Below are 57,671 nucleotides of genomic sequence, written 5' to 3' on the forward strand. Positions count from 1 at the left end.
TCCTGACGTGTATCTTTTAGAAAATGATAATAATAAAGTCACTTCCAAACGTTTATGGAAATAAGGAAAAAGGAGCGAAAATGGGGAACTGCCCACGGGTATTGAAGAAAAGCGAGATTGCACTTTTGTACAGAGTTTTATGGACCTGATAATGCAAGAAGAAATAACTTCTGTTTTACTACCCCCTTAACAAGGTAAGAATAATTTGAGAATCCTTAAAGTTACCCCAATATACGATACGATATCACCTTTACAGTGGAAACGAAGACGATGTGACTTACTTGATAAGGGCTTATTTGATTTAATCATTTTAATAGAGTCAGCTGATTTATTGAATTGCTAGAGGAAACGAAAATGAAGAAAATTTACCTGATAGGATGAGTCGTGTATAAGAGCGTTTGGCTAAAGAGTGGATTGCTGCGGCAACAATAGCAGCTCTGTTTCTATTCCAAAAACAAAAAAAGGAAACAGCCATTCAACTGATTCCTTTTTAGACTTGAACATTGGTGGATCTCACATTAAGGCCTTCCTGCTTGAGCCCCTGCAGTTGTTGCGTAATCTGGGAATGCTGGGTCTGACATAGACTCTACTAACTTCGACTGGTCAGAATTCTCTTTTGAGCTTTGGTCGGACAGTGACCGGATTTGGTCCTTTATCTTCTCGATGTTTTCTGAAGAGGCAATGCTTTTTATTTGATTTATGACTTTAGTGCGAGATTCCTTATTCCTCAACAGGTAAGCAGCTCCACCTATGGCTAATGTGCCAACAATCTTATTTAGCATAATATCTCATCCTCCTTGTCGATATGTTTATACCCTTTAATCCTATTGTTAAACAGTATCATTCTAGGGCTTTTTATAGGTGATAGAATGGTGTGGCTTTAAGCATTTGGATCAATACATTTTCATTCTTTGTGGTGAAGAGCTATTTTTTAGCGATTCATGGATGTCTAACGGATGCGAGAGTTAAAGATCCAGCTGCTTCGGCAGCTTTTTTGCTTGTTGCATTGATGGGCAGGTTGGTTCAAGAAAAAAACAAAAATGTCAATCATGAAGGCTGATGAATATGTTAAAATTTAGTAATGCAGTGATTGAATGAAAGAAGAAAACAAAGCATTAAAATTTCTTTAGGGGAGAAGAAAAATGAAAAAAGGAAGAATATTAACCTGGGGTGGCTTACTCTTAGCGACGGTAGGAATATATTTCCAAACTTTTTTACCATCTCGAATGGTTTATTATCGGCACATTCATTGCATTATCTGGAATTATTTTAAACGCGATTAGCTTATTCTTGCCTAGGTCTAATGGGGGTCAGGGAATAAAACTAAAAATAAGAAATGTCTTAGGCTGGTTAATTATTATATTTTGGATTATAAGTTGGTCCTTTTTTAAAGAAGAACTATCTTTTATTTCGACTGGGATAGGTGGACTTATTTGTATAATTATGGGTTACCCGTTAGCTTATTATAAGAGTAAAAAGGAATAGATAAACATTATTATGCTAAAAATCTAGGATTAAAAAACGGCAATGAAATTGCTATGAAAATTGGTAAAAGTAAATACTTAGTGGCTATTTAAAATTTGGTCACTACACACCTGTTGACCGTCCAGGATTAATAATCTTCCGGAAAAGTGAATAAGGTAAAACAGTATATTCTTGAAGGGGGAGTCTAATTGAATTACTTTAGAAAATGGATAAATCGGACGTTCAATCATGATCCCAGAAAAAAATTGACTCTCGTGTTGGGAGCTCAATATGAACCACAAACATTTGGACAACCAGTTGAACGAGACCAAACTTCGTTAATCAGTTCCAGAGATGCCGAAAAATACTTTCGTCCCTCCCGCCTCCCAATTAAAAATACCCTTATCAAGAACAGCCAATTTTTTGATCCCTATTATGAAAAAAACTACAAAGAAATTAAACTCCCTGCAACATTATCTAGGACTCCTGATGAAACTGTTTTAAACTATTTTAGTATTTTAAGAGAGGCAGAAAACCTCACTCAAATCCAGTTGGGTGGGTGCGGAACGGTGGGGATGGCAAAGTTGCCCTATCCAATTGCTTATAACTTTTTTACTAAAGACTATCACAAAAGGGTTTCCTATAATGAATATCTTCAATCGTTTGCTGGAATTGGACATCTAAATTTAATTAAGATGAACAGACTTCCTGATGAAAAAGGCATTGTTCCTTTTTTCATTGAGCTGGAAAGCATCGAAGGTTCATCAAAAGGTGTCACCTATTTTGCTTATTATTACGGCTATGTCCAACTAAAAAAAGTTCAAAACCTATATAAAATTGACCAGATGAAATTGTACGGAGAGGACTTCCTATGTGCCCCCTATCATCTTTGGCAGCATGATGCGGAAGCAGTCGTTGGTATTATGTATGGTGAATGGTGCAAATTAATAAAAAAACAGCTACCAACTAAACAAGATGGTTACGTCAAAACCATTGATTTTATTGGTACGGACGGAGCCGATTATCGGTTTATCTTTTATCAATTAACAAATGATACAGATGTATTAATTTCTCAATATAAAAGGGATTCTGAAGGAAACTGGGATTCCATCAGAATTGACCCTATCAAATGTCTAAAAAACTAAGCGTGATATTAAAGAATTGAGCCTTTACTCTAATGCACAAAAAATGGCATTCATTAAATGAAGGTTCTTTTTTTAATGTGAAATATTGTACTTAAACTAAAGGGTGCAATAGTTAAGGGTCTAGCTGCCATTAGGTAGCCTTTCTTATTGAGCTCTAACGATTCAGTTTAATAAGCAGCAAAAAATACACCTCATATCTGAGGTTTATGGCTAATATTCAATAATCCCAAGAATTTGCTTGTATTGCCTTGAAATTTAAAGAAATATGGTTGGTTCTCATATAGAACCAATGTTACTGTTAAAAATCAATGGTTCAATGACCTTGTAGATGAAGTAATGATTATTTTTCCTGATCCAGAAAATCCATATTTATTGGTTTTTGACGCCTTTTTCTTATTATAGTAACGGGTGTTAGTTGAATAAGGACTGAAATATATATCCTTCTAAATGATTCCAAAACAAAGTATTATCGTTTATATCCCCCCTCCAGTCAGATACTCTAGGACAACCTTTTCTCTAAATTCACTTGAAAATTTGACCAAATTAAAAACCCCTAAGATGGTTGTTTAGTCCAACTTTAGGGGTTCACTTCAATTGATTCTTTTTTAGACTTGATCATTGGTGGATCACATATTAGGACCTTCCTGCTTGAGCCCTTGCTGTTGTTGCGTAATCTGGGAATGCTGGGTCTGACATAGACGCTAATAACTGCGGCTGGTCAGAATTGTCTTTCAAGTTTTGGCTGGACAGTGATCGGACTTGGTTCTTTATCTTCTCGATGTTTTCTGAAGAGGCAAGGTTTTTCACTTGATTTATGACTTTAGTGCGAGATTCCTTGTTCCTTAACAGGTAAGCGGCTCCACCTATGGCTAATGTGCCAACAATCTTATTTATCATAATATCCCATCCTCCTTGTCGATATATTTATACCCTGTAATCCGATTGTTAAACAGAAACATTGCAGGGCTTTTTATAGGTAAAAAACACATTTTTGTTTGAACAAGTTTATAGGTGAATAACCAAAGAATATGATGATGGGAAAATAAATTGTTAAGGAGTGCATTTAATGTATCCTAGTCATTTACATCTGTACTATAACATTCCATTTGGTCAAGATTCATATCTCTCAGCTGCGCCATTTCAAACAGATTACTATTCGAATTTCGATCCAAGACAACTTGGCGGGTTTCAGCCTCCGACTGCGCCGCCGCCTGGTCATGCTCCGACAGTACCACCACCAGGTCATCATGATGATGAAGTTGGGCCTCCGACAGCGCCTCCGCCATCTGTTGTTCCCCAACAACAGGTTCAAGCTGGAGTATCTGCAGTAGACCCAGGCAGTATGATCAGATGTTTACACAGAAATACGTATGTATGGTTAAGAGGTTTTCAGCAATTTTGGTTTTATCCAACATTCATTGGCAGGCACTCTGTCTCAGGGTATCGCTGGACAGGAAATAGATGGGTGAATCAGGGAATAAGCCTAAGACAAATTCAGTCCTTTACTTGCGTTTAGTATGGTGCAGGTGAGTAGATTGTCATTAAGGCATGTCCATATTTAATCTAGACGGGCTCCAATTTCCTCTCTAAGTGTAATATATAGTGAAATGTCAAATTAGCTCTTCATACATTCGAAGGGAAGTGTAATAAATGGATAATGCTTTACCGATTTCTAACGCCTTACCGATTTCCAATGCCATACCTCCAAATGTTCTTCCTTATCCTCCGGTGTCTTACTCTTATGCAGCTCCTGTTTATGAAGAGTGTTATCCTACTTATGGGTGCGGCGGTGAATTTATACTCATCATAGTGTTGTTTATTTTATTAATCATTGTTGGTGCCGTTTGTTTCTGTGTTTAAAGAATTTGACTGTATCAATTAAATAGTCCTCTTCATGGTATGAAATAAAAAGGAAGTTCTTTCTCACATGCGATAGTGATGCCGTTAACTGGTATCACTTTTTATAATTCTACAATAATATTATGATGTGTTTTCACTTAAACTAAAGAGAGGATAGTTGAAGAGGGGATTATTTCCAAACAAGAAGGAAAGATTATAACAAGCATTGAATTTATATAGGGGTTAGTGATTACTGCATCTCTATATCAGGAGGTTGGTAGGTATGTCGAGAGAGTTATGGTTGAACCTGCCCGTGCGAGAACCAGAACGGTCAAAGGCGTTTTATATCCAGCTCGGTTTTCGCCTGAATGAGCAGTATGCGAGTCAAGACGGCTCATTTAGCATGATCGTCGGCGACAATCAGGTTGTTTTGATGCTCTTCCCGGAATCCGTATTCCGCGGTTTTGCTGGTAATGCGGTTGCGGATTCGTGGAAGAGTACGGAAGTGTTATTCTCAATAGGAGCGAACTCCAGGGATGAAGTTGATGAGCTCGCCTTGAAAGCTGAACATGCCGGCGGTACTGTATTCAGTAAGCCGGGAGAAAACGGTGGCTGGATGTACGGCTGCGGTTTTGCCGATCCAGACGGTCATCGGTGGAATGCATTGTATATGGATATGAGCAAAATGGCCCAAGGCTGAAAAACCGATTCGCCATTTCGTGACGAGTCATTACTCTCAGATCCGGCTGCCATTACGGTGGCCGTTTTTTTATTGACCTAAAAAACAATTAAAGAAGGAATCTGTTTGATAAATATCGAAAATAGATCTAATAAATACAAGGAAAATTATTTTTAGGGGGGGATTGGTTGAAGATTATAAGGGGGATTATATTTATTGTTGGAATTTTTTGTGTGTTTTTAGGTTGGCTAATAACTGGTCCATATTTAGTTATTACTGCTATTTATAACCCATTATGGACAACTAGTGAAGCGATAGCAGATACAATTCAAAATAGACCGAAATTCATCTCAAGGATTTTAGCAAGATTACTTGATTATATTATTCTCACGTTGTTATTTGGGGTCGTTGGAGCTAGTATAGAAGTTATTTTTCCAAGCATAATTATTAGTGATGGATTTTTTTCATTCATTTTGTTGGGCTACTTTTTAATTTCTTTGTTCTTTTTTCGTAAAACCATTGGAGATAAACTATTTAAGCTAGAATTAGGTTCATACAGGGAGGACGGAAAAATATCATTTGCACAAGTTTTTATTCGCACTTTTTTTGCTCCGATTGGGGTAATTCAAGGAATATTTTCAGTCCGAAATAGTAAAAAATATTTGGTGCACGACCGAGTCTCCAACACTGATATAATCAAAAAAGTATCTTAAAATAAATATTTATCATAAAAAAATGATTAACATAACCTGCTTGTTCTGTTAAATGGTGCAAGAGTTTAAGATCAAGCTGCCATTTTCTCAGCTTTTCTTGCTGTACTTATGGGCAGGTTAGGTTTATAAAAATCAACAGTTATTTTTAAAATATATACATATAACGGAGTGTTAGTTAGATAACAAGTAAAGGAAGAAAGATATGCTATTAGATGAATATATTGAAAGGAATTTTCCTAATTTACCAATATGCCCACCGTTATTTTATAATTGGAAGATTGGTATTCGTTTTGAATTAGGAGATCCAAAAGAAGAAAATGATAGTAAATATATTGAACGTGTCTATAAAAGGGCATTACAGTTATTTAATTCTATAAATGATAAAAACGATGAAATTTATTTGGTTTCATACGATGATCGCTTAATAAAAAGAAGATTTAACAACAAGTATAAAACTAAATTTTTCACTTCATATCTCCAAGATAAAAATGATAAATATCGAATCCAAATTCAAGAATTCCCCTTTCAGAATCCTGAAGAAGATGAAGATAATGAATGGTGTACTTTACGCTATACTATGAAATGTAAATCAAAAGACATAAAAATAGTATCATTATTAAAAGCATATTTTAATACAAATATGGCTCGAATCTATTTTGTTAATCTTAACAAAGGAACTATTTTCCATATTTATGACGATAGAGGATGCGATTTAATTGCATCTAAAATAGAAAGTATCAAGAATATTTATCTAACATACAATGATTGGATTTTAGATTACGATAGGGAAAAAATTGATAAAGTTTTTAAAGATAAATAACTTTTACTTAATTAAATGAAAGGACAACCTAACGGGTGCAAGGGTTAAGTGAAAGATGCTATATTAGGCTGCTTTTTCTTTGTTCACCTAAAGGATTGGTTGAAGAAGGTATTTATTTTAATTTCTTGAATTACTAATTTAATTAAAATAATAGTAATTAGAAAAGTGAGGGAGTTTAGTATGATGATAAAAGGTTTCGGCGGAATCTTTTGGAGGACTAGAAATCTAGATGCTGTAAAAAAATGGTACAGTGAAGTGCTGAAGCTGGAAATTGATAAGTGGAATGGGACTATTATTAAATCCGATTCAGAAAATGAAACTGTCTTTTCACTCTTTACTGAAGATGACCCTTATTTCCCAACAGAACAGCAAGTGATGTTAAACTTCCAAGTTTATGATCTAAACGAGACAATCCAGCATCTTGAACAAATGGGTGTACCTCTTGCAAAGGAAAAAGAGAGTAGTGATTTTGGTCAGTTTATTTGGATTAAAGATCCCGAAGGCAGACTAATTGAACTATGGGAGAAATAACGGATTCCGTTTCCTAGCGCAAAAACTCGAAAATGCAGCTGAATTTGTACTGCCTTTTGTATCTGTTTTTGCAATTAAATGTAAAATGGCTCGATTCACCATACTGAGCCATTTTACATTTGTGGGCGCTTTATATTTTTATAAACTAATGAGATAGAAACTTTGTGCTCTCTTGCACCATTTCAATAAAATACTTCATAATTCTACTATCTTCTGTTAACTCTGGATGAAAGGAACAACCTAAAAATTGACCCTCCCGAGCTAAAACAATGCGTTCTTCATATTTTGCTAGAATTTCAACATTTTCACCTGCATCGACGATATGCGGGGCCCGGATAAAAACGGCAGGAATATCTACCCCTATTCCTTGAACGGATAGGTCTGCTTCAAAACTATCAACTTGGCGTCCAAATGAATTCCGTTCAACAACTACATCCATTAACCCTAGATGCGGCGAAGCATGGCCAACGATATTTTTTGCTAATAAAATCAGGCCTGCACATGTTCCGAACATAGGAATACCTTTGTCTGCCAAAGCGCGAATTGGTTCTAGTAAATCGTAACGGTCCAGCAGTTTACTTATTGTCGTGCTTTCGCCGCCAGGTAATATCAGACCATTTATTTCTTTTAGATCTTCAACCGATTTAACTGGGACTGCCTCACAACCAAGCGCTTCAATTTGTCTACTATGCTCTCTGACTGCACCTTGTAGTGCCAATATACCGATTTTTAGCATATTACCAGCCACGATCCTGCATACGTTCACTTGCATTCAGCGTTGCAATTTCAATACCCTTCATTGGTGTACCCAATTCTTTAGAAATTGCAGCGATTAGTTTATAGTCTTGATAGTGTGTTGTCGCCTCTACAATTGCACGTGCGAATTTCTCTGGGTTATCAGATTTGAAAATACCTGATCCTACAAATACACCATCTGCTCCAAGTTCCATCATTAAAGCAGCATCAGCGGGTGTTGCCACACCGCCGGCAGCAAAGTTTACAACTGGTAAGCGGCCTAATTTTTTGATTTCTACTAATAATTCAAATGGTGCCCCTAAAACTTTTGCTTCTGTCATTAATTCATCTGTACTCATACCGACAACACGTCTTACTTGTGCATTCACTTTACGAATATGACGAACCGCTTCTACAATATTTCCGGTTCCCGGTTCCCCTTTTGTTCGTAACATGGATGCTCCTTCTCCAATACGGCGTGCAGCTTCCCCTAAATCGCGGCAGCCACAAACAAACGGTACGGTGTATTCACTTTTTAATAAATGGAATTCTTCATCTGCAGGTGTTAATACTTCACTTTCATCAATGTAATCGACACCCATTGATTCTAATACACGTGCTTCTACAATGTGGCCAATACGTGCTTTTGCCATTACTGGAATCGTTACAGCATTCATTACTTCCTCAACAATACGAGGATCTGCCATACGGGCTACTCCGCCAGCTGCCCGGATGTCTGATGGCACGCGCTCTAAAGCCATAACTGCAACTGCACCTGCAGCCTCTGCAATTTTTGCTTGTTCGGCATTAATGACGTCCATAATGACGCCGCCTTTTTGCATTTCTGCCATTCCGCGTTTTACTGTTTCTGTACCTACTTGTTTCATAAAAAGAACCTCCATACATTTGATGATTATTAGTATAATAGAAATTAACATTATGAAAAGGTTCAATTTTTAAAAAATTCATATGGTCAGCAGGGGGGATTAAGGGTGGATATGCTTATGTTTAAATTGGATAAAAGTAATACAATGCCCTTATATGAACAGCTTTATACTGGTATTAAAGATGCCATTATCCAGAAACAAATTGAAGTTGGAACCAAATTACCATCAAAAAAAATTCTAGCTGAATTTTTAAATATCAGTCAAACAACCATTGAATTGGCTTATGCTCAACTGATTGCAGAAGGATATGTGGCATCAAAACCTCGGATTGGATTCTTTGTAGAAGAGATCGATGATTTACCCTATATTGAAAAAGGGCGTTTAAACATTCATGTAGAGGCGGACAAGAAAGAAAGCTATCAATTTGACTTTCATCCGGGAAAAATCGATACGGACTCATTCCCTTTTTCCCTTTGGAGAAAATATGCAAAAAATTTATTTGATCATAGTTCAAAAGAGTTGTTACAAATTGGAGACCATCAAGGAGAATTTGCATTAAGAGAGGAAATTTCAAAATATCTTTATCAATCCAGGGGGATTGTATGTAAACCAGAACAAATTGTCATTGGTTCGGGAACGGAACATTTACTTCCCATGATTCTAAGATTACTTGAAAATGAATCAAAATTTGCCCTTGAAAATCCTGGATATTCAGCCATCCCCAAAATACAATTGCAAAATAGAGCCGTTCCCATTCGGGTAGATGAGGATGGCTTAGTGGTGGATGAACTTGAACAGACAAATGCCAATGTTGTTTACATTACACCTTCTCACCAATTCCCTACGGGTGCGGTTCTATCGGCAACAAGAAGAACGCAACTGTTAAATTGGGCTGCAAAAGGTGAAAATCGCTATATCATTGAAGACGATTACGATAGTGAGTTTCGTTATATCGGAAAACCGATTCCTGCATTACAAGGATTAGATCAAAACAATAAAGTCATTTATATGAGTACTTTTTCCAAATCATTAATGCCTTCATTACGAGTAGCTTATTTTATATTACCGATACCTTTACTGCAAAAATATCAAGAGACCTTCAGTTTTTACTCAGCAACTGTACCTAGATTTGATCAGCATATATTAGCTAACTTTATGAGAGATGGATATTTTTCCAAACACTTAAACCGAATGCGGAAAATTTATCGTAAAAAACATGAAAAATTAACTCAAATATTCGAAACGCATTATCCTGATGTACTCATCACGGGCGACCAAGCCGGAATGCACATATTAATTTCTGTCCCCGTGTCAAAAGGTGAAGATCAGTTAAAACAGATTGCAGCAGATAACCATATTGCTATCTATCCAGTAAGCGATTATCTATTAAGGCCAATTGCTTATCCATATCCAACTTTTCTATTTGGCTTTGGTGGTATTCCATTCGATCAAATTGAAAAAGGCATTCACCAATTAATGAAATGCTGGGGTATTTCAAGAACAAAATGATTATGGGTTGAACAGATACGGTAAGAATGCAATGAATTCTAACAAAAAACAAGGTTTTTAATAACCTTGTTTTTTTAATGAACAAAAGTGCTGGACATGACAGGTTTATCGGTCAACTTGTGAACGATCGACTTGTATCATAATTTTGGTCACGTAGTGTTCCTTATGATTCATGACAACGGTATCGTAAATATACTCTTCAAAAACATAATCACCTAAGGCTAAATGTAATCGATCCATTTCTGAAAAAAGGCGCTTATATGTTTTATGGATCGTTTTCTCATCCCCTATATGATATCCAATGAGAAAATCACCCTTCACACTTTTAAAATAGGGATACCCTTCCTTTGGATGTGGCTGCTCAATATATAAATAGCTGTAATTCGTGAATTCTCCCTTTAATACGTGCTCTCGTTTCGATATCACACCTATCGGATATCCTGTATCAAGTTGTGATACGTTCAGTTCATTAATAAAGTCTGATAAGACCTCTACAAATTCGTCATCCGTTACATTTTCAATATTTCTACTTATATAAAGGGTTACTTCTGGTAATTGTTCAAGCGTCATTTGCTGAAAATCAAGCTGTGCCGCTTCCTCCATTAAGGCTACTTTTGCCTCGATCATTTTTTCCTTCATTTCCATCTCCTGACGTATTTTCACGATCTCTTCTTTTTTTTGATACATTAATGACAAAAAACGTTCAGGCGATTTATTTTGCATATATTGTTGAATATCGTTTAGCGACATTCCAAGATCCTTTAATAAATCGATCACAAAGAATAGCTCTATCTGGCGAATGGAATAATATCGGTACCCTTTTTCATTTTTCCATACCGGAGACAAAAGCCCAATTTGATCGTAATAAAAGAGGGTCTGTTTGTTTATTTTTCAAAGCTTCGCGAATTCCCCTGTCGTTAAATATTTTCCATGTTCTTTATTCATTTTTTTAAAGCTCCATCCTTGAGTATATAGTAACTATATACACTAGGATAGAAAATGTAAATTAATGAAAACAACATACGTTAATTGTTTTTTTATAAGGAGATATAAAAGATGAAGACACATAAAATGATGTTAGGTTTAGTATTAATGAATTTATTTATCGCCTTTTTGGGAATTGGTCTTGTCATTCCAGTTTTACCAACGCTGATGAATGAATTAGGGATTACGGGAACGACAATTGGCTATTTAACAGCCGCATTTGCCATTGCTCAATTGATTGTTTCGCCATTTGCAGGGAAAGCGGCAGATAAATATGGCAGGAAGATTATGATTGTCATTGGTTTATTTATTTTCGGTTTCTCAGAATTTTTATTTGGGATCGGCAGGGAAATCGAGGTTCTATTTATTTCGCGTATTTTGGGTGGTATTAGTGCTGCGTTCATTATGCCAGCTGTGACCGCTTTTATTGCGGATATCACCAATTTGGATACGCGCCCGAAAGCACTCGGGTATATGTCTGCTTCCATTAGTACGGGATTTATTATTGGTCCTGGTATTGGTGGATTCTTAGCGGAATTCGGTACACGAGTACCGTTCCTCTTTGCAGGCGTTCTTAGTACCATTGCGGCGATCCTTTCGCTTATTTTATTATCTGAACCAAATCGTAATGAAGATCATCATGAACAAGTCTCGGATGGTAAGAGCAGCTTCGAACGTATTTTTAGCCCCAAATACTTCCTTGCGTTTATTTTAATTTTTATCGCCTCATTTGGTTTAGCCGCTTTTGAATCGTTCTTTAGTCTATTCGTCGACCATAAATTTCAATTTAAACCATCCGATATCGCCATCGTTATCACTGGTGGGGCAATTTTTGGAGCCGTTGCACAAGTCCTCTTATTTGATAGGCTTACTCGAATATGGGGTGAAATTAAACTGATTCGATATAGTTTACTATTATCAGCGGTACTTGTCTTTTTAATGACTGTGGTTCATTCCTATTTTTCTATTTTACTCGTTACATTTATTGTTTTTGTAGGATTCGATTTGTTTCGACCAGCCATCACCTCCTACCTTTCAACGATCGCCGGGAACGAACAAGGCTTCGTTGGCGGGATGAATTCCATGTTCACAAGTTTAGCAAACATCAGCGGACCCATTATAGGAGGGATGTTATTTGACATCAATCTTAACTATCCTTATTACTTTGCGACCGTCATCCTATCTGTGGGAATCGTGCTAACATTGGTCTGGAAAAAGCAAACCAATCCGTCTTCAAACGAAGTGAAGGCTCGAGTAGTTAATTAAGAAAAAACACAAGATGAACTTGTATAACGCAGCTGCCATTCTTGGCAGCTTTTTCTTATTAATTGGTCCATTAGGAATCTATTGCCTATTGTGCTTATTCCATCCTATTTAGGGAACTAAAATCAGGCCTTTATTATATGCGCCATCCAGTTTTGAATCTGTTATAATGGATTATGTTTTTTAAAAGTGGTTCAACTACTGGAGGAACACTGATGGATCAATTATTGCAATTAAATACAATTTTTATTAGTATCGTGATTGAGGCTATTCCCTTTATTGTGATAGGGGCATTTGTATCTGCACTTATTGAAGTATTTGTCTCTGAAAATATGATTGTCCGGATCATGCCTAAAAATCGCTACTTATCCGTTATAACAGGTAGTTTAATAGGAGCTGTATTTCCAGGATGTGAATGTGGCATCATACCAATCACGAGGAGATTAGTTGAAAAAGGAGTGGCGCTTCCGGCAGCTATTTCCTTTATGCTTACGGGACCCATTATTAATCCGATTGTTCTGTTTTCGACTTATATTGCGTTTGGTAATAGCTGGACCATGGTCTGGTATCGGTCTGGGTTTGCTATTGCGGTATCCATTTTAGTTGGAATTGTTCTTTCGTACGTGATAAAGGATAACCAATTGAAGCGAAACCCTGATGAACATATTCATGTACATGACCATTCGAAACAAAACGTGAAGCAAAAATGCTGGAGCGTGCTCACACATACGATCGATGAGTTTTTTAACGTCGGAAAGTACTTGGTTATGGGTTCGTTAATCGCTGCTGCTATGCAAGTTTATATCCCAACTGCTACACTGGCTGCACTTGGACATACAAAGGTAGCTGCGGTGCTCGTCATGATGGCGCTCGCTTTCATCTTATCAATTTGTTCTGAGGCCGATGCTTTTGTGGCATCCTCATTCAGAAACACATTTTCGCAAAGCTCGATTACGGCGTTTCTGGTGTTCGGCGCAATGGTTGATATTAAAAACCTGCTTATGATGTTTGGAACGTTTAAACCAAAATTTGTCATCCTGCTTGTTTCATTAATTACGACAATCGTGTTTGTTGGCTCACTTTTATTGTAAAGGGGGGAATCAAATGTTCCGCGTGATCATTCTATTACTGTTTACCTATTTGTTTTTTTACTTGCATATGTCTGGAAACATTACGAAATATATCAATATGAAATATTCCTTTCTTACCAATAGTATGATTTATGCGTTATTCTTCCTGACAATCGTCGAAGGAATCAGGTGGTATCTTTCCGAGAAAAAGTCGGAGAAAGATGAAGATTGCCACGTATGCCATCATGATCACCCACATACGATAAAAAAACCTACTTTGGGCAAAAGAATAAAGAGAGTGGTTGCTTATAGCATGATTATTCTTCCTGCTCTTACTGGTGTCCTACTCCCTGTGGCAACCCTTGATTCCAAGTTAGTCAATGCCAAAGGCTTTCAATTTCCTGCGTTAGAGGACGGAGCAGACCGTTATGGCATGCACCAAATTTTAAATCCTGATATGAGTCAATTCATGGGGAAGGATGGGTTTTTGGAGTTAGTTCATAAAGAATTTACATCCTATAAAGGAAAAGAACAGATCACCTTAACAGATGAGGATTATTTAAAAGGATTAGAAGTCATCTACAATTTTTCAGGCGAATTTGTTGGAAAAACCATTACGATGAAGGGTTTTTCTTATAACGGACCGGGTTTAGATGACAACCAAATCTTCTTATTTCGTTTTGGTATTATTCACTGTATCGCTGACTCTGGCGTTTTCGGTATGCTGATTGAATTTCCTGATCAGGTACACATACCAAATGATAAGTGGTACCAGGTAACGGGAACAGTGGATACGATGTATTACCAACCCTTTAAAATGAAAATCCCCATTTTAAAAGTGACGGATTATAAAATCATTGAACAGCCTAAAGATGCCTATGTTTATCGAAATAGTTTTTAATGAAACGTCCCCATGGATTTCGGAAATGATAAATTTTCTGGACCTGTGGATTAGTATTCATTAAAATGTTCGTATATTATTGACGGAGATAAAAATATGAATCAGCCTATTTTGATATAGTTTGTGCGATTTTTCTATGGATTTATAATAAGCTATTAAATGATAAAGGATTGAAAAATAGAAAGGGAAGCTACGATGTCGGATGTGAAAAGAGATAATAAACTTGGTTTGTTATTGAAAACATTATTAAAAGAACGTTCGTTATCTATGAGGAAGCTTAGCCAGCTTACTGATATTGACACAGCCACGATCTCAAGAATTATTAATGGTAAACGTAAAGCGACTCCTGAACATATACAAAAATTTGCTGATCATTTAGATGTCCCAATTTCAGAATTATTTTTAGCTGCAGGTTTTTCAATTGAAAGGAAAAATGCAACAGAGCCATCAGATATTACGATGTCTGTTGAATGTATTCAAAATCTACTTGAATCTTCCGATTTAATAGATAATGAGTTTACTATTGCTAGTGTTAAACAGCAATTATCTAATTATGAACAATACGTTCAAACAGAAGAGGGGAAAGAAAATATCCTCAAAGGTTTTGGGGAAAAGATGAAGAAATTGGGCAGTATCGGCCCTTTTATTAGTCAACTTAAGGATATGTATGAGAAATATCGCTTAAAAAATGGAACACCGCGAGAGCTTGTCATTGTTGGCAGTGCGTTAATCTATTTTATTGTAACAGTAGATGTTATTCCAGATTACGTTTTTCCACTAGGTTATATCGATGACGCAGTTGCCATTCAACTTGTAGCAAAATTACAAAGTGCAGAGTAGCAATAGCTTTTATTACAAGGCATTCTTTCCAATATAAAACTAAAAGAGCCAGCGCGACCCCCTTTTAAAAAAGAGGGTTTTTTTTATAGGTTTATACTTTGTTGACGTTTAATCAACATATTTATTGATGACAAGCAACATTTGCTGATTTAATAAATATAATTTAAAAAAACAAAGGAGAATTTCACATGTCCTGGCTAATCATCTTAGGGTTTGCTCTTTCATCCAGTATCGATAATTTAGGAGTTGGCATTTCTTATGGTGTTCAAAAAATTCAAATTCGGTTAGTTGCGAATTTATTGATTGCCGCCATTTGTTTTCTGATGAGTGAAGCTGGCATTTCATTTGGTTTATGGCTGTCAAAAATTCTTCCTGGTATGTTTCCTGCAATTATTGGAGCACTATTCTTATTTATGATCGGGATTCGAATCATATTACTGGTAGCCCCACGGAAAAATAAGACCGTCAAATTAGCAAACGAGCATGAAGAACAGCCTAGCTTTGAAGGTATTTTACGTCATCCTGAAGCGGCGGATATGGATAAGTCCGGCGACATTAGTTGGGGTGAATCGATCATTCTTGGAATTGCGCTATCAGCCAATGCGCTTACGAATGGATTAGGTGCAGGGTTACTCGGTTTTTCACCTCTCGGGATATCATTAACGGCTGCAGTCGGTAGTTTTATCAGTATTTGGGCAGGTGTAAGGTTAGGAAATAAATTAGCTGGAGTTCGTATTGGCTCATTTACAATTGGGCAATTTGGAACCGTCATAAGTGGTGTTATCATTTTAGTCATTGCCATTAAAGAATTTTTTTAACAAATTTATGAGATTTTATTAAATGAATAGATTATATAGAAAATGGAAGTGTGATTGTTACTATTCGGTCAAACAAAAACCTGAGTATTGACAAATTGACAACATATAGATATATTTCAGATAGTGCTTGATTTTTTTAACTAGGGATATTTACTTTTAAATAATTATTTAACTTGTGTCCTATGCTCATTTCTACTTGTTTATCATGTGAATTTTGTAAAGAGAAAGGAAAGTAGAGATGTCTGATGTAAACCATGAAAATAAACTTGGATTGTTTTTGAAGAGATTAATTGAAGAGCGTTCTTTATCCATGCGGAAGCTTAGCGTGCTTACTGAAATCGATACTGCCACGATTTCACGGATCATTAACGGAAAGCGCAAAGCAACTCCTGAACATTTACAAAAATTTGCGGACTGTCTGGATGTTCCGATTGTGGAATTATTTGAAGTTGCTGGTTATTCAGTTAAACAGGAGCAGATCAGAAATTCATCTGATATTCAAATGTCGATTGATCGTATTCAACATGTACTTACATCCTCTAATGTATACGATAACCAGTTTAGTATTGAAAGTGTGAAACAGCAATTAGCTCATTATGAACTATATGTTCAAACGGAAGAGGGCAAAGATATTATTCTTAAGAGTTTTACAGATAAGCTTAAGAAAATAGGCAGCATAGGTCCATTTATTAATCAGTTGAAGGAAATGTTTGAGAGATTCCAACTTCAGAAGGGAACAACCCGTGACCTTGTCATCATTGGAAGTGCAATATTATATTTTATTGTACCAGTGGATGTTATTCCAGATTACATTTTTCCAGTCGGTTATATTGATGATGCGATCGCTGTCCAAATGATTCAAAGCTTACTTTCAGGAAAGTGATCAGACTTTATCAAGTGCCGAGGAGATTTATTTGTCCTTTGGAGTTGTCACATCAGGAGCAATAGGTAGATTGAAAAAATTATACTCGTCTAAAAGTTGAAACGATTATATTCAGGGAGTGTACTATGGAAAGGACTCGCAGCAATAGAAAGAAGAAAGTTAGATGGAAAAGATTCATACTGTTTATATTTATTTTTATGATTGCTAGTGTAAGTGCTTATGCCACTTATCAATATAAACAGGGAGTTTCGCTTGGTAAGGATGGAGTATTTACAGATGATACGAAAGTAGCGAAAGCTTTTCATGGAGAAGAAGTGAAGTTTGGCAGAATAAATATACTTCTTTTGGGAAGCGATTCCCGTGGAGAGAAACATGCGAGAACCGATTCAATCATGATTGCCCAATATGATCAGGAGACTCATCAGTCGAAATTGGTATCTATTATGAGAGATACCTATGTCGATATTCCAGGTCATGGAAAGCAAAAGTTAAATGCAGCCTATGCTTTTGGAGGACCGGAGCTTCTCCGTCAGACTATTAAAGAAAATTTCGATATTGATGTGAATTACTATGCTGTTGTTGACTTTGAAGGATTTTCCAAAATTACAGATGTGATTGCGCCAGATGGAATTGAAGTGGATGTCCCTTATGAAATGTCGTATGGAATTAATACAACCATATCCCCTGGAAAACAAACTCTCCATGGTGATAAGTTACTTGGATATGTACGTTTTAGACATGATCGACTAAGTGACTTCGGCAGAGTTCAACGACAGCAGGAAGTTATGAGCAAACTTAAAGACCAGGCATTGAGCGTGGGTACTATAATAAAGCTTCCTAAACTATTGGGAGTGATAGACCCTTACGTGGCTACCAATTTGGATACTCCTACCCTGTTTTCTTTGGGAAAGGATTTGCTTACTAATCGATCCAATGACTTAAAAACGATGCGTATTCCAGTAAACGGGTCTTTTACTGATGAGCAGATTAAAGGTGTTGGAGCCGTGTTAAGGATTGACCTTGAACAAAATAAATCAGCCTTAAATGAATTTTTATCAACTTAAGCTTAATCCTTACTTTCAAGTAAGACTAATAGATTAAATGAAGATAGCGATTAAGAAATAGAATATACACTTTTGATAATGGCAGGCGCTGCATTTTGACTGATAAAGAACTTAATTTAGTAGAGCATTTTGATGAGTTGCGAAAAAGATTAATTATTTCCTCACTGGCTTTTCTATTGTTTCTTGTTTTAGGACTTGTTTATGTCAAAGAGATTTATCTTTTCTTTATGGGAACTCTTGGATATAAGTTACTGATATTGGGGCCAAGTGATATTATGTGGATTTATTTCCACGTCGCCACCGTTGTGGCCGTAACTGGAACGATCCCAGTAGCTGCATGGCAAGGCTGGTTATTTGTAAAACCGGCTTTAAAGCCAGTGGAAAGGAAGATTGCATTAGCGTATATCCCTGGCGTATTCTTTCTTTTTATTGCAGGCATGGCATTTGGTTATTACTTTATTTTTCCAAACATCATGAAGTTTCTCATTCATCTGAGTAACGATATGATGACGACTTCCTTCACGGCAGAAAAATATTTCAGTTTTTTAATTAATATGACCTTACCGTTTGGTATCGCTTTTGAATTGCCGCTTGTGGCAATGTGTTTAACCACTTTAGGCATCGTGAATCCATATCGAATCGGAAAACTCAGAAAGTATGCGTATTTTATTCTAGTAATTATTGCTTCAATGATTTCTCCGCCGGAATTTATATCTCATATTTCTGTAGCGATCCCACTGATTCTATTATATGAAATAAGTGTATTTTTATCTAAAATCGTTTTTAAACGAAAACAGACGCGTATTCATGCTGTACACACAGATGAAGAAGCTACTTCCTATTAATGGCTTTTATAGTAAATAAACAAGCCTTTATGAAACCCAAGCTTTTCCGTACAAGATGAGCCATGGGGACGGTTACACTGGATTTTTTTATATGTGAAGGCGAAAAATTCCTTGAAAACCGTCCCTGTGGCTTTCCCTAACATCACCAATAATAGATATAGTGTTTGACATCAGTTTCTACTTCCATGCCTACTTTTTCATATAGAGCTTGCGCTTTTGTATTTAACGCACCTGTTTCTAATGCAATAGATCTCGCATCGTGCTGTTTGGCAAATTGAAAGGCTTGTTCCATTAATTTTTCTGCTATACCATGTCTCCGATAATCTTCTGCTACATACAAATCATTTAGAATAAAAGCCCGTTTCATCGCAACGGATGAAAATGTTGGATACAACTGCGTAAATCCAACACACTGATGATCCATTTTTGCTACGAATAAAATGGAATCTTCATTTAAAAGACGTGCTTTTAAAAATTGTTTTGCAGCCGGAATATCGCTTGGTTGATGATAAAACTTTCGATAGGCATCGAATAAATCTGCCACTGCATCTACATCTTCTACTGCTAAGCGTTCGATGATCATCACTATTCCTCATTTCCTTTAAATTAAGTATAATTATAGAAAATAGATTGACATTCAAAAAGACACAAGAAGAAACTTTTTCGAATGTCAGAAAGGTCGATTTTCTTGTATCATTTTATTTTCCCATTCAATCGATATCAGCCAAAATATATTCAAATATACGAACAATTTAAAGAAATCATTGAAAGTAATAAGATTTCTTCTAATGAACGATTACCTTCTATCCGTTCTCTTGCAGAAACACTTCATGTAAGTCGAAATACAACCTTACAAGCATATGAACTATTACTAGCTGAAGGCTATATACGCTCTGAGGAGAAAAAGGGTTATTTTGTCAATCAATTGGAACCGTTCTTTATTAATCCAACAAGTCCAACACTTGAGCCCAAAATACCAAAACCCCTAAATCATCCCATTGATTTTAGAATAGGTGCGATCGATCAAGAACACTTCCCTATGAAAAAATGGCGGCAAATGTCAAATGCGATTCTCAAACAAGCAAATAGCTATACATATGGACAGTCTTTTGGAGAAGATTCGTTTAAAGGTGAAATCGCTAATTACTTGCTGCAAGCAAGAGGTCTTCAAATTAAACCTGAACAAATTGTTGTTGGCAGCAACACGCAGCAATTATTACTACATCTTAGCTTCTTATTAAAAGATATATTTTCAAGCATCCTTTTAGAAAATCCCGGATACGACGGTGCTCGAGAAGTGTTCCAACTACAGAAGTTTCAAATGGAAGCGATCACTGTTACAAACCAAGGGTTAGCCATGGAAGAACTTCCACAAAAAGAAAGCTCCTTATTTTACGTGACTCCTTCTCATCAATATCCATTTGGTACAGCATTATCCATTCAACAAAGATGGCAATTGATTCAATGGGTACATCAAAGACAAGGCTACTTAATTGAAGATGATTATGATGGTGAATATCGATATGGCCAAAAAACTTTCCCAGCGTTGGCTTCTCTAGATGCAACTCGCGTCATTTATTTAGGGACATTTTCAAAATCATTTTTGCCGGCTATTCGACTGGCTTATATGGTATTGCCCGAACCATTATTAACTTCTTATTGCGCGCAATTTGGTCACTTTGAACATAATGCGTCATTGCTGCATCAACTAACCATGACGGAATTTATGAAATCAGGTGAATGGGAGAAGCACATTAAACGCATGAGGAAAGTGTATAAAGGAAAGATGCATTTCTTAGTGGAACAACTTAAGACGATGTTTCCTGATCAACATGAAGTCATTGGTACAAATGCAGGTCTTTATGTAATGATTAAAGTAAACACCCCTTACAGTGAAACTGAATTAATTGAAAAAGCATTAAAAGAACATGTAAAGGTCTATCCAACCAGTCACTTATTTATAGAAAATCTAACCACACAGCCACATTTACTTTTAGGATTTGCAAACCTTTCTTCCCAGCAAATTCAGACTGGATTATCACTTTTAAAAAAATCTTGGGATATGTAGACCATGTGAACCATCCCGTCCCTGTGGTTTTTCATTGTGAAGTCATTTATTGTCCATGGTTGTAAAGATGTGTTTACCGACAAATAAAAAGCCATTCCGCTGCAAATGTTTGGAATGGCCTATTCATTTTTACCTTTCATTTTTTGTCGTAAAATCGGGTACGAGCCAATAGATGAGCAAGCCAGCAATGGTAGCGTAGGCGATACCATTATGAGCATACCCAACTCCGATGATGAAAACGATCGCGACGATGATCAAATTTTTCATATTGGCCAGACTCACTTTTTCCTCAAGGAGGTGACGGATCCCCATTGCAGCGATCATACCAAACAATAGGATGCATATGCCGCCCATTACGGCAACTGGAATCGATTGGATAAATGCTCCCACTTTACCGAACAAGCCAAGGAGAATGGCTATAACTGCCGCGCCTTGAATAATTCTGCTAGAAAACTGGCGCGTGATGGCTAGAACTCCGAGGTTTTCCGCGTAAGTTGTTTGTGCAGGACCGCCGATGAACCCTGAAACTAATGTTGCAATGCCATTCCCCCATAGGATGCTTGAAAATCCGGGATTCTTTGTCACATCTTTTCCGGTAATTTCATTTAGCACAAACATATGCCCAAGGTCTTCGATGATGGTAACCAGGGCAATCGGCGCCATTCCGAAGACCACGACCCAGGTGAATTCCGGCATGACAAAATGGGGAAGAGCAAAAGCCGGCGCAGAGGCGATGGTATGAAAATCTACCAATCCTCGAATCGCGGCATAAGCATACCCTATTGCAAGACCGATGATGAGCGGTAAAAGGCGGATCACCTTCGTACCTGCAAGCGTTGCGATGACCGCTGCAAGAAGGCTGACGATCGCGACATCCCAATGGGTCGAAGCCATGCTGGTCACCGCCGTGGTTGCCAGCGAAAGACCGATAATACTTACAACAGGCCCAACGACAACGGCAGGAATGACCTTGCGAACTTTTTCAAAACCGAAAAAGGAAATGATGATAGATACAATGGCATATACAATGGAAACGCTGATAAGACCTGCAACGGCTTGACCCGGTGAATGTAACTTCCCCACATACAACGCAAGCGGGGCAATAAAGGCAAAAGATGAACCTAGATACGTAGGAACCTTTCCACGTGTAATTAGGTGGAAAATCAACGTTCCTAACCCACTGGCAATAAGCGCACTTCCCGGATCAAGACCGGTTAGTGCCGGCACCAAAATGGTCGCACCAAACATCGCAAACAAATGCTGCAACGATAATGGTATGGCTGTTAAAAAATTTTTCAAATGTGTTCCCCCCTTTTTTTTATTTGTTCCTTCAATAATCATATATTTCTTATATTTATTTTTAGAATAACTGCGGGAATTATTTTCTAAATATTTTGATTTTTATAACAAGGGCGCTTATTGGTGTTGGCCGAATCAACATAAAATGATTTATAGGGAAAAAGTACCAAATGTGAATCGTGTGTAATAATTTGACATTTTTCCAAAAGGCTTTGAAGTATCATGGGATAGCACATTAAATACATAATGGGGGAACGTCATGAAACACAAATTGTTAATTTTAGCAATCGTATCGTTATTTTCATCACTGGTTTTTGAAAAGGTTCCGAAATTTGTCACAAGGGAAATGTAATCTTTCGTTTAAATTATATATAGATGGAAGAGGAGTGTGGTATCGATGCGGCCATGGGACAGAAAAGGTTTTATTTTTATTCCTAAAACGGGTTTTATTGAAATTACAGTTCAAGAGGAGACAAAACCCAAATATAATTCCTTTCCCAAAAGGAAACCTTCCGACATAACGGATGCTGATATTGAAATGATCAAAAAATTAGACCAACAATATCCCGGAGGCACATTTGTTAAAAAAGGTGACAGCTGGGTGGTTAAATTTAAACCAGACGGTTATTAAGGGAACCATGGGGGTTCTTCAACAATAAAGGGTTCATTCATGCTGTTTAAACAGCGTGAATGAACCCTATTTATTTGGTGTTTCTTCGCACAGGTTTCAACACCTTTTTTGTGATTCGACAAGAGGTAATGCCTGTTTTTGTTGAAATTAATCGAATTGTGGTCAACTCTATGTTTTACTCTGGCACCCACAACTAAAGGGGACAAACGCAGAAAAAGTCGGGGTGTCAGTTGGCAGTTCACAATTCCGTCAAGACTTTGTTGCAACTATGTGAACTACATCATAAGCACCTTTTTAAACTTGGAAAAGGTGATAATATATAAGTGTAGTAAGAGACAAACAAGATCTTGTAAAGTGGAATGTGAAATAGTGAGCAATCATAAATTTATATGATAATACAAAGGGAGATGGCGTAAAATGTTACATCTTTTACGAAAAAATAAAATTGTTGCAGGGGTTTTAGCAATCATTCGTGTTTATATCGGGTACCAGTTTTTACATGCGGGCTATGGAAAAATCACCAGTGGGGGATTTGACGCAAGCGGGTTCTTAAAAGGGGCCATTGCTTCTAGCACAGGAGATCACCCAGCGGTTCAAGGCTGGTGGGCCACATTTTTAGAGCAAGTCGCCTTACCAAATGCGGATCTGTTTTCTATCTTAGTTCAATGGGGCGAGGTATTAGTCGGAATTGCCTTAATCCTAGGCCTTCTAACTAACTTTGCCACCTTAATGGGATTAGTAATGAATTTCTCTTTCCTATTCAGCGGTACCGTGAGCACGAACGGACAAATGATTCTGTTAGCCTTCTTCGTCCTTGTTGCCGGAGCAAATGCCGGCAGATTCGGTTTAGATCGTTACGCAATGCCATATGTACGTAAGCAATTTGCGGCTAGAGGTCATCATAAAGAGGGCACAAACGCTGCATGAATTCAACATAAATAGATCGAGTGGAGACTATAACGGTTTCTACTCCTTTTTTTGTTATAACTGAAGGTTGCTGTTGCTGAGTGTGAAAAATAAACGGAGAAATTCCGTTTATATTGGGAAATGTCCTTATTTCCTTAAAAATAAGGGGAGGTTTTCCGACTATCTTATTCAAATCGTTGATTTTTGCCTTATTTTGAGCAGTTTACCGGAATATCTCCACTTATAACTGCTTCTTCTGCATCCACTATAACATTAGCCGGAAATACTCCGCTTATACGTTCTCATATTATGATGTTTGAAAAGTGAATTTAGCTAAGCCCCGATATAAAAGGAGTCTAGGTAAGGGTTTGGGGGGATTTCCCAACAAAAACCCCAACGTAGAACGGGTCTACGTAAGGGTTTGGATAATTTTTCAACATAAATCCCGCCGTAGAAGCCCTCTGCGTAAGGATTTAATTAGCCCCTTTTCTGTTTAGAATCCCTCCATCATGGCAAATCTAGTAACATAGCTTTTTTATTGTGGTTTCGGCTAAAATATGGATGAATGAGTCTTAAGATATTCCATCCTATATATATGTCAAACTAGTACGGAGGTAAATTTGATCCAATTCTTAACTGTCCTAGATATTAAAAGAATGTTCACTTCATCGAATTTTCAAAAGGGGCATAGCTATTACAGACAAGGAAGGGTAAAAAATCTTGCCTATGACTCGGATAAGGGTACCTGGAACGCGGCAGTCCAGGGGGAAAAGCGTTACAAAGTTATGGTTCAAGAGGATGGGGATGGCTTTGAATTGGAATGTGATTGCCCTGCCTTTGAGCGTTACAACGAAGAATGTAAGCATGTGGTCGCTGTGATGTTGGAAATTCAAGAAAGGGAGGGCACTGCATCATCAGATAATGATTGGCTGCAAAAAAGACAGCTGGAGCTAAAGAGACAGCAAGAAGAGTTGGCTCGGCAACAACAGGAACGGCAATCGGCCTATGTGAAGCAATTGACGCAGCAGTTTATTCACTCGTTCGCTGCCCAAAAGCATTCCCAGGAGGGGCTAGCAGAACAAAAACCATTGCTGGTGGAGTGGATTTGTAAAATTGATCAAACGTATCGAAGTAAAGTTCTCTCGATTGAAATGAAGGTGGGCTATAAAAGGACCTATGTGGTCAGAAACTTACCAGAATTCCTTCAAGCTATTAAACTCAAACACCAGCATCCGTTTAGCAAAGCATTCACCTATGACCCGGAAGAATATACCTTCACAGAGACGGATCAAGAAATCATTGAGTTGCTGCAGGAGGGTGTCCGCTTTGAAGAAATGTATCGGAGTCTGCAATCTCCTTACTCATACGGTGGAACTTCTGATGTTCGGGCGGTCACGCTTTCGCCTATCCTTGCCGATCAACTGCTCGAAAAACTTACCGGAAGATCACTAGAGTTTCGAAATGGGGACCAGGTTTATAAACAGTTAACCCTTCATCAGCAGGAGTGGCCCTTTACCATGCAATTAGATCAAGGCAGCCGGGAGGCTTTTCAATTAGATGTATCGGAAATTGGCTTTGTTGCCTACCTTGATTTGTACGGATTTGTGGTAAAAGGGAATGATTTTTATAAGCTCACACCCCTGCAGGAGAATTTTGTCAAAGAAGTAAAGAAGCTCGTTCAGTTTGCGAATACCCCTGTCCTGCCCATTAGTCAAGAGCAGATCGAACCGCTGCTTTCTTCAGTCGAGCCGGTGTTGAACAAAGTGGGAAAACTGGAGATTGCCGATAGCATCTCCACGAAAATCGTGAAGTTTCCGTTACAAGCAAAGCTGTATGTGGATTGTATTGATGACGTCCTGCACGTAACAGTCGAGTACCATTATGGTGAACATACGATTCATCCCTTTGCCTCTGTAAAATCAGACAAGGATACGATTTTAATGAGAGATACGGCAAAGGAACAACTGATTAAGGATACCCTGGAATCCAGCCCGCTCCAAGCGAATGGGCAGTTGCTTTCCCTCGAGGGGGAAGACGGGATATTTGAATTTTTATATGAAACCCTCCCACTTCTGGAAGAGCAGGCGGAGATTTTTTTAACAAAAGCAGTTAAATCATTCATTCTCCCTGAAGCGCATACCCCTGTGACTCATATTGATGTCGACTCCACAGGGGATTGGTTAGATGTCCGCTTTGAGATTGAGGGGATTGAGCAAGAGGATCTTCAACAGATTCTGCATTCTGCTGTGGAAAAAAAGAAATACTTTCGATTGCCAAGTGGGGCATTTGTATCGCTAGAGTCACAGGAATTCCAAACGATTCAACATATACTACACGATCTTAACATTCCATCTTCGCACCTGGGACATAAATCCTTACACCTTCCGCTATATCGGGGGATTCAGCTGGAGGAGATAGTTGGCAGGGATAAAGGCAATAAGGCGAAGTACGGCAAGTCATTTCGGAAACTGCTTACCCATTTGAAAAATCCGGAAGAACTAGACTTTGAAGTACCCCACTCTTTACAGGCAGAACTACGGGACTATCAAAATTATGGTTATCAATGGCTCCGGACGCTAAGCTATTATGGGCTCGGCGGCATTTTGGCAGATGATATGGGGTTAGGAAAAACGCTGCAAAGTATTGCCTTATTAGTGGCAAATAAAGAGAGGTTCGAAGAGCACAAACCATCCCTGATTCTTGCACCTGCTTCCCTTGTGTATAATTGGAAAAATGAATTGGAAAAGTTTGCTCCGTCGCTAAGAGCGGAAGTCTTGATTGGTTCTGTGCAGGAGCGGTCGGAAATGCTTCATTGTACGACTCCTCCAGATGTTTGGATTACTTCCTATCCGACATTGCGCCAGGATCAAGAACACTATCACCAGCATGCGTTCCGCACCTTGATCTTAGATGAGGCACAGGCGATTAAAAATTATACGACCAAAACAGCGAAAGCCGTACGGGATCTTCAAGCAGACACAAGGTTTGCGCTAAGTGGCACGCCAATTGAAAATTCTATTGATGAGCTATGGTCTATTTTTCAGACCATTATTCCGAATTTCTTTCCCAATCAAAAGGCCTTTCGCCAGTTAGCACCGGAAACGGTAACGAAAATGATTAAGCCGTTTTTACTGCGAAGGGTGAAAAAAGAGGTGTTAAAGGAATTACCGGATAAAATCGAGACGATTCAAGTTTCCGAGCTGACGAAGCCTCAAAAGGAGTTGTATCTTGCCTATTTAGAGAAAATCAAATCGGAAACGACGGATTCGCTTCAAGGAGAGGGGTTCCAAAAAAGCCGGATGAAAATTCTTGCCGGCTTAACCAGACTCCGTCAATTGTGCTGTCATCCTTCTTTGTTTTTGGAAAATTATAAGGGGGACTCCGGCAAACTCCAACAGCTGCTGGATCTGGTCGTGAATGCGCTGGAAAATGGCCGGAGAATTTTGATCTTCTCTCAATTTACCAGTATGCTACGGATAATTAGTGAATCATTAGAGAAACTTGGCTTAGACTTCTTCTATTTAGATGGACAAACTGCTTCAAAAGAACGTGTCCGATTGGTTGATCGGTTTAATGACGGGGAAGCCGACATCTTCCTCATTTCATTGAAGGCCGGGAATACTGGGTTGAATTTAACGGGAGCAGATACGGTTATTTTGTACGATCTTTGGTGGAACCCGGCTGTTGAAGATCAGGCAGCAGGACGGGCTCATCGCATGGGGCAGAAGAATGTAGTCCAAGTGATACGCTTAGTCACACAGGGAACGGTGGAGGAAAAAATGTATGAGCTGCAGCAACAGAAGAAAGAACTGATTGAAACCGTCATGGAACAAGGCGATCAAGCACTTGCACGAATAACGGAAGAAGATATACGGGAGATTTTGAGTCTTTGATATATAGGTCTGTCTAGTCACTCCTTAATGATACTACTTTGTGTCTGGGGGAGTGGCTTTTTTTCGTGGTGTGGCCGCAATAGGGGCTTTGAGGGAATCCGCGGGCTTTGAAATAAGCCCCACTTGGCTAAAGTTTAAAATGATAAAGCGTAAAGGTTAACGGAGATTTACGTTCTCTGTTTTTTTTGTTTTTAAATTTGTCAAAATCTATTATCGAATTGGGTAGGAATTTAGAGGTTTTTGTTGAATTAAGTATTGCAATTGAATCCTAGGCAAAGGAAGGTGCTAGCCCCAGTTATGTCGACTATATTTAGTTCCTAGTGCCAAGTAGCTTATTACTAATCGAAGTTATGATGGTTTTGATCGTTAAACAACTCTTAGAGCTCCTTGAAGAAACCCATTGTTATTTTCCTTCTTATCTCCACGTTCATTGCTTTATGACCAATAATATTTATCTACAGTTAAAAACCATTCATCCTTATCCCAGTCTTACCCCTTCTGAATCCTAAACTATGGTTAGAAAAAAATAGGAGGTGCAAAATGAATAGAGGCGAGTTTCAGGAATTAGCATTAATCCGATTGCATGATGCAAAGGTTTTATTAGATAATGAATGTTATGATGGAGCTTATTATTTATCAGGCTATGTAATTGAATGCGCCCTAAAGGCATGCATTGCAAAGAAAACAAAAAAATTTGATTATCCAGACAAGAAACTAATTGATAAAATCTATACACATGACTTGACTAAATTACTTAGTGTTGTTGGTATCAACCTAGATGAGGCCACTAAAATTAAATGGACAATTGTTAAGGACTGGTCTGAACAGGATCGTTATAAAAGGCATGTTGAGGAGGAAGCAAGGAATATTTACGAAGCAGTTGCCAATTCAAAAGAGGGGGTGTTAGTGTGGATAAAACAACATTGGTAGAACGGGATTTTGTTGATGGAGAAATCTTATTAAAGGAACTTGATTTGAACTATATGAATGTACACTCCGCCTTGTGGCTTTATGATTCAGATGCAGATAGATGGAGATTTATCATTGCATCGACGTTAAAAGACTCTGAGGGTTCAGCCGCTGCTTATACGCAGATATGGAATATTATCAAACAAATGGAGAAAACAGGGGTTACACTCGGTTTTTCTTTAGAGAACATTTCAGTTATTAGCCCGAACGATTCGCTTATTAAAAATTTAAGTAATTCAATACAAACGGGTCCAAAAGATATTCGCGGGGTTAGATTCTCCCGAACCGGAATAGGCAGCACCTTCATCGATGATGCCTATGTATATAGAATTCAGTAAAGCTTGAGTGAATGTTGCTGTTGCTGTGTTTGAAAAATAAACGGAGAAATTCCGTTTATTTTGGGAAATGTCCTTATTTCCTTAAAAATAAGGGGAGTTTTTTCGCCTATCTTATTCAAATCGTTGATTTTTGCCTTATTTTGAGCAGTTTACCGGAATATCTCCGCTTATAACTGCTTCTTCTGCTTCCTCTATAAATATTAGCCGGAAATACTCCGCTTATACGTTCTTATACTTTGATGTTAGAAAAGGATTTAGCCATAACAGCGACGTAGAAGCGATCTACGTAATAGTTTGGAGAATTTTCATCAAAGAAACCCCCGATATAGAAGTTGAGGTATTTGGAGTCTAAGGGTTATTTGGACTGCACGTTTTCACTTTTCCTCAGCTTATAAAATCGAATGACATTTTGAAGGGTCACTTTAACAACCGAGTAGAGGGGAATGGCGATAATAATCCCGATAAATCCATAAATAGCCCCTGAAATTAACAAAATGAAAATGACAGTTAACGGATGAAGATCAAGTTTTTTTCCCATCACTTTGGGTGTAACCAAGCTCCCATCTATTTGTTGAGCCACGATGACAACTAAAACGACTTTTAAAACCATAAATGGACTTTGTAAGAGTGCGACAAGGACGGCGGGGACCATTCCTATCACAGGCCCAAAAAAAGGGACAACCGTCATGCACATGGCGAAAATGGCAAGTACTAGACTATTATTTAAGCCAATCATGCAAAAACCGATATAGAGCAAGATTCCATCGGCTAATGCGATGATACATTGTCCAATTATATAAGCGGATAAGGTCTTATCAATATCGACCAGAATCAAATTTCCCTCTTCTACATGTTCAACAGGAAGATTTTTTAAGAGAGCGGGCTTCAGTTTCTCGTCATCCCGTAAAAAATAAAAAACAATAAATGGAACGATTGCAAGAATCATAGCAATACTAGTGAGTGTTGATAGGATATTCGTTATATTTTGGTCGACATGATTAAAAAAGGAGTTTGAGAGGGAACTTGCTTTTTCTTCAAGCATTCTTAACGAGCTGTTTCCAAAGCTATTATTCTTCACTATGTTAAGGGATGCATCTGATATTTTTTCAACCTTATTGGGAAATTGGTGTGAAAGCTGCTGGACTTGTTGTGTAATGGGAGTGCTTGTAAAATAAAAAAAAAGATATCCAGCCCCGATGAAAAGTAAATAAACAATTAATATACTCATATTTTTGCTGACATATTTGGCAAAAAAGGTGACAAACGGCCTTATGAGGTAATAGATTAATCCGGAAACGAGAATCGGAAAAAATATAGTCGCAATCATCTTTTTAAAGGGCCATACAAAGTAATCAATCTTCCCAAATAAGAATATAATTAATAAAATTAGCAGGATACCCATTGCATATTTAAAAAAAGGTCTATTAATCCACATACCATCCACCCTAAAATAAATTACTCCTTAACTAAAGGAATTTGCTTTGCTGCTAAATTAGTTTTTCTATATTTACTATCCACTTTTTGCTATACCTAAACGTCATTCTACAAAACTGGAAGATTAGCAGAAAATAAATGATAAAAAAGAGTTACGTATGGGCTTTCGAAAAATTTTTCAAAACGATTCGGAAGAAGAGGTTGAGTATGTAACGCAAAAAAGGTGCGGCCACAAATGGGTACGCACCTTTTTCGTCCTGCAATCAAGCAGGGTGGTGAGGAAATTTACTAAGAAAAAGTCCTAGCGCTAAATATAACGGTTCAGGACGAGTGTTCCTTTCGCCCGGAAACTAAATTCCCCATACAAGGTATGATTCAATACATTACTCGAAGTCGCTGTTAAACTTTTCATGTTTTTCAGTCCCTTTCTGTTTAGTATTGTTTTAGCCTTGTGATTTTTATATACCCTTTTCCTCCTGGTTCAAACCTTTTAATCCTTTTTATTTGGATTTCCTTTGCTGTCACGAATCTTCCGCTGGCTGGTGTAGAAATTTCCGATACAATGATATGCGCCATTGTCCCTCACCACCATCACGAAATAATTTATTCCACGTAAAAAACCTGTGAAGTCCCAACCTCGAGACAATTCAATCTTCCGCCATATGCACAGCCGCCGTCGATTCCAATGATATGATTATCGCCAAAGTATACATCGCTGCTTTCGTGCAAATAGGTTGTCGGTGTATGTCCAAATACAATCGTCTTTTCTCCCTTGTATCCCTTGTGGAACTCCTCGCGAATCCATACTAGTGTATGTGGTTCCGTCGAAGCTACTGGTGTATTTGGATGAACCCCTGCATGAACAAAGATGTGGGTGTCTGTTTCATAGTAGAATTGAAACGTTTTTAGTATTTCAATATGCATGCGGATCGCCTCGTTCATTTGAATCGGCTCAGGCATTTCGTCCGTCGTATACCAATACTCGGCATCGTCCTTTTCTATTTCATAGCCGTAATTTTGCAGCGTCTTAATTCCGCCATTGTAATACCATCTTTTCAAGTTCATTGGATCACCCTGAAAAGCATCTATCATCATCTTTTCATGATTGCCAATTAAGGCAATCGCTCCCTCGTTCTTCAGTTGAATGACTTTGTCTATAACTGCTTTCGATTGAGGTCCCCGATCGACAAAATCACCTAATAACAAGAGCTGATCCCGGTCTTTGTCATATTCAACAAGCTCTAAAAGCCGTTCAAATTTATATAAATCCCCATGAATATCACTGATGGCAAGCATTCGTTTCAACTGTCTCACATCCTTATGTACGGGTACCATTGCTGTTTTTAATGATTCTATCATACTCTAAATTATCTAGAGAATTAAAAATCCCATATTATTACTTCACGTGAAAAAAGGGGTGACAGTCGTCACCCCTTCTACTATTTAATTTTCAGCTAATGTATTTACAACTTTTTTATCAGGTGATGTCACTTCGTTCGGATCATCCGCTTGCTTGGCTCGTTTAATGAAGAAAGCAAGGATAAGAGCGATACAGGCAATTCCGACAGAGACAATAAAGGAATCATTAATTCCTTCGAGCATTGCTTTCGTGGCAATTTGTTGTTTCATTTCAGCTAACACAGCTGGGGTAGGTTGTTCGGTTAAGTGTTTCATGGCAGCTGCGCCTATTTCCTCTGCATGTGTTTTTGTGCGATTGGTCATGATGGTTACGAGCAGTGCCGAACCAATTGCGCCAGAAACTTGCTGCAATGTACTATTCATTGCTGTACCGTGTGGATAATACCGCGCCGGTAATTGGTTTAACCCATTGGTCATGACAGGCATCATGACCATCGACATCCCAAACATTCGCGCTGAATATAACAAAATTAAGTGAGAATAAGAGGTGTCGAGTGTCAACTTACTGAAAAAGTAGCTGGTTACTACCGTAATCGTTAGGCCGATAATCGCTAAAATACGGCCGCCAAACTTATCAAATAATTTCCCGGTAATCGGTGACATAATCCCCATTAAAATAGCGCCTGGAAGCATCATTAAGCCTGATTTCATCGGAGATATTCCGCGTATTGTTTGAACATAGATTGGTAATAGCAGCATCGCTGAAAACATCGCCATTGAAATGACAACTGAGATCGCTGATGATAGGGCAAACATCGGGTATTTGTAGATTCTGAATTCAAGCATTGGTTTTTCAAGTTTGAATTGACGTAAGATAAACAGAATTAATGAAATGGCACCAACGATAATCGTGCCATAGACGAGCGCGCTATCCCACCCCTTATCACCGGCAGAACTAAATCCATACAGCAATCCGCCAAAGCCAAGACTTGATAACACGAGTGAGAGGAAATCAAGCCGGATCTCGACTTTTTCCTTTTTATCTTTTAGTAAGAAAATCCCAATTAATAGAACGAGAACAGCAATCGGTGAAACGAAGTGGAATAACATTCTCCAGTCGAAATGCTCGAGCATCCAACCGGATAATGTCGGACCGACGGCCGGTGCAAAAATGAAGATAAGCCCGAATAGACCCATCGCTCCACCTCTTTTTTCAGGCGGAAAGCTTGTTAACATAACGTTCATTAATAACGGCATCATGATGGCAGACCCTGCCGCCTGGATGAGCCGTGCAACTAACAAGACAGGGAAGACAGTCGAGAATCCTGCAAGAAATGTCCCCACAGTAAATAAGCTAATGGCGGTGAGGAATAAACCTCTAACAGAGTATCTTTGAATTAAAAAGGCTGTTGCCGGAATCATGATTCCATTTACTAACATATAACCTGTCGAGAGCCATTGTACAGTCGATGCCCCAATATCTAAATCCTTCATGATGGATGGAAGTGCCACATTTAAGAGGGTCTCATTTAACATGGCAATAAAAGCCCCAATCATAAGGATGGCAAGGATCCCATATGGAGGGCGTGCATGATTTGAGTTGATGTTTTCCATTTTGTCCTCCTTGAACTAGTAGTCCACTTTTTTGTACCTTAATTCTAAAGCACTAACAATAATAACACCGGTAACCCAATTTCCGCAACAAAAAAATATTCCAATTTCAGTCAAGGGCCACTGACGCAATTTGTCATGTAATCGCTGTATTTTCCCTACATCAAATCTTCTGTGCGGAAGTGGTATCCACCTATTGTCGGAGGTAAATGTTCCACGATATAATGGTGAAGGTTTGTGCTTAAGAACCTATTTTTTAAGAGCAGTGGGGTAGTGTATGAAAAAAACAACCAAAGACATCATATTTATCATTATTGGAGCTTTTCTTTTTGCAGTAGGTGTGAATATATTTGTGATTCCGAACGAACTTGGGGAAGGCGGGGTAACAGGGATCACGATTATTACCTACTATTTATTTGAGTGGTCACCTGGTTTAGTCAATTTAATTCTGAATGCCTTTTTGTTACTTGTCGGTTATAAATTTTTGAATAAGATCACAACGATTTATACGATTATTGCCGTGGTGTTTAATTCGCTTTTTCTTCATCTGACGGAAAGTTGGCGTATTGCTTCGGATGAGGTGATGGTGAATGCTATTTTTGGCGGCGTGATTATAGGGGTTGGGATTGGCCTAATTATTCGAGTTGGCGGTACAACAGCAGGTACGACCATCTTAGCGAGGATTACCCATAAGTTTTTAGGCTGGAGTATTAGCTATGGTTTATTGTTTTTTGATTTACTCGTTGCATTCTCTTCTTATTTTATTATTGGTGCTGAAAAGCTGATGCTGACGATTATTATGCTATATGTCGGTACGAAAGTGATGGAATTTGTGATTGAAGGCTTGAATCCGAAGAAGGCGATTACGATTATTTCTGATCATCCGAATGAGATCGCCCAACAGGTGACAACGTCTATGGACAGAGGGGTAACGGTATACTCGGGTCATGGGTATTATACAAAGACTCCAAAGGAAATTCTTTATATAGTTATTAGTAAGCAGGAAGTTATAAAGTTGAAACGAATTGTTCAATCCACTGATCCGAATGCGTTTATCGCAATACATGATGTTCGTGATGTGTTCGGGGAAGGATTTATTGATATTTCGAAAGCATGACCCTAGGTGTCCACGGATCTCTCCGTGGATCTTTCTTTTTTTATTAGAGCTGCAGTATTATAGAATAAGATTGATAGATTTATTGGAAAGGGATGTTGGAATGAAGTTTTATAAGAAGGTAGTCGTCTTTGCCTTAGCAGGGATGGCGATGCTGCTATGTGGAAAGGTTTCTGTATCTGCTGCGACCGTGTTGGGTCCGGATGTAACCAATTATATTGCTTCCCGAAGTAATACCGTGTCCGTTGGTGTCTACGATGCAAATACAGGTCAAACCTATACATATAATCCGTCACAAACCTATCAGACCCAGTGCCTGTCACGCCTCGAATTTTCTTGTTTCACAACATAGTTCCACGTCGCCCTTAATGGGGAATATCAAAAATTGGAGGATGGCCGCTGATTGAATAAGGTTATCCGCTGATAGAACGGTGAAAAGCGCTGATTGAAACAAGTTATCCGCTGATAGAACTCTGTTATTGGGTGTTGAAGAAGTGAATCATCTTTCATTTATATACATCTAATGTCGTAAGTTTCTGAGAGGGCAGCCATATTTCAAAGTAAAGCGGGGAAAGGTCTTTCCCTGCTTTTCTATTTATCCCTTGCGGAAGATACTCGTGTTGCCTTATTTGTTACTCCTGTCTGATTTATTTTGCTAATTGGCATTTATAAATTACGTACTATGAAGGCTATTCAGGCAGATCAAGGGAAACACGAAAAGATAAGCTGAAAATGAAGCGGCAATTCAACATACAGTCTTATTAATAAAGCTTATAGTTAACAGAAGAGCCAGCCTCGCTGTTTTTATTTTTCAGCAATTTGATAAACTAAATATGAAAGGTGTGATACAAATTGGATTCCATCCATTTTGAAGAAATAACAAGCGAAACATCCTATATCGCTCTTGAAATCATCAATTCAAATCCGGAGTACAACCAGCTAGAGAATGGTAAGGAACGAAGAACACTTGAGGAAGTAAAAGAGGAGTTAGTAAATGGCAAAACAAAGAGCCTTTTTATTAAGCTTGATGATACTTATATCGGTATTATCGACTATTTACCATTGAATGAGAAAGATCAGAGTCCATGGCTTGGGCTGCTGATGATTCATGCGGATTATCAAGGGTTTGGATTTGGAAGGCTGGCCTATATCCTTTTTGAAAATGAGATGGCTGAAAAAAGATGTAAGGTTTTACGGATTGGCGTTCTAAAAGGGAATCAGAAGGCACAAAGGTTCTGGAGTTCAGTTGGTTTTAAATACTTTAAAACAGCTCAATCAAATCGCGCAAATGAAGTGGATTGTTTTGAGAAGAAGTTACATTAGCCTAGTGAATGCCACGCCATCTAAACGGTTGGGAATGTCTAATAGATGGATTCTAATGGGCGATTTCAGCTTTCAAACAGCTCGAAATGTCCTAAGAGATCACTTTTAATAGACCATTCCCACCTTATGTTCTTATTAAGCTTTATGAGGGGAAAACATCTTCTATTCTATGTAATCGTTCCTAACCGAATCGAAACCAAGAGAGAAAGTGTAGAAAGAACAGCGATCATAGCCACAACCCCAATCCAGCCAAAATGACTATAAAATGTACCGCTTGCTGTTCCTCCGATACTTCCACCAAAATAATAGCAAAATAAAAATAATGAGGCTGCTTGAGCCTAAACTTTATTTTTAGGCAACATCTGTTTATAGATCAATGAGGTGAGCCACCCTTAAATTCAAAGCGGAAAACGATTTACAGCTGATTGCTGTAGTATTGGAAAAATTTCTGTTGCAAGTGAACACGAACGGTGTTAAACTGATAAAGTTGCTCTTTAAATGAGTGGATAAGCAAAAATTAGAAAAAAGTTTTTCTTGTTTTTGTGTGCGCGACATGATAATATATAAGAGTTGCTTTTGAAAACGCGATAGTCAATCTGAATTAAATGAAATTGATGGTTGATAGAATTTAAGAAATATGTTAATATAATTTTCGAGCCGCTTTTTACGAGTGACTTTGTTCTTTGAAAACTAAACAAACAAAAACGTCAACAAACAATAAATTATTAGTTTCTTCTATAGAAACTAAGCCAACGTTTTAAATTATGAGCTAATCAACTCAACTTTTTTGGAGAGTTTGATCCTGGCTCAGGACGAACGCTGGCGGCGTGCCTAATACATGCAAGTCGAGCGAATCAATGGGAGCTTGCTCCCGTTGGTTAGCGGCGGACGGGTGAGTAACACGTGGGCAACCTGCCTGTAAGACTGGGATAACTTCGGGAAACCGGAGCTAATACCGGATAATTCTTTTCCTCTCATGAGGAAAAGCTGAAAGTCGGTTTCGGCTGACACTTACAGATGGGCCCGCGGCGCATTAGCTAGTTGGTGAGGTAACGGCTCACCAAGGCGACGATGCGTAGCCGACCTGAGAGGGTGATCGGCCACACTGGGACTGAGACACGGCCCAGACTCCTACGGGAGGCAGCAGTAGGGAATCTTCCACAATGGACGAAAGTCTGATGGAGCAACGCCGCGTGAGCGATGAAGGCCTTCGGGTCGTAAAGCTCTGTTGTTAGGGAAGAACAAGTATCGGAGTAACTGCCGGTACCTTGACGGTACCTAACCAGAAAGCCACGGCTAACTACGTGCCAGCAGCCGCGGTAATACGTAGGTGGCAAGCGTTGTCCGGAATTATTGGGCGTAAAGCGCGCGCAGGCGGTCCTTTAAGTCTGATGTGAAAGCCCACGGCTCAACCGTGGAGGGTCATTGGAAACTGGGGGACTTGAGTGCAGAAGAGGAAAGCGGAATTCCACGTGTAGCGGTGAAATGCGTAGAGATGTGGAGGAACACCAGTGGCGAAGGCGGCTTTCTGGTCTGTAACTGACGCTGAGGCGCGAAAGCGTGGGGAGCAAACAGGATTAGATACCCTGGTAGTCCACGCCGTAAACGATGAGTGCTAAGTGTTAGGGGGTTTCCGCCCCTTAGTGCTGCAGCTAACGCATTAAGCACTCCGCCTGGGGAGTACGGCCGCAAGGCTGAAACTCAAAGGAATTGACGGGGGCCCGCACAAGCGGTGGAGCATGTGGTTTAATTCGAAGCAACGCGAAGAACCTTACCAGGTCTTGACATCCTCTGACACTCCTAGAGATAGGACGTTCCCCTTCGGGGGACAGAGTGACAGGTGGTGCATGGTTGTCGTCAGCTCGTGTCGTGAGATGTTGGGTTAAGTCCCGCAACGAGCGCAACCCTTGATCTTAGTTGCCAGCATTCAGTTGGGCACTCTAAGGTGACTGCCGGTGACAAACCGGAGGAAGGTGGGGATGACGTCAAATCATCATGCCCCTTATGACCTGGGCTACACACGTGCTACAATGGATGGTACAAAGGGCTGCGAGACCGCAAGGTTTAGCCAATCCCATAAAACCATTCTCAGTTCGGATTGCAGGCTGCAACTCGCCTGCATGAAGCCGGAATCGCTAGTAATCGCGGATCAGCATGCCGCGGTGAATACGTTCCCGGGCCTTGTACACACCGCCCGTCACACCACGAGAGTTTGTAACACCCGAAGTCGGTGGGGTAACCGTAAGGAGCCAGCCGCCTAAGGTGGGACAGATGATTGGGGTGAAGTCGTAACAAGGTAGCCGTATCGGAAGGTGCGGCTGGATCACCTCCTTTCTAAGGATAATGCAGTCCTCTCGGACTGATAATAAGGTTGACGTTTCTTGTTTGTTTAGTTTTGAGGGAGCAATTCTCTCAAAGCTTTTTTTAATCGTTCCTTGAAAACTAGATAATCGTAAGAAGAAGCAAAGTAAACATCGAGTAATCGCCATTTTAGTTTTTCTCTCTTATTGAATAAGAGTTATAAACCTTTTTAGGTTAAGTTAGAAAGGGCGCACGGTGAATGCCTTGGCACTAGGAGCCGATGAAGGACGGGACTAACACCGATATGCTTCGGGGAGCTGTAAGTAAGCTTTGATCCGGAGATTTCCGAATGGGGAAACCCACTGTTCGTAATGGAACAGTATCTTTACCTGAATACATAGGGTATAGAAGGCATACCCGGGGAACTGAAACATCTAAGTACCCGGAGGAAGAGAAAGCAAACGCGATTCCCTGAGTAGCGGCGAGCGAAACGGGACATAGCCCAAACCAAGAGGCTTGCCTCTTGGGGTTGTAGGACACTCAACATGGAGTTACAAAGGAACGGGGTAAATGAAGCGACCTGGAAAGGTCAGCCGTAGAAGGTAAAAGCCCTGTAGTTGAAACTTCGTTCCCTCCTGAGTGGATCCTGAGTACGGCCGGACACGTGAAATCCGGTCGGAAGCAGGGAGGACCATCTCCCAAGGCTAAATACTCCCTAGTGACCGATAGTGAACCAGTACCGTGAGGGAAAGGTGAAAAGCACCCCGGAAGGGGAGTGAAATAGTTCCTGAAACCGTGTGCCTACAAGTAGTCAGAGCCCGTTTATGGGTGATGGCGTGCCTTTTGTAGAATGAACCGGCGAGTTACGATCCCATGCAAGGTTAAGTTGAAGAGACGGAGCCGCAGCGAAAGCGAGTCTGAATAGGGCGTTTGAGTATGTGGTCGTAGACCCGAAACCAGGTGATCTACCCATGTCCAGGGTGAAGTCCAGGTAACACTGGATGGAGGCCCGAACCCACGCACGTTGAAAAGTGCGGGGATGAGGTGTGGGTAGCGGAGAAATTCCAATCGAACTTGGAGATAGCTGGTTCTCTCCGAAATAGCTTTAGGGCTAGCCTCACGTTGTTAGAGTCTTGGAGGTAGAGCACTGTTTGGACTAGGGGCCCTCATCGGGTTACCGAATTCAGACAAACTCCGAATGCCAAAGACTTATCCGTGGGAGTCAGACTGCGAGTGATAAGATCCGTAGTCGAAAGGGAAACAGCCCAGACCACCAGCTAAGGTCCCAAAGTATACGTTAAGTGGAAAAGGATGTGGAGTTGCTTAGACAACCAGGATGTTGGCTTAGAAGCAGCCACCATTTAAAGAGTGCGTAATAGCTCACTGGTCGAGTGACTCTGCGCCGAAAATGTACCGGGGCTAAACGTATCACCGAAGCTGTGGATTGACACCGTTGGTGTCAGTGGTAGGAGAGCGTTCTAAGGGCGTTGAAGCTAGACCGTAAGGACTGGTGGAGCGCTTAGAAGTGAGAATGCCGGTATGAGTAGCGAAAGATGAGTGAGAATCTCATCCACCGTATGCCTAAGGTTTCCTGAGGAAGGCTCGTCCGCTCAGGGTTAGTCGGGACCTAAGCCGAGGCCGAAAGGCGTAGGCGATGGACAACAGGTTGATATTCCTGTACCACCTATGAATCGTTTGAGTGATGGGGGGACGCAGGAGGATAGGGTAAGCGCGCTGTTGGATATGCGCGTCTAAGCAGTTAGGCTGGTGAACAGGAAAATCCGTTCACCGTAAAGGCTGAGCTGTGACAGCGAGGGAAATTTAGTACCGAAGTTCCTGATTCCACACTGCCAAGAAAAGCCTCTAGCGAGATTCAAGGTGCCCGTACCGCAAACCGACACAGGTAGGCGAGGAGAGAATCCTAAGGTGAGCGAGAGAACTCTCGTTAAGGAACTCGGCAAAATGACCCCGTAACTTCGGGAGAAGGGGTGCTCTTTAGGGTTCATAGCCCTGAAGAGCCGCAGTGAATAGGCCCAGGCGACTGTTTAGCAAAAACACAGGTCTCTGCGAAGCCGCAAGGCGAAGTATAGGGGCTGACGCCTGCCCGGTGCTGGAAGGTTAAGAGGAGGGGTTAGCGCAAGCGAAGCTCTGAATCGAAGCCCCAGTAAACGGCGGCCGTAACTATAACGGTCCTAAGGTAGCGAAATTCCTTGTCGGGTAAGTTCCGACCCGCACGAAAGGCGTAACGATCTGGGCACTGTCTCAACGAGAGACTCGGTGAAATTATAGTACCTGTGAAGATGCAGGTTACCCGCGACAGGACGGAAAGACCCCGTGGAGCTTTACTGTAGCCTGATATTGAATTTTGGTACAGCTTGTACAGGATAGGTAGGAGCCTGAGAAGCCGGAGCGCTAGCTTCGGTGGAGGCGTCGGTGGGATACTACCCTGGCTGTATTGAAATTCTAACCCGCACCCCTCATCGGGGTGGGAGACAGTGTCAGGTGGGCAGTTTGACTGGGGCGGTCGCCTCCTAAAGAGTAACGGAGGCGCCCAAAGGTTCCCTCAGAATGGTTGGAAATCATTCGTAGAGTGTAAAGGCACAAGGGAGCTTGACTGCGAGACCTACAAGTCGAGCAGGGACGAAAGTCGGGCTTAGTGATCCGGTGGTTCCGCATGGAAGGGCCATCGCTCAACGGATAAAAGCTACCCCGGGGATAACAGGCTTATCTCCCCCAAGAGTCCACATCGACGGGGAGGTTTGGCACCTCGATGTCGGCTCATCGCATCCTGGGGCTGTAGTCGGTCCCAAGGGTTGGGCTGTTCGCCCATTAAAGCGGTACGCGAGCTGGGTTCAGAACGTCGTGAGACAGTTCGGTCCCTATCCGTCGTGGGCGCAGGAAATTTGAGAGGAGCTGTCCTTAGTACGAGAGGACCGGGATGGACGCACCGCTGGTGTACCAGTTGTCTTGCCAAAGGCATCGCTGGGTAGCTATGTGCGGACGGGATAAGTGCTGAAAGCATCTAAGCATGAAGCCCCCCTCAAGATGAGATTTCCCATAGCGTCAAGCTAGTAAGATCCCTGAAAGATGATCAGGTTGATAGGTCAGAGGTGGAAGCGTGGCGACATGTGGAGCTGACTGATACTAATCGATCGAGGACTTAACCATTTTTAATTGGTTGAACTCATTTTTACAAAAAACTTCTTCTGCATTATCTAGTTTTGAGGGAATGAAACCTCAAATAAATAGTCTGGTAACAATGGCGAGAAGGTCACACCCGTTCCCATACCGAACACGGAAGTTAAGCTTCTCAGCGCCGATGGTAGTTGGGGCATGCGCCCCTGTGAGAGTAGGACGTTGCCAGGCTAAGCCCCTAATTGGGGCTATTATTTTGCCTTATTTTATAGTTGGCCCCTTGGTCAAGCGGTTAAGACACCGCCCTTTCACGGCGGTAACACGGGTTCGAATCCCGTAGGGGTCACCATATGGAGGATTAGCTCAGCTGGGAGAGCATCTGCCTTACAAGCAGAGGGTCGGCGGTTCGATCCCGTCATCCTCCACCATAAATAATTATGCCGGTTTAGCTCAATTGGTAGAGCACGACCGAAAATGCTTCTTTGAAAAATCTTCAGCGTACCGACTGAGCTGCTGCTTGAAAAAGCTTTCTGAAGTCGGGACGACGATTACAAAACAAGCGTGTACACATTAATATTTATTCAAAATTATGCCGGTTTAGCTCAATTGGTAGAGCACGACCGAATATGCTTCCTTGAAAAATCTTCAGCGTACCGACGGAGCTGCTGCTTGAATAAGCTTTCTGAAGTCGGGACGACGATAACAAAGCAAGCGTGTACACACCAATGTTTTATCAAAATTATGCCGGTTTAGCTCAATTGGTAGAGCAACTGACTTGTAATCAGTAGGTTGGGGGTTCAAGTCCTCTAGCCGGCACCATAAAAAAATGCGCCCGTAGCTCAATTGGATAGAGCGTCTGACTACGGATCAGAAGGTTATGGGTTCGACTCCTTTCGGGCGCGTTATTATTTTTTTAAAAACGGCGGTGTAGCTCAGCTGGCTAGAGCGTACGGTTCATACCCGTAAGGTCGGGGGTTCGATCCCCTCCGCCGCTACCAAATGATTTTGTGATTTTATATAAAATGGAGGAATACCCAAGTCCGGCTGAAGGGATCGGTCTTGAAAACCGACAGGCGGGTTAAACCGCGCGGGGGTTCGAATCCCTCTTCCTCCGCCATTAAATCACAAAACTTTATTAATTATTATCGCGGGGTGGAGCAGTCTGGTAGCTCGTCGGGCTCATAACCCGAAGGTCGCAGGTTCAAATCCTGTCCCCGCAATATGGTCCGGTAGTTCAGTTGGTTAGAATGCCTGCCTGTCACGCAGGAGGTCGCGGGTTCGAGTCCCGTCCGGACCGCCATTTTTATTCCAGTAGGTATCTACTGTTGAAATATAATTTTTTTGGCTCAGTAGCTCAGTCGGTAGAGCAAAGGACTGAAAATCCTTGTGTCGGCGGTTCGATTCCGTCCTGAGCCATCTTTTTATTTGGAGGGGTAGCGAAGTGGCTAAACGCGGCGGACTGTAAATCCGCTCCCTCAGGGTTCGGCGGTTCGAATCCGTCCCCCTCCACCATCATGGCGGTTGTGGCGAAGTGGTTAACGCATCGGATTGTGGTTCCGACATTCGTGGGTTCGATTCCCATCAGCCGCCCCATTAGTAATAATGAGGCAGCATAGCCAAGTGGTAAGGCAGAGGTCTGCAAAACCTTTATCCCCGGTTCAAATCCGGGTGCTGCCTCCAAATCTTTTCTATGCGGGTGTAGTTTAGTGGTAAAACCTCAGCCTTCCAAGCTGATGTTGTGAGTTCGATTCTCATCACCCGCTCCACCTTTGGGCCTATAGCTCAGCTGGTTAGAGCGCACGCCTGATAAGCGTGAGGTCGATGGTTCAAGTCCATTTAGGCCCATCATCCTAAATATTCTAATTGTTCCGCAGTAGCTCAGTGGTAGAGCAATCGGCTGTTAACCGATCGGTCGTAGGTTCGAATCCTACCTGCGGAGCCATTTTATTTTAGGGAGAAGTACTAAATAGGTTGAAGAGGCACCCCTGCTAAGGGTGTAGGTCGGGTAACCGGCGCGAGGGTCAAATTCTGCCGCCATTCATATAATGCGCCTTTAGCTCAGCTGGATAGAGCATACGCCTTCTAAGCGTACGGTCAGAGGTTCGAATCCTCTAAGGCGCGTATTTTTTACTTTAAGTAACTTAATAGTATCAAAGGTTTAACGACATTAGGGAAAACTAAAGGTATTCTAACTTTAATGAAATTCCTTGATAAAGTCGTTAAGCAAATCAACTTCCAAAACATTATGTTTGGAGGTTTTTTATTTGCAAAAAAAGACTGGGATATTTGATGTTTCCATTAAAGCGGAGTAACGGTGAAAAGCGCTGATTGAAACAGGTTATCCGCTGATAGAACGGTGAAAAGCGCTGATTGAAACAGGTTATCCGCCGATAGAACGGTGAAAAGCGCTGATTGAATCGGGTTATCCGCCGATAGAACGGTGAAAAGCGCTGATTGAAACAGGTTATCCGCTGATAGAACGGTGAAAAGCGCTGATTGAAACAGGTTATCCGCTGATAGAACGGTGAAAAGCGCTGATTGAAACAAGTTATCCGCTAATAGAACGGTGATAAGCACCGGTGGATCCTGTATCTCATTCGAGAGTTACTAGAGCTTTTTCACCATTGAACTCCCCAAATCAGATTAGGGATAGAAATAGATTATTCCTAATGACAGATTGTTCCATATGTATATATAATGAAGGTATCTGAAATTTTTAGGGGGATAAAAGTGGAGAGAAGTCGTGTTTCTGGTTGGCTGTTTAGGAGTTTATTTGTTGTATTGTTTGTTTTACTAGGTTCATATGTTGCTAGTAACCATGCACTTGCTGCGGGAGTGGTGGTGAAGGATTTACAAGTTAGTCCAAAGGAGGCCAAAGTGGGCGATTCCATTAACATCAGCTTAGATGTAGGGATCGATTCGGAGGAGGTTGCTTCTACTGTCTCCCTCACGATACGAGCGGATGATCATGGACAGACCTATGAAAGGGCAGCCTATTTGAAGTATGATGAGGCAACGAAAAAGTATGTTACTCGCTTAAAAGTAGAGGACTTTCATGCAAAAGGGAATTGGAAAGTTAGCGATATAACCGTTCATCTTAATGGGTCCAATTATTCTTTTAAAAATGCTGAATTGTTCCCGGGTGATGCCGCGGCAATCGATTTACGAGCAGGAAATTTTTATGTCGATCCGGCTGGATATCAGCCACAATTAGGATCTGTGAGCATTGATAAGAATCAGGTTTCGTTTGGTACAACATTAAACATTTCGGCAACAGGGTTAAATCATTTAGGAACATATGACTCTACCAAAATTGAAGCCGTTTATCGCACCCCACAGAATGAGTTACGGACGTTTCGATTAAGCGATTCCTCTAATCCACAAGTGGCTTCGATTATGATTGATCATTCGTTTGCGACGGGAACGTGGAAGCTGGATCATATTCTGGTAACGGATCGATACAATGCAAACTATCAATTTTTTTATAATAGCTTCTATTATAAAGAAGGAAATACGAGAGATTTTAGTAACCTGGATTTCACGGTAAAAGCAGCCGCGGGCTGGGTAGATATTAACGGTGAGCGTTACTATTATAATGAAGCGGGAAAACCTGTAACCGGTTGGTTTACTATCAATCAGAAGCGTTATTATTTTGATGAGTCCGGTGTGATGGAGACTGGGTGGATTTTGGTCGATGATCATGAATACTACCTGAATGAAAAGGGCGAAATGGTGGTTGGCTGGAAATATATCGAGGATGGCTGGTATTATTTTTTACCGAATGGTGTGCTCGTGTATGACTGGCAGTATATTAATCACAAATGGTATTTTTTCGATGAATATGGCACGATGATCACTGGGTTTGCGATGATTAATGAAGATATCTACTATTTTAATCATGATGGAGCAATGCAATCGGGCTGGCAGCTCATTGAAGGGGATTGGTATTATTTCAAATCGGGCGGGCAGCTCGTCACAGGCTGGGTTTACTGGAACAAGAATTGGTATTACTTAGACACTGAAGAAGGATATATGGTAACGGGTTCTCATTACATTGGCGGTCAGTTATATATTTTTGATAAAAATGGTGTCATGGCTTCCGGTGGCTGGAAGTACATTAGCGGTAAATGGTATTTCCTCCATTCGAGCGGTGCAGCAGCCATCGATTGGAAACAGGTCGGCGGCAAGTGGTATTACTTTGATCGAAATACGGGAGTGATGGCCACAGGCTGGAAATCTCTTTCCATAAATCAAACACTTTATTTAGCGCCACCCAGTGCGAAAAGTTGGTACTATTTTAACAGCAGCGGCGCCATGACGACAGGATGGGTGTATTTAGGCGGGAAGTGGTACTATCTCAACCATTGGGGCGGCATGGCAACAGGTATCCAATACATAGGCGGTACCAAGTATTATTTCAAACCAAGCGGTGAAATGGCCTCGAAGGAATGGATTAATTTAGGGCCAAACAATAAATATTGGTACTACTATTTAGCTTCAGGCAAACAAGCCGTGGGCTGGCATGTGATTAATGGAAAACGGTATTACTTTGATAAGAATGGGGTCATGCAGTAGCTGCGGTGCCCGGCACGCCTTGAGGTTTATTGAACATTGGGGGGGGTGCCAGCTCACCTAAGGTTTAAAGCGGTGCAGCACAAAGGTGACACAGAGAGCATAGTCTCTCTGTGTTTTTTTAATATAGAAGTAGGGCCTGTCTGCTTCAATGGTTGAGTGGGTATTAAGTCTAAACTTCGTTGAAGGAGTTGTCTACGTAGGTGTCACACGAATATTTTAGTCAAGATTCTAATGTAGGAGTGATCTACGTAGGGGTTACCTGGATTTTTAAGCCCAAAAATCGAAGTAGAACCAATCTACTTAGATGTTTGCCTATAATTGCAGCCCGAATCTAGAAGTAGAACCAATCTACTTAGATGTTCGCCTGAAATTGCAGCCCGAACCTAGAAGTAGAACCAATCTACTTAGATGTTCGCCTGAAATTGCAGTCCGAACCTAGAAGTAGAACCAATCTACTTAGATGTTCGCCTGAAATTGCAGCCCGAACCTAGAAGTAGAACCAATCTACTTAGATGTTCGCCTGAAATTGCAGTCCGAATCTAGAAGTAGAACCAATCTACTTAGATGTTCGCCTGAAATTGCAGTCCGAACCTAGAAGTAGAACCAATCTACTTAGATGTTCGCCTGAAATTGCAGCCCGAACCTAGAAGTAGAACCAATCTACTTAGATGTTCGCCTGAAATTGCAGTCCGAATCTAGAAGTAGAACCAATCTACTTTGATGTTCGCCTGAAATCGCAGCCCGAATCTAGAAGTAGAACCAATCTACTTAGATGTTCGCCTGAAATTGCAGCCCGAATCTAGAAGTAGAACCAATCTACTTAGATGTTCGCCTGAAATTGCAGCCCGAACCTAGAAGTAGAACCATTCTGCGTAGTTGTTCTTCTGATTTTGAGCTGCCGCATTGAAGTAGCCTTTCTACAGCGTTACATGTTCCTCTAAAATCTCAACAACCGTTCCAATTCCCCCCAAAAAAAACAAAAAACCGCCCCCCGGCGGCACTAGCAAAAAAGTGGTTTCTTCTATTAAACTATTAAATGACTAGGCCCATGATGGTACCTGAAATGACGGACGCTAGTGTTGCGCCTAATAATAGTTTTAATGCATACTTTGATACGATACCGCCTTGTTTGTCACTGATGGATTTGATGGAACCTGACACAATTCCCACCGTTCCAAAGTTGGCAAAGCTAACTAAATAAACAGAGACAATGGCAATGGTTTTACTCGAAAGATGGCTGGAGATTTCACCAAAATTCAACATGGCGACAAATTCATTCGTCACTAGTTTTGTTGCCATAATGCCGCCTGCTTGCACGGCTTCACTCCAAGGAACACCCATTATGAAAGCAATTGGTGCAAAAACATAACCAATAACCGTTTGGAAAGAAACGTCAAAAATGCCCATGAAAATCACATTGATCAATGCCATTAAGGAGATAAATCCCAATAACATCGCCGCAACCGTTATGACAATCTTGAATCCATCCATGATGCTGTCTCCAATCATTTGGAAGAAAGGGACTCTTTCATGTTCTTCAATTTGAACTAAATCTTCATTTTCGTCTAAATCGTATGGATTAATGATATTCGCAATGATTAAGGCGCTAAAAATATTCAACACAACCGCTGTGACCACATATTTTGGCTCTAACATCGTCATGTACGCCCCGACCATCGCCATACTGACGGCACTCATTGCCGACGTGCAAATGGTGTAAAGTCTTTTTGGGGATAAAAGCGGGATCTGTTTGATTATCGTTAAGAACACTTCTGGTTGTCCAAGTGCAGCTGTCGATACAGCGAAATAGCTTTCTAGTTTCCCCATTCCGGTGATTTTACTTAACACTAAACCTAAGTATTTAACTAGGAATGGCAGTACTTTTATATAATTAAGGATTCCAATTAACACGGACATGAACACAAGCGGCAATAACGCTACAAAGAAGAACGTAGTCGCGCCCTTATTCACCATTCCGCCAAAGACAAATTGAATTCCCTCATCGGCAATTTTCATTAAGTTTTCAAAAAATACGCCCACTTTGGTAATCGCGATTAGACCGATACTCGTATTCATCATGAAGTACACTAAAACGATTTGCACTGCCAGCATAATGAAAATGCGTTTATATTTTATTTTTTTCCGATCATTACTGAATAAAAAAGCAATAACACCGGCAAACAAAATTCCCGTGATTAAGAAAAGAATATTCATGTGATGCCACTCCTTCTTGATGTTGGCGCTTTCAATTTTTTGTAAAAAAGACAACTTCTATAAAGTGTCAAAATTTGAACTTTATAGAAGTTGAGATCAAGGTTCTATTTTGAATTCGAGAATTGTCCAGCTGCAGCGCCAAGCGGCTAGTAGACTTCGCTAAACGGGCGCTTCCGCTTTTCTTGTTATTTCGTTAAGTTGTTAAAGCTAACCGCGATTTGTGTTCCGACTTTTGCGTTGTGTTTGACTAATTCGATATTGGCATCAAGGCTTTTTCCGTCTGTTAATTCTTTAATTTTTCCGAGTAAGAATGGTGTGCTGTCTTTCCCGTGAATATGGTTTTCTTCTGCTTCTTTGATGGCTTGATCGATAATGCCGTTGATGTAGTCTTCATCCATCGCAAATTCTTCAGGAATTGGGTTGGCGATGACCGCTCCGCCTTTTAGGGTTAATTCCCATTTTGTTTTTAATGTTTCCGCAATTTCATCAACGGAATCAGTAGAGATGTTTAATTTATGTTCACTTTTTCTTGTGTAGAATGCTGGCAGAACTTCTGTTTCATAACCGATGACTGGAACGCCTTTTGTTTCAAGGTATTCTAGTGTAAGGCCTAAATCCAGGATGGATTTCGCGCCGGCACAAATAACGGCAACGTCTGTTTGTGCTAATTCTTCAAGGTCAGCTGAAATATCCATTGTCGTTTCGGCACCTTTATGAACGCCGCCAATACCGCCTGTTACGAAGATTTTGATGTCTGCTAAGTCAGCACAGATCATTGTAGATGCAACCGTTGTTGCGCCTAGTTTTTTTGATGCAACGATGGAAGCAAGGTCACGTCTTGATACTTTTGCCACACCTGAACTTTTACCGAATAGCTCTAATTCGTCGTCTGTTAAACCGATTTTAATTTTTCCGTCAATGATCGCGATGGTCGCAGGAACCGCTCCGTTATCACGCACGATTTGTTCTACTTCACGAGCCATTTTTACGTTTTGCGGATATGGCATACCATGTGAAATAATTGTAGATTCTAAGGCAACGATCGCTTTACCTTCCGCTTTTGCTTGTTGTACCTCTGCAGATAATTCAATATAGTTTTTCATTTAAAATTCCTCCATATCTAATTCGAATTGTTTTTGGGATAATTCTTGTCTCACTGTATGCTTGGACATAATCGTTTTATGGGAATTGACTAAACCGGATTTAATAATGTAATCAAATTCTTTCTTTTGTAACCAGGAATAAATCACGCCTGAACAAAATGAATCGCCGGCACCTGTTACATCGGCAACCACTGGTGTATGAATCGCCGGGTAATGACGAATCTCGCCATTTTCAACTCCTGCCATGACGCCTTTAATTCCATTTGTGACAATAACATTTTTCACGCCTAATGATAACCACTGCTTAACGGAATCTTCCCAATCGTTGTCATCATTGATTTTCGTATTCAAAAATGTTTCGGTTTCATCTTTATTGACAATGAGCCAGGTCACAGCGCTTAACGATTTTGGCAGCCTGTTCATTTTTGGAGATGAGACTGGGATGATGATTAATGGAATGTGATATTTTGATGTGAAAGAACAAAGAAAATCAATCGTTTCCCGTGGACAATTCAAATCCACGATGATACATTTCGCTTTTCTAAGAAAGTTACTGTTTTTGATCAACAGCTCAGGTGTAATATGCTCATACACATCCATGTCTGCTAAGGCAACGGATAAATCTCCGTTCTGGTCTAAAACGGCTGTATAAGAACCAGTCGACGAATGCTCAAATTGTGCGACATGTTCTAAATTCATAAAAGGTGACGATAACTCGTAAATCTCTTTCCATTCGGAATCTTTCCCGCTTGCTGAAATGAGGGATACTTCCTCACCTAATCTTCCTAAGTTTTCCGCAATATTCCTTGCTACTCCGCCAACTGTAGTAGAGGATTTCACTGGATTGGACGTTTCACTCATAATGTCATGTTTGGCATAGAATTTTCGATCTACATTGGCTCCCCCGATGCAAATAATAGGTGTCGTTTCGTTTAACACAAATGCCTTACCTAATACTTGCTCTTTCTTGATGAGCCCGGAAAGAGTCGCAGCAATGGATGAACCCGATATTCCCAGCATTTCTGCTAACTCCTGTTGAGAAATAAATGGATGTTCTTTAATCATCCCTAGAATTACTTCCTCATTTTCAGTCATATCAACAGTCATGTTCACACCTCACTTTTTAAACAAATGTTTTTGGATTAAACATAAGTTTAGTATACGCTTCCACGTTTCATTGTCAATAGTGTTTTTTTGAAAAATTGTAACCAGGATGAGATAGGATTACGGTCACTTTTTGCCCATAATGGAGATGAGCGCAGTGTTCACCTGCGCTCATCGACTATTTTTATTAAAAATATAGGTTCATCTTTTTGTTAAATTTACCAGTCATGTGATGTGACTTGTTGTTGTAACATGTTCTCTTTACGGACCAAACTGTTTTTATTTAACAGGATAGGTAAACTCATACCAAGAATAATGATCCCAATTCCTGCTATTTGCAGCGAAGTCACCGTTTCGCTTAGTAAGATGACAGATACCATCACGGCGATAGGTAATTCAAACGCGCTCAAAATGGATGTCATCCCTAAACCAACTTTCGGAACAGCAATCGAAAATAAGAACACCGGAATGATCAGGCCAAATAACCCCAGCGCCAGACCATACACCCAAAGGCCATCGTTAAACAACGTTCCATTCCAGATGATTTCCGGAGATTGAAAGACGGCCGACATCATAAAAGCAAAGAAAGCAACAATGACTAACCGGTTAGTGGTTTTCATATTAGATGTTGCCTTGCCATTTACAAATAAAAATAGGGAATAACTAAGAGCAGCAGCTAGTCCCCATAACCACCCTTGAAAAGGGATTTTAGATAAATCAACATTAACCAAACCAGCTGCTGGAATTGTTCCCGCTACCAAAATGATTAAAGAGAGACATTCCATTTTGCTTGGAAGCTGGCGTTTGGTGATACAAGAAATCACGATGCCAATCCACGTAAATTGAAACAGGAGGACAACGGCCAAAGATGCAGGTAAATAGTTCAAACAAAGACCATATAAAATATTGGTTAGCCCTGTTAAAACACCTGCTACAATGTAAAGTTTAACTCCTTTAAAGGTTAACTTTGTGCGGTTTGTGAGCAAGAAAATGACGACAGCGATACAAAAACCGACAAAAAATTGACTAGTTACTGCTTCCGAGGCGGTAAAGCCACTGCCTATTGCCAGTTTGATGATGGTGGAAACGACCCCATAGCTACTAGCAGCTAAAATGACCAACAAGGGGTACAGATAAATCTTCAGCATGTGCGATTCCTCCTGCTATTGAAAAAAATATTACGATTTTTCATAATTTTTTAGTTGGAAAAATCATAATCTCCAATATAAAACACCAATCGACATAATTGCAAACAATTTTTTTTAGTTCGGAGTGAGTCACTAGGGAAAGAAGTGATGAGGGCTTTTTTAAAAAAATGGTAACTTACGACACCATTCTTTGGACTTAAGACCTATTTTTGGATACCGAACAGGCATATAAAAGAGAAGAAACAACATGGAAATGGGAATAACAGATATAATAATGAAAACAGCACAGGTTATGAAATGAGTGTTATTTTTTTCAGAAAGGAAGTTGACTATGGAATTAGGGTTACAAGGAAAAGTCGCATTAATCACCGGTGCAAGTAAAGGAATTGGCTTAGAAACGGCTCTTTATTTAGTAAAAGAAGGTGCCGGGGTAACCATTTGTGCAAGGAATCAAGATCGATTGGAAGAGGCAGCCGCGTATATTCTCGAACAATCAGGGAAAGAGGTATTCGTTGTAGAAGCGGATGTGACAAACGAGGAGGATTGCCAGAGGGTAGTTGCTGCTACAGTTGAAAAATATGGACGTCTGGATATTTTAGTGAATAATGCTGGTACTTCTCAAGCCCATCCATTTGATAAAGTCAGTCCGGAGCTATGGCAGCAGGATCTTGATTTAAAGCTATTCGGTGCCATTCATTGTTCTCGTTATGCCGTGCCACATATGCGACAAGTTGGCGGAGGCGCGATCATTAATGTGACAGCGGGCATTGGAAAGACACCTCCAGCATCATCCTTACCTACTTCAGTCAGCAGAGCAGCGGGCATGGCGTTAACAAAAGCGATGAGTAAAGATTTAGGCCCAGACAATATTCGCGTGAATACCGTATGCATTGGTTTGATTCGAAGTGAACAGATTGAAAAACGATGGAAAAATCAGAACCCAGAACTGTCATGGGAGGAGTTTTCACATAAAGAACGGCAAATTCCACTAGGACGGATTGGAAACACAGATGAAGCAGCGAAAGTGATTACCTTCCTTGTTTCAGATGCTGCTTCTTATGTTTCGGGTACATCCGTTAATATTGACGGCGGTATGTTGGGAACTTTATAACCATGGGGACGGTTCAGCCGGGATTTTTTCGACAAGGACATGCGGTTGAAAAGGCCATGAAAGAACCGTCTTACCATTTAGATTTTTGGATGATCTCCATATCTCCAGCGGAATATATTTAGTATTGAGAACCTGTATTTTGGAAAAAATCAACCGTTTTATTAAACGCTTCTTTTGCTGAAGTCGCATTGTATCTTTGGGAGTATGGGTCACTAAATCCATGTTGCCCCTTACATTTATGTATTTCGATATTCTTTTCTTCCAAATACGTAATTAACTCATCCACATTAAATGAGGGCTCTTTTTCTGGAAAGAATAGCATTACAGGACATAAAGGACATATCTCTACGTAATTTCTAATTCGTGAACCATAATATCCAACCATTCCATCAAGCCCTTTTTCCTCACTGCATAACCAGGCAATCGTTGCCCCAACACTAAATCCAACTATATATATTTTTTTATAGTTGTCCCTAATTTCTCCTACTATCCTTTTAATTTTATCTGAGGCATTCAAAAAACCTACGTTCTCTATAAAGTTTTGATAAGCAACTTCTTCTTGAACATACTCAAATGGTTCTTCTTGATTTAATAAGTTAGGACATATGACATCCACATTCTTTTCTGATAATAACTTGCAAATATGCTTCATATGGTGGTTAATTCCATAGATTTCATGAACTACAATAACTGCAGTGTCTGAATGATTATGTATATTTATCATTTTACAGCTCCAAAAGTCCTTTTGATTTATATCTAAATCCATTCTTTTATTGAAAAAAGGAACATATATTCCTATCTTATACTGGGTTCTTAAAAAAGGAAAGTTTCGTTCATGTTCATTATAGCAATTTTCATTTGGAATTAGATCAAGGAGAGGCAATGGGGAAGGTTCTAGATAGTAGATAAAGGCAACAATACAAGGTACAATATAAAAGTAAAACGGTTATATAGTTAAAAAAGGGGAGTATGTATGGTTACAAGAAAAGATGTGGCTCTAAAGGCAGGAGTCTCACCATCAACAGTATCGCGCGTCATCAATAATAACGGGTATGTTGCCCTGGAGGCAAGAAAACGAATAGAAGCTGCTATTGCCGAACTGAACTACATACCGAATCGGGCCGCACAAAATTTACGGACGAAGTCCTATAAACAAATTGCTTGTATCTCACCTTCTATTAGCAACTCCTTCTTTTCAGAAATGTTTATGGGGATTGAGGATATGGCAATCGAATGCGGCTATTCATTATCTTTATATAATATTACGAAGAAAAAACATCATTATTTAAAGCAGGTTTTAGAAGGCCCTTATGATGGTTTGATTCTGCTGGCATCACAGGAATTAATCATGATTAAAGATTTTCTCGAAAATATCAAAAAAATGCCACTGTCCATCTATTGGGATCGAATTGATAAAATAAACATTCCTCGTAAAGCAGAAATACCCCATGTATATGTGGATTTAAAGAAAGTCATGAGGCAATCTGTAGACTATTTGATCGCAAATGGACATAAGGAAATTCTCTTTTTAGGCCATTATTATAATAAAGAGAAAAACAGTAATCCAAGATTCATGGGCTATGAAATGGCAATGAAGGAACATCACTTACCCATTAAGGATTATTATCGAATCTTCATTGAAATGTATGAAGATAAATTGACGACGGGGTATGAAGCAATCAAGATGTTATTGGATAAAGGGCAATCTTTTACTGCTGTCGCTGCGTCTAATGATTTGTTAGCAGCCGGGGCCATAAGGGCAATTATTGAAAGCGGGAAAAAGGTTCCTGACGATATTTCCGTCATTGGCGTGGATAATATTGAGTTAGCGAAAATCGTGACACCCACGTTAACTACGATGAATATTCCCAAAAGGGAAATTGGCAGAATGCTCGTTCAGCAGCTGATGGATCAAATTCAGAACGAACATACGATTGAAGAAAGTATTGAAGTTGAGGTGTTGTTGAAGGAAAGAGAATCAGTAAAAAATTTAATCCATTAATTTTTTGTTGACAACGGTTACAAATTATTTTATTTTTAAAACATAGCAGAAAGAAATATCTAATTGAATAAATCAATGAAAGATGCGTTCAAAGGGTATTTTATTAAATAATGTGGTTACGTGGCCATATTATTTTTCTGCAATGTGGTTACGTGGCCATATTTTTTTCTGCAGAGTGGTCACGTGACCATAAATTTGATATAAGGGAGCGAAAAAAATGAAAAGGTTCTCCGTATTATTGTCATTATTATTGGTTCTATCTGTTTTCTTGACAGCCTGTGGCAGTGGAAAAGATGAAAAGGCTAGTTCTACTGAAGGAAAAGCTACCATTACGGTGGCATCTTGGAATGCCGCTGCGGATGCTTTAACAGAACAAATTGAGGGATTTAACAAAAAGTATCCAGATATAAAAGTGGAAGTCCTGCATACGGATACTGGATATTCCAAAGTTACCCCGGCTTTAGCTGCAGGAACAGGCGCTCCGGATATTATTCAAACACAAGCAAGGGATTTTCCGGCATTTCTTCAGAAGTTTCCGGATCAATTTGTGGATATAACAGACAAAACGAAAAAATATAAGGATGCGTTTTTAGAGTCTTCTTGGAAAAGCGTAACACAAGATAATAAAGTTTACGCTATGCCATGGGATGTTGGTCCAACGGCTTTATATTATCGAATCGATTTATTTGAAAAAGCAGGCATTGATGTTGAATCGATCAAAACATGGGACGATTATATTGAAGCGGGTAAGAAATTAAAAGAAACCTTTCCTGAAACAGCGATGACTCTCTATACCGATGATTTTAATCTTTATGAAATCTTCTTAAATCAATTGGGCGGTTCTTATGTAAAAGATGGAAAAATTAATGTGATTTCACCGGAATCAGAAAAAGCACTTTTACTACAAAAGAAAATGAAGGATGAGGGTATTGCCATTAATGTTCACGATGGCAATGGACGAATTCCAGCATTAACAAACGATAAGGCTGCCAGTGTTATTTTACCTGTATGGTATGCAGGTACGTTAAGCCATTCTGTTGAACAACAAGCTGGTAAATGGGGCATCGTTCCGATTCCGGCTTTTGAAGAGGGTGGAAATACGCAAGCCAATTTAGGCGGCTCCATCTTAGCCGTGTCAAAGCAGTCTAAAAATGCGGATGCAGCATTTAAGTTTATTGAATATGTGTTAACGACAGATGAAGGTCAAAAGATCATGCTGAAATACGGACTTTTCCCTTCCTATACTCCTTTCTATGAAAGTGAAGCATTTAATACAACAGATGAGTATTTTGGAATGGAATTATATCCTTTCTTTGCGAAACAAACGACAACCATTAAAGATATGGAATATGGTCCAATTATGTTAGACGCAACGAAACCGCTTAAAGATATGATTGATGGTGTGCTAGCAGGAAATGATGTCAAGAAAATGATGGGAACAGCTGCAGAATCTATTTCGAAATCTACGAAGCTTAAAGTAAATCATTAGAATAACTAATAAGGTAGGTGTTTGATTGTTGAACACCTACTCTTATTTATAGGAGGTGCCAAAATGAGAGAAACAGCTGTAGAACAAATGACAAAGCCTTCTGTTGCCAGAAAGAAAAAATGGAATCACAAAAAATTAACTCCCTACCTATTTCTATCGCCGTTTTTCATCGTGTTTGCCATATTCATGGTCTATCCCATTTTTGAGTCATTGTATTTATCCTTCACTTCTGCTCAAGGAAACCGTGCAGAATGGGTTGGGTTTGAAAACTTTAAAAACATCTTGACGGACGGATTATTTTGGAAATCCTTATCCAATGTCTTTATCATTTTAATTGTTCAAGTACCGATCATGCTCATTATAGGGACATTATTAGCTGTCCTATTAAACTCAAAATTTATTAAGGGAAAGGCCATCTTTCGATTATGTATCTTTTTGCCGGTATTAATTGATTTAGTCACCTATTCCATTGTCTTTACCCTTATTTTTAATGAGCAATACGGAATGATGAATTACGTTTTAAGTCTCATTCATATTGATCCCATCCATTGGTTTAGTGACCCGTTCTGGTCGAAAGTGTTAATTATACTAGCGGTGACATGGAGATGGACCGGTTATAATACGATTATTTTGCTGGCAGGAATCACGACAATTGATGACTCGTTGTACGAATCTGCAGAAGTGGATGGAGCCAACAAATTCACCCAATTCTTTAAGATTACCATTCCTATGTTAAAACCAATCCTGCTGTTTTGTGGAATTCTTTCTACCATTGGAACGATTCAATTATTTACAGAGCCTTCCCTTTTAACAGCGGGCGGACCAAACAATGCAACCAATACACCTATTATGTATCTTTATCAATTTGGATTTCAAAGCTTCCAATTTGGGTATGCATCAGCCGCAGCGTATATCATTACCATTATCGTTGGGATCATTAGTTTCTTCCAAATCAAGCTTTCAAAAGGAGGAGAGATGTAATGAAAGGATCATCCTTCTTAACTAAATCAGCAGGATATCTATTTTTAATTCTGGTCAGTGTCGCCTCTGTGTATCCGTTTTATTGGATGTTTGTAGGTTCAACTCTATCAGATAGCGACATTTTTCAAAGTCCTCCCAAGCTAGTACCGAGCGGGGAGTTTATGAATAACTTAACAGGACTGGCAGCTTCTGCACCTATTTGGCAGGCATTGGGGAATAGTTTACTTATCTCCGTCATTTTTACGATTGCGACTCTTTATTTGTGTGCGATTGCAGGATATGCCTTTGCGAAGTATGAGTTTAAAGGGAAAAATATCCTGTTCGTTATCGTATTAATTACGATGATGCTGCCACACCAGGTGACATTAATTCCTTTGTTCAAAATGATCATCGGGTTTGGCTGGCAAGATCAGCCGCAGGCGGTCATTTTACCAGCGCTCGCGAATGCCTTTGGGGTCTTCTTTATGAGGCAAAATATGATGAGTATTCCGACTGAAATGATAGAAGCAGCGAGAATTGATGGGGCTGGTGAAATGTCCATTTTTCATAAAATTATTTTGCCTACATCCTTAC

General features: G+C 39.9%; 49 protein-coding genes, 16 tRNA genes and 3 rRNA genes (1 of these 68 running past the window's edge). 51 read left to right on the plus strand and 17 right to left on the minus strand.

The window, feature by feature from the left end:
* Window positions 1-518: 518 nt before the first annotated feature.
* Window positions 519-782, minus strand: coding sequence for a hypothetical protein (locus ACO1D1_RS20300; protein WP_423336878.1), 264 nt, complete (start codon window positions 780-782; stop codon window positions 519-521).
* Window positions 783-874: 92 nt separating this feature from the next.
* Here ACO1D1_RS20300 and ACO1D1_RS20305 point away from each other — a divergent pair, with 92 nt between their 5' ends.
* Window positions 875-1,060: a hypothetical protein gene (locus tag ACO1D1_RS20305; RefSeq protein ID WP_423336879.1), complete on the plus strand. Its 186-nt coding sequence runs from the start codon at window positions 875-877 to the stop codon at window positions 1,058-1,060.
* A gap of 613 nt (window positions 1,061-1,673) precedes the next feature.
* Window positions 1,674-2,609 (plus strand): hypothetical protein, encoded by a 936-nt coding sequence (locus ACO1D1_RS20310; RefSeq protein WP_423336880.1) that lies wholly within the window; start codon window positions 1,674-1,676, stop codon window positions 2,607-2,609.
* Window positions 2,610-3,242: 633 nt separating this feature from the next.
* Here ACO1D1_RS20310 and ACO1D1_RS20315 read toward each other — a convergent pair.
* On the minus strand, window positions 3,243-3,506 hold the full coding sequence (locus tag ACO1D1_RS20315; RefSeq protein ID WP_423336881.1) for a hypothetical protein: 264 nt from the start codon (window positions 3,504-3,506) through the stop codon (window positions 3,243-3,245).
* Between the two features lie 169 nt (window positions 3,507-3,675).
* On the opposite strand from ACO1D1_RS20315, the gene ACO1D1_RS20320 reads away from it, so the two are divergent.
* From ACO1D1_RS20320 to ACO1D1_RS20345, 6 genes are all read left to right on the plus strand, one after another.
* On the plus strand, window positions 3,676-4,125 hold the full coding sequence (locus ACO1D1_RS20320) for a hypothetical protein (protein ID WP_423336882.1): 450 nt from the start codon (window positions 3,676-3,678) through the stop codon (window positions 4,123-4,125).
* A gap of 134 nt (window positions 4,126-4,259) precedes the next feature.
* Window positions 4,260-4,469 carry a YjcZ family sporulation protein gene (locus tag ACO1D1_RS20325; protein ID WP_423336883.1) on the plus strand — a complete coding sequence of 70 codons (210 nt, stop codon included), beginning with the start codon at window positions 4,260-4,262 and terminating at the stop codon, window positions 4,467-4,469.
* 262 nt (window positions 4,470-4,731) lie between these two features.
* Entirely contained in the window at window positions 4,732-5,148 is a 417-nt protein-coding gene (locus ACO1D1_RS20330) for a VOC family protein (RefSeq protein ID WP_423336884.1), read from the plus strand.
* A 167-nt stretch (window positions 5,149-5,315) separates the two neighbouring features.
* The gene (locus ACO1D1_RS20335) at window positions 5,316-5,840 is read left to right on the plus strand and encodes an RDD family protein (protein WP_423336885.1); all 525 of its coding nucleotides are present in this window, start codon (window positions 5,316-5,318) and stop codon (window positions 5,838-5,840) included.
* A 202-nt stretch (window positions 5,841-6,042) separates the two neighbouring features.
* A complete protein-coding gene (locus ACO1D1_RS20340) occupies window positions 6,043-6,660 on the plus strand; it encodes a DUF3885 domain-containing protein (protein WP_423336886.1) in 618 nt (205 codons plus the stop codon).
* A 183-nt stretch (window positions 6,661-6,843) separates the two neighbouring features.
* On the plus strand, window positions 6,844-7,191 hold the full coding sequence (locus ACO1D1_RS20345) for a VOC family protein (protein ID WP_423336924.1): 348 nt from the start codon (window positions 6,844-6,846) through the stop codon (window positions 7,189-7,191).
* 145 nt (window positions 7,192-7,336) lie between these two features.
* Here the strand turns inward: ACO1D1_RS20345 and pdxT are convergent, their stop codons facing one another.
* Entirely contained in the window at window positions 7,337-7,927 is a 591-nt protein-coding gene (gene pdxT, locus ACO1D1_RS20350) for a pyridoxal 5'-phosphate synthase glutaminase subunit PdxT (protein WP_423336925.1), read from the minus strand.
* A 1-nt stretch (window position 7,928) separates the two neighbouring features.
* On the minus strand, window positions 7,929-8,813 hold the full coding sequence (gene pdxS / locus ACO1D1_RS20355) for a pyridoxal 5'-phosphate synthase lyase subunit PdxS (protein ID WP_423336887.1): 885 nt from the start codon (window positions 8,811-8,813) through the stop codon (window positions 7,929-7,931).
* A 105-nt stretch (window positions 8,814-8,918) separates the two neighbouring features.
* Between pdxS and ACO1D1_RS20360 the strand changes: the two genes are divergently transcribed.
* Entirely contained in the window at window positions 8,919-10,322 is a 1,404-nt protein-coding gene (locus tag ACO1D1_RS20360) for a PLP-dependent aminotransferase family protein (protein WP_423336888.1), read from the plus strand.
* Window positions 10,323-10,427: 105 nt separating this feature from the next.
* Here the strand turns inward: ACO1D1_RS20360 and ACO1D1_RS20365 are convergent, their stop codons facing one another.
* Complete coding sequence (locus tag ACO1D1_RS20365) at window positions 10,428-11,210, minus strand: MerR family transcriptional regulator (RefSeq protein WP_423336926.1); 783 nt, start codon at window positions 11,208-11,210, stop codon at window positions 10,428-10,430.
* A gap of 168 nt (window positions 11,211-11,378) precedes the next feature.
* Here ACO1D1_RS20365 and norA point away from each other — a divergent pair, with 168 nt between their 5' ends.
* The 8 genes from norA to tatC all read left to right on the plus strand — a co-directional run bounded on the left by norA (window position 11,379) and on the right by tatC (window position 18,990).
* A complete protein-coding gene (gene norA, locus ACO1D1_RS20370) occupies window positions 11,379-12,572 on the plus strand; it encodes a multidrug efflux MFS transporter NorA (RefSeq protein WP_423336889.1) in 1,194 nt (397 codons plus the stop codon).
* A 212-nt stretch (window positions 12,573-12,784) separates the two neighbouring features.
* Window positions 12,785-13,660: a permease gene (locus ACO1D1_RS20375; protein ID WP_423336890.1), complete on the plus strand. Its 876-nt coding sequence runs from the start codon at window positions 12,785-12,787 to the stop codon at window positions 13,658-13,660.
* 13 nt (window positions 13,661-13,673) lie between these two features.
* Window positions 13,674-14,540 (plus strand): TIGR03943 family putative permease subunit, encoded by an 867-nt coding sequence (locus ACO1D1_RS20380; RefSeq protein ID WP_423336891.1) that lies wholly within the window; start codon window positions 13,674-13,676, stop codon window positions 14,538-14,540.
* A gap of 195 nt (window positions 14,541-14,735) precedes the next feature.
* Window positions 14,736-15,380 (plus strand): helix-turn-helix domain-containing protein, encoded by a 645-nt coding sequence (locus ACO1D1_RS20385; RefSeq protein WP_423336892.1) that lies wholly within the window; start codon window positions 14,736-14,738, stop codon window positions 15,378-15,380.
* A gap of 188 nt (window positions 15,381-15,568) precedes the next feature.
* Window positions 15,569-16,198: a sporulation membrane protein YtaF gene (gene ytaF / locus ACO1D1_RS20390; protein ID WP_423336893.1), complete on the plus strand. Its 630-nt coding sequence runs from the start codon at window positions 15,569-15,571 to the stop codon at window positions 16,196-16,198.
* A 238-nt stretch (window positions 16,199-16,436) separates the two neighbouring features.
* A complete protein-coding gene (locus tag ACO1D1_RS20395) occupies window positions 16,437-17,081 on the plus strand; it encodes a helix-turn-helix domain-containing protein (RefSeq protein ID WP_423336894.1) in 645 nt (214 codons plus the stop codon).
* Window positions 17,082-17,206: 125 nt separating this feature from the next.
* Entirely contained in the window at window positions 17,207-18,145 is a 939-nt protein-coding gene (locus ACO1D1_RS20400) for an LCP family protein (RefSeq protein WP_423336895.1), read from the plus strand.
* A 95-nt stretch (window positions 18,146-18,240) separates the two neighbouring features.
* Window positions 18,241-18,990: a twin-arginine translocase subunit TatC gene (gene tatC / locus ACO1D1_RS20405; protein ID WP_423336896.1), complete on the plus strand. Its 750-nt coding sequence runs from the start codon at window positions 18,241-18,243 to the stop codon at window positions 18,988-18,990.
* Between the two features lie 142 nt (window positions 18,991-19,132).
* Here tatC and ACO1D1_RS20410 read toward each other — a convergent pair whose 3' ends face one another.
* Entirely contained in the window at window positions 19,133-19,573 is a 441-nt protein-coding gene (locus ACO1D1_RS20410) for a GNAT family N-acetyltransferase (RefSeq protein ID WP_423336897.1), read from the minus strand.
* A gap of 84 nt (window positions 19,574-19,657) precedes the next feature.
* On the opposite strand from ACO1D1_RS20410, the gene ACO1D1_RS20415 reads away from it, so the two are divergent.
* Window positions 19,658-21,058 (plus strand): PLP-dependent aminotransferase family protein, encoded by a 1,401-nt coding sequence (locus tag ACO1D1_RS20415; RefSeq protein ID WP_423336898.1) that lies wholly within the window; start codon window positions 19,658-19,660, stop codon window positions 21,056-21,058.
* A gap of 129 nt (window positions 21,059-21,187) precedes the next feature.
* Here the strand turns inward: ACO1D1_RS20415 and ACO1D1_RS20420 are convergent, their stop codons facing one another.
* A complete protein-coding gene (locus ACO1D1_RS20420) occupies window positions 21,188-22,357 on the minus strand; it encodes a uracil-xanthine permease family protein (RefSeq protein ID WP_423336899.1) in 1,170 nt (389 codons plus the stop codon).
* Between the two features lie 397 nt (window positions 22,358-22,754).
* Between ACO1D1_RS20420 and ACO1D1_RS20425 the strand changes: the two genes are divergently transcribed.
* The 5 genes from ACO1D1_RS20425 to ACO1D1_RS20445 all read left to right on the plus strand — a co-directional run bounded on the left by ACO1D1_RS20425 (window position 22,755) and on the right by ACO1D1_RS20445 (window position 29,094).
* Entirely contained in the window at window positions 22,755-22,988 is a 234-nt protein-coding gene (locus tag ACO1D1_RS20425) for a hypothetical protein (protein WP_423336900.1), read from the plus strand.
* A gap of 417 nt (window positions 22,989-23,405) precedes the next feature.
* Window positions 23,406-23,915: a DoxX family protein gene (locus tag ACO1D1_RS20430; RefSeq protein ID WP_423336901.1), complete on the plus strand. Its 510-nt coding sequence runs from the start codon at window positions 23,406-23,408 to the stop codon at window positions 23,913-23,915.
* A gap of 599 nt (window positions 23,916-24,514) precedes the next feature.
* Window positions 24,515-27,787, plus strand: a complete 3,273-nt coding sequence (locus tag ACO1D1_RS20435; RefSeq protein ID WP_423336902.1) for an SNF2 helicase associated domain-containing protein — start codon at window positions 24,515-24,517, stop codon at window positions 27,785-27,787.
* Between the two features lie 540 nt (window positions 27,788-28,327).
* Window positions 28,328-28,717 carry a HEPN domain-containing protein gene (locus ACO1D1_RS20440; RefSeq protein WP_423336903.1) on the plus strand — a complete coding sequence of 130 codons (390 nt, stop codon included), beginning with the start codon at window positions 28,328-28,330 and terminating at the stop codon, window positions 28,715-28,717.
* A complete protein-coding gene (locus tag ACO1D1_RS20445; protein WP_423336904.1) occupies window positions 28,696-29,094 on the plus strand; it encodes a hypothetical protein in 399 nt (132 codons plus the stop codon). The genes ACO1D1_RS20440 and ACO1D1_RS20445 overlap by 22 nt, the downstream gene beginning before the upstream one ends.
* Window positions 29,095-29,449: 355 nt before the next feature.
* Here ACO1D1_RS20445 and ACO1D1_RS20450 read toward each other — a convergent pair whose 3' ends face one another.
* The 4 genes from ACO1D1_RS20450 to ACO1D1_RS20465 form a co-directional block, all read right to left on the minus strand.
* A complete protein-coding gene (locus ACO1D1_RS20450) occupies window positions 29,450-30,529 on the minus strand; it encodes an AI-2E family transporter (RefSeq protein ID WP_423336905.1) in 1,080 nt (359 codons plus the stop codon).
* A 431-nt stretch (window positions 30,530-30,960) separates the two neighbouring features.
* Window positions 30,961-31,104, minus strand: coding sequence for a hypothetical protein (locus ACO1D1_RS20455; protein ID WP_423336906.1), 144 nt, complete (start codon window positions 31,102-31,104; stop codon window positions 30,961-30,963).
* Window positions 31,105-31,131: 27 nt separating this feature from the next.
* The gene (locus ACO1D1_RS20460; protein WP_423336927.1) at window positions 31,132-31,833 is read right to left on the minus strand and encodes a metallophosphoesterase family protein; all 702 of its coding nucleotides are present in this window, start codon (window positions 31,831-31,833) and stop codon (window positions 31,132-31,134) included.
* Between the two features lie 138 nt (window positions 31,834-31,971).
* The gene (locus tag ACO1D1_RS20465; protein WP_423336907.1) at window positions 31,972-33,501 is read right to left on the minus strand and encodes a DHA2 family efflux MFS transporter permease subunit; all 1,530 of its coding nucleotides are present in this window, start codon (window positions 33,499-33,501) and stop codon (window positions 31,972-31,974) included.
* A 274-nt stretch (window positions 33,502-33,775) separates the two neighbouring features.
* On the opposite strand from ACO1D1_RS20465, the gene ACO1D1_RS20470 reads away from it, so the two are divergent.
* The 22 genes from ACO1D1_RS20470 (at window position 33,776) to ACO1D1_RS20575 (ending at window position 43,492) form a co-directional block, all read left to right on the plus strand.
* Window positions 33,776-34,615 carry a YitT family protein gene (locus ACO1D1_RS20470; RefSeq protein WP_423336908.1) on the plus strand — a complete coding sequence of 280 codons (840 nt, stop codon included), beginning with the start codon at window positions 33,776-33,778 and terminating at the stop codon, window positions 34,613-34,615.
* 100 nt (window positions 34,616-34,715) lie between these two features.
* On the plus strand, window positions 34,716-34,964 hold the full coding sequence (locus tag ACO1D1_RS20475) for a hypothetical protein (RefSeq protein ID WP_423336909.1): 249 nt from the start codon (window positions 34,716-34,718) through the stop codon (window positions 34,962-34,964).
* 500 nt (window positions 34,965-35,464) lie between these two features.
* Window positions 35,465-35,935 (plus strand): GNAT family N-acetyltransferase, encoded by a 471-nt coding sequence (locus tag ACO1D1_RS20480; protein WP_423336910.1) that lies wholly within the window; start codon window positions 35,465-35,467, stop codon window positions 35,933-35,935.
* A gap of 784 nt (window positions 35,936-36,719) precedes the next feature.
* Window positions 36,720-38,269 (plus strand): 16S ribosomal RNA (locus ACO1D1_RS20485).
* A gap of 199 nt (window positions 38,270-38,468) precedes the next feature.
* Window positions 38,469-41,404 (plus strand): 23S ribosomal RNA (locus ACO1D1_RS20490).
* Window positions 41,405-41,485: 81 nt separating this feature from the next.
* A 5S ribosomal RNA gene (rrf, locus tag ACO1D1_RS20495) occupies window positions 41,486-41,602 on the plus strand.
* The 16S, 23S and 5S rRNA genes sit together here with 16 tRNA genes alongside, the layout of an rRNA operon.
* Before the next feature lie 43 nt (window positions 41,603-41,645).
* A tRNA-Glu gene (locus tag ACO1D1_RS20500) sits at window positions 41,646-41,720 on the plus strand.
* Window positions 41,721-41,723: 3 nt separating this feature from the next.
* A tRNA-Val gene (locus ACO1D1_RS20505) sits at window positions 41,724-41,799 on the plus strand.
* Between the two features lie 315 nt (window positions 41,800-42,114).
* Window positions 42,115-42,190: transfer RNA gene (locus ACO1D1_RS20510), tRNA-Thr, on the plus strand.
* A gap of 9 nt (window positions 42,191-42,199) precedes the next feature.
* Window positions 42,200-42,273, plus strand: a tRNA-Arg gene (locus tag ACO1D1_RS20515).
* Between the two features lie 19 nt (window positions 42,274-42,292).
* Window positions 42,293-42,369, plus strand: a tRNA-Met gene (locus tag ACO1D1_RS20520).
* Between the two features lie 26 nt (window positions 42,370-42,395).
* A tRNA-Ser gene (locus ACO1D1_RS20525) sits at window positions 42,396-42,488 on the plus strand.
* Between the two features lie 29 nt (window positions 42,489-42,517).
* Window positions 42,518-42,591 (plus strand) — tRNA-Met (locus ACO1D1_RS20530).
* Between the two features lie 3 nt (window positions 42,592-42,594).
* Window positions 42,595-42,671 (plus strand) — tRNA-Asp (locus tag ACO1D1_RS20535).
* Between the two features lie 43 nt (window positions 42,672-42,714).
* Window positions 42,715-42,787: transfer RNA gene (locus tag ACO1D1_RS20540), tRNA-Phe, on the plus strand.
* An 11-nt stretch (window positions 42,788-42,798) separates the two neighbouring features.
* A tRNA-Tyr gene (locus tag ACO1D1_RS20545) sits at window positions 42,799-42,883 on the plus strand.
* Between the two features lie 5 nt (window positions 42,884-42,888).
* Window positions 42,889-42,964 (plus strand) — tRNA-His (locus ACO1D1_RS20550).
* A gap of 13 nt (window positions 42,965-42,977) precedes the next feature.
* Window positions 42,978-43,051 (plus strand) — tRNA-Cys (locus ACO1D1_RS20555).
* 12 nt (window positions 43,052-43,063) lie between these two features.
* Window positions 43,064-43,137 (plus strand) — tRNA-Gly (locus tag ACO1D1_RS20560).
* A 5-nt stretch (window positions 43,138-43,142) separates the two neighbouring features.
* A tRNA-Ile gene (locus ACO1D1_RS20565) sits at window positions 43,143-43,216 on the plus strand.
* Window positions 43,217-43,238: 22 nt separating this feature from the next.
* A tRNA-Asn gene (locus ACO1D1_RS20570) sits at window positions 43,239-43,313 on the plus strand.
* Window positions 43,314-43,418: 105 nt separating this feature from the next.
* Window positions 43,419-43,492 (plus strand) — tRNA-Arg (locus ACO1D1_RS20575).
* A 177-nt stretch (window positions 43,493-43,669) separates the two neighbouring features.
* On the opposite strand, the gene ACO1D1_RS20580 is transcribed toward ACO1D1_RS20575, so the two are convergent.
* Window positions 43,670-43,918: a hypothetical protein gene (locus ACO1D1_RS20580; protein WP_423336911.1), complete on the minus strand. Its 249-nt coding sequence runs from the start codon at window positions 43,916-43,918 to the stop codon at window positions 43,670-43,672.
* Between the two features lie 183 nt (window positions 43,919-44,101).
* Here ACO1D1_RS20580 and ACO1D1_RS20585 point away from each other — a divergent pair, with 183 nt between their 5' ends.
* The gene (locus ACO1D1_RS20585) at window positions 44,102-45,946 is read left to right on the plus strand and encodes a hypothetical protein (protein WP_423336912.1); all 1,845 of its coding nucleotides are present in this window, start codon (window positions 44,102-44,104) and stop codon (window positions 45,944-45,946) included.
* Window positions 45,947-46,978: 1,032 nt separating this feature from the next.
* Here the strand turns inward: ACO1D1_RS20585 and ACO1D1_RS20590 are convergent.
* From ACO1D1_RS20590 to ACO1D1_RS20605, 4 genes are all read right to left on the minus strand, one after another.
* The gene (locus ACO1D1_RS20590) at window positions 46,979-48,160 is read right to left on the minus strand and encodes a NupC/NupG family nucleoside CNT transporter (RefSeq protein ID WP_423336913.1); all 1,182 of its coding nucleotides are present in this window, start codon (window positions 48,158-48,160) and stop codon (window positions 46,979-46,981) included.
* Between the two features lie 185 nt (window positions 48,161-48,345).
* Window positions 48,346-49,263, minus strand: coding sequence for a pseudouridine-5'-phosphate glycosidase (locus tag ACO1D1_RS20595; protein ID WP_423336914.1), 918 nt, complete (start codon window positions 49,261-49,263; stop codon window positions 48,346-48,348).
* On the minus strand, window positions 49,264-50,358 hold the full coding sequence (locus ACO1D1_RS20600) for a PfkB family carbohydrate kinase (RefSeq protein WP_423336928.1): 1,095 nt from the start codon (window positions 50,356-50,358) through the stop codon (window positions 49,264-49,266).
* 227 nt (window positions 50,359-50,585) lie between these two features.
* On the minus strand, window positions 50,586-51,515 hold the full coding sequence (locus tag ACO1D1_RS20605) for an EamA family transporter (RefSeq protein WP_423336915.1): 930 nt from the start codon (window positions 51,513-51,515) through the stop codon (window positions 50,586-50,588).
* A 331-nt stretch (window positions 51,516-51,846) separates the two neighbouring features.
* Here ACO1D1_RS20605 and ACO1D1_RS20610 point away from each other — a divergent pair, with 331 nt between their 5' ends.
* Entirely contained in the window at window positions 51,847-52,626 is a 780-nt protein-coding gene (locus tag ACO1D1_RS20610) for an SDR family NAD(P)-dependent oxidoreductase (protein WP_423336916.1), read from the plus strand.
* Between the two features lie 118 nt (window positions 52,627-52,744).
* On the opposite strand, the gene ACO1D1_RS20615 is transcribed toward ACO1D1_RS20610, so the two are convergent.
* On the minus strand, window positions 52,745-53,350 hold the full coding sequence (locus tag ACO1D1_RS20615; protein ID WP_423336929.1) for a dienelactone hydrolase family protein: 606 nt from the start codon (window positions 53,348-53,350) through the stop codon (window positions 52,745-52,747).
* Between the two features lie 249 nt (window positions 53,351-53,599).
* Between ACO1D1_RS20615 and ACO1D1_RS20620 the strand changes: the two genes are divergently transcribed.
* From ACO1D1_RS20620 to ACO1D1_RS20635, 4 genes are all read left to right on the plus strand, one after another.
* Window positions 53,600-54,628, plus strand: a complete 1,029-nt coding sequence (locus tag ACO1D1_RS20620) for a LacI family DNA-binding transcriptional regulator (RefSeq protein ID WP_423336917.1) — start codon at window positions 53,600-53,602, stop codon at window positions 54,626-54,628.
* A 217-nt stretch (window positions 54,629-54,845) separates the two neighbouring features.
* Window positions 54,846-56,117, plus strand: coding sequence for an ABC transporter substrate-binding protein (locus tag ACO1D1_RS20625; RefSeq protein WP_423336918.1), 1,272 nt, complete (start codon window positions 54,846-54,848; stop codon window positions 56,115-56,117).
* Window positions 56,118-56,180: 63 nt separating this feature from the next.
* Window positions 56,181-57,098 (plus strand): carbohydrate ABC transporter permease, encoded by a 918-nt coding sequence (locus tag ACO1D1_RS20630; RefSeq protein WP_223820826.1) that lies wholly within the window; start codon window positions 56,181-56,183, stop codon window positions 57,096-57,098.
* Window positions 57,098-57,671, plus strand: partial view of a carbohydrate ABC transporter permease gene (locus ACO1D1_RS20635; RefSeq protein ID WP_423336919.1) — the 5' portion only. Its footprint extends 257 nt past the window's final position; only the first 574 of its 831 coding nucleotides appear in the window; its start codon is at window positions 57,098-57,100; the stop codon falls past the right edge of the window. Before ACO1D1_RS20630 ends, ACO1D1_RS20635 begins: the two co-directional genes overlap by 1 nt.

This window comes from Neobacillus sp. 19, from assembly GCF_049463095.1.
GTDB lineage: Bacteria > Bacillota > Bacilli > Bacillales > Cytobacillaceae > Neobacillus.

Bases quoted from the DNA above. Each gene is read 5' to 3' on its own strand.
- ACO1D1_RS20620 (WP_423336917.1), top strand. From the start codon at position 53,600: ATGGTTACAAGAAAAGATGTGGCTCTAAAGGCAGGAGTCTCACCATCA.
- ACO1D1_RS20600 (WP_423336928.1), bottom strand. From the start codon at position 50,358: ATGACTGAAAATGAGGAAGTAATTCTAGGGATGATTAAAGAACATCCA.
- ACO1D1_RS20395 (WP_423336894.1), top strand. From the start codon at position 16,437: ATGTCTGATGTAAACCATGAAAATAAACTTGGATTGTTTTTGAAGAGA.
- norA (WP_423336889.1), top strand. From the start codon at position 11,379: ATGAAGACACATAAAATGATGTTAGGTTTAGTATTAATGAATTTATTT.
- ACO1D1_RS20330 (WP_423336884.1), top strand. From the start codon at position 4,732: ATGTCGAGAGAGTTATGGTTGAACCTGCCCGTGCGAGAACCAGAACGG.
- ACO1D1_RS20470 (WP_423336908.1), top strand. From the start codon at position 33,776: ATGAAAAAAACAACCAAAGACATCATATTTATCATTATTGGAGCTTTT.
- ACO1D1_RS20425 (WP_423336900.1), top strand. From the start codon at position 22,755: ATGCGGCCATGGGACAGAAAAGGTTTTATTTTTATTCCTAAAACGGGT.
- ACO1D1_RS20590 (WP_423336913.1), bottom strand. From the start codon at position 48,160: ATGAATATTCTTTTCTTAATCACGGGAATTTTGTTTGCCGGTGTTATT.
- ACO1D1_RS20415 (WP_423336898.1), top strand. From the start codon at position 19,658: ATGTCAGAAAGGTCGATTTTCTTGTATCATTTTATTTTCCCATTCAAT.
- ACO1D1_RS20345 (WP_423336924.1), top strand. From the start codon at position 6,844: ATGATAAAAGGTTTCGGCGGAATCTTTTGGAGGACTAGAAATCTAGAT.
- ACO1D1_RS20455 (WP_423336906.1), bottom strand. From the start codon at position 31,104: ATGGCGCATATCATTGTATCGGAAATTTCTACACCAGCCAGCGGAAGA.
- ACO1D1_RS20465 (WP_423336907.1), bottom strand. From the start codon at position 33,501: ATGGAAAACATCAACTCAAATCATGCACGCCCTCCATATGGGATCCTT.
- ACO1D1_RS20385 (WP_423336892.1), top strand. From the start codon at position 14,736: ATGTCGGATGTGAAAAGAGATAATAAACTTGGTTTGTTATTGAAAACA.
- ACO1D1_RS20630 (WP_223820826.1), top strand. From the start codon at position 56,181: ATGAGAGAAACAGCTGTAGAACAAATGACAAAGCCTTCTGTTGCCAGA.
- ACO1D1_RS20430 (WP_423336901.1), top strand. From the start codon at position 23,406: ATGTTACATCTTTTACGAAAAAATAAAATTGTTGCAGGGGTTTTAGCA.
- ACO1D1_RS20325 (WP_423336883.1), top strand. From the start codon at position 4,260: ATGGATAATGCTTTACCGATTTCTAACGCCTTACCGATTTCCAATGCC.
- ACO1D1_RS20625 (WP_423336918.1), top strand. From the start codon at position 54,846: ATGAAAAGGTTCTCCGTATTATTGTCATTATTATTGGTTCTATCTGTT.
- pdxS (WP_423336887.1), bottom strand. From the start codon at position 8,813: ATGAAACAAGTAGGTACAGAAACAGTAAAACGCGGAATGGCAGAAATG.
- ACO1D1_RS20300 (WP_423336878.1), bottom strand. From the start codon at position 782: ATGCTAAATAAGATTGTTGGCACATTAGCCATAGGTGGAGCTGCTTAC.
- ACO1D1_RS20410 (WP_423336897.1), bottom strand. From the start codon at position 19,573: ATGATCATCGAACGCTTAGCAGTAGAAGATGTAGATGCAGTGGCAGAT.
- ACO1D1_RS20605 (WP_423336915.1), bottom strand. From the start codon at position 51,515: ATGCTGAAGATTTATCTGTACCCCTTGTTGGTCATTTTAGCTGCTAGT.
- ACO1D1_RS20340 (WP_423336886.1), top strand. From the start codon at position 6,043: ATGCTATTAGATGAATATATTGAAAGGAATTTTCCTAATTTACCAATA.
- ACO1D1_RS20380 (WP_423336891.1), top strand. From the start codon at position 13,674: ATGTTCCGCGTGATCATTCTATTACTGTTTACCTATTTGTTTTTTTAC.
- ACO1D1_RS20450 (WP_423336905.1), bottom strand. From the start codon at position 30,529: ATGTGGATTAATAGACCTTTTTTTAAATATGCAATGGGTATCCTGCTA.
- ACO1D1_RS20595 (WP_423336914.1), bottom strand. From the start codon at position 49,263: ATGAAAAACTATATTGAATTATCTGCAGAGGTACAACAAGCAAAAGCG.
- ACO1D1_RS20315 (WP_423336881.1), bottom strand. From the start codon at position 3,506: ATGATAAATAAGATTGTTGGCACATTAGCCATAGGTGGAGCCGCTTAC.
- ACO1D1_RS20610 (WP_423336916.1), top strand. From the start codon at position 51,847: ATGGAATTAGGGTTACAAGGAAAAGTCGCATTAATCACCGGTGCAAGT.
- ACO1D1_RS20320 (WP_423336882.1), top strand. From the start codon at position 3,676: ATGTATCCTAGTCATTTACATCTGTACTATAACATTCCATTTGGTCAA.
- ACO1D1_RS20475 (WP_423336909.1), top strand. From the start codon at position 34,716: ATGAAGTTTTATAAGAAGGTAGTCGTCTTTGCCTTAGCAGGGATGGCG.
- pdxT (WP_423336925.1), bottom strand. From the start codon at position 7,927: ATGCTAAAAATCGGTATATTGGCACTACAAGGTGCAGTCAGAGAGCAT.
- ACO1D1_RS20400 (WP_423336895.1), top strand. From the start codon at position 17,207: ATGGAAAGGACTCGCAGCAATAGAAAGAAGAAAGTTAGATGGAAAAGA.
- ytaF (WP_423336893.1), top strand. From the start codon at position 15,569: ATGTCCTGGCTAATCATCTTAGGGTTTGCTCTTTCATCCAGTATCGAT.
- ACO1D1_RS20375 (WP_423336890.1), top strand. From the start codon at position 12,785: ATGGATCAATTATTGCAATTAAATACAATTTTTATTAGTATCGTGATT.
- ACO1D1_RS20615 (WP_423336929.1), bottom strand. From the start codon at position 53,350: ATGATAAATATACATAATCATTCAGACACTGCAGTTATTGTAGTTCAT.
- ACO1D1_RS20440 (WP_423336903.1), top strand. From the start codon at position 28,328: ATGAATAGAGGCGAGTTTCAGGAATTAGCATTAATCCGATTGCATGAT.